The organism is Gilliamella sp. Pas-s95 (assembly GCF_009795795.1).
Taxonomy (GTDB): Bacteria; Pseudomonadota; Gammaproteobacteria; order Enterobacterales; family Orbaceae; genus Gilliamella; species Gilliamella bombicola.
Genome location: NZ_WTFC01000012.1, coordinates 1 through 57671 on the forward strand (window position 1 = coordinate 1; position 57671 = coordinate 57671).

A 57671-nucleotide genomic window follows, 5' to 3' on the forward strand; every position below is an offset into this window, starting at 1 on the left:
TGTGCTCTGCTATGAGTGAATTGGAGTTAATAGATGTAAACGGTTTTCTGTTTTGTAGGACTATTATGCACAATAAATTACCTAATCTTACTCAATCAACTTTTGTTCAACCTAAAATATTTAATGATTTAGTGACATTATACCAATGCTATTGGCAAACGCACTGCCACTTACCAAAGTCCTTTAAGTTTACCACCGGCGAAGCGATTTTAACCGAACTTACAGGGGCAATTCGTTTTGCGGTATTGTCTAATATCGTCGACCGAGATAACCCCCAAGAATGCCAATCCGCCGTCAAACAGTTACAACTTATTCGCGCCTCGTTAGATGTGATTAAAGGGCTATTGTGTGTAGGTTGGAAAATGAAAATGATATCACACGGTGCTTTTGCTTTATTCAACCAATCCATCGATAACATCCAAAAGCAGACCACTGGTTGGCAACATTGGTTTATGGCGCAGATGAATGATGAGGATTTAAGCTAAGGCTAAATCTAAAACAAAATTAAAAAAGCGCATTAATTTAAACGTTTTTATTTCACAAAAAAAACACCTTATTTACTCACAAAAATCGGTCAGAAAAGGTATTGATTTTATTAAAGTTTTTCTGGCTGTTTTTTTTAACAAAAACCGCCTAATAAAAACACAACACCCCATCCCAAAAACGATGGTTATGTTATTTGTCTTATTCCGGCGTCAGAATGTGCCGACAACAGAGCGAGGTTAGCACGCCAAACAGGGATGTTTGGCGAGTTTGTGCTGCGTCTGGAACGACAAATTTGTCTGGAACAAATTTGAACATCTGAGCAAAGCGAAGATGGCCTCGCAGAGGCGAGTATCAGGATGATACGAGTAATCATAGCCGGTGCGTTAAGACTGAGCGGCGGCGTCGGGTAGCCGCAGGCCACATTCTGCAGCCAAAGCGTGGGTTGTCAGGGAATTCGCTTTAATTCCCTGACTCGGACGTGGTCACGATAGCTATTTTGTTCACTATAGGTCAAAACGTCCGAAACTTGCGTACCCAATTTATTCTATCCACCAAAACAAAAAAGTCCTGATTTTTCGCTAAAAATCGGTCAGGAAAGATATTGATTTTATTAAATTTTTTTCTGGATGTTTTTTTAACAAAAACTGCCTTACAAAAACACAATATCACTTCCCTTGATTTGTCAAAAACAATTGAAGAGATGGATTTTGTGTTTCATTATGAAAACCATAACCCAGTTCGGTCAAATGTTCATCAAATTCACTATTACTATTTTCACTAATTTCAAACGCGGCAAGCACTCGACCATAATCGGTGCCATGGCTACGATAATGGAACATTGAAATATTCCAATTAGTGCCTAATGTTTGTAAAAATTTAAGCAAAGCTCCTTGTGATTCTGGGAATTCAAAGCTGTACACTTGCTCTTGTAGTGGTTTGCAAGGTTTGCCGCCAATCATGTAGCGTACATGCAGTTTTGCCATTTCGTCTTCGGTTAGATCGACAACTGGGTAACCTGCAGCAGTAAGCTCTTGCATGATGTCATCTTTTTCGTTGCTTTGTGCTATTTTGATACCGACAAAGATGTAAGCAGACTTTTCGTCATGATAGCGGTAATTAAATTCAGTCACTGAGCGCCCACCAAGAAGTTGGCAGAATTTTAAGAAGCTACCTTTCTTTTCTGGGATTGTGACGGCTAAGAGTGCTTCGCGTTTTTCGCCAAGTTCGCAACGTTCTGATACATAGCGTAAGTTGTGGAAATTTAAGTTCGCTCCCGATAATATGTGAGCAAGGTTTTCGCCACTGATGTTGTGCTGTTCTACGTATTTTTTTAGCCCTGCTAGTGCAACAGCGCCAGATGGTTCGGCGATTGCACGGACGTCGTCAAACAGGTCTTTTACTGCGGCGCAAATTTCGTCGCTATCGACGGTAATAATATCATCAATATATTGTTGGCAAAGTCTGAATGTTTCATCGCCAATTCTTTTGACAGCCACGCCTTCGGCAAAGAGTCCGACACGCTCTAAATCAACAGGATGACCTGCATCTAATGCGGCTTTTAAGCAAGCGGAGTCTTTAGGTTCGACTGCAATAACTTTAATTGATGGCATGATTTGTTTAATTAATACTGCAACACCCGCAGCAAGGCCACCCCCGCCCACGGGTACAAAAATACGATCAAGTTTGGCGTTTTGTTGTAATAATTCCATGGCAATACTACCTTGCCCAGCAATTACCAGTGGGTGATCAAACGGTGGAATAAAGATACGTTTTTGCTCTTTAGCCAGTTCCATCGCTTTAGCTTTGGCTTCGTCAAAGTTTGCGCCGTAAAGGAGCACTTTCCCACCAAAGCTTTTGACTGCTTCAACTTTGATATCGGCAGTTGTTAGTGGCATAACGATTAAAGAACTGATGCCTAATTTTGTGGCCGAAAAAGCCACTCCTTGCGCATGGTTGCCAGCCGATGCGGCAATAACGCCACATTTGCGTTCTTCTTCACTTAAGCTGGCTATCATGGCTTGTGCACCACGGATTTTGAAACTGTGGACGAGTTGACGGTCTTCGCGCTTGACAAAAATTTGGTTGTTTAATCGTGTTGAGATTTTTTCCATTTTTTCAAGCGGGGTGACTTCGGCCACGTCGTATACGGCACTGCAGAGTGTTGCTTTTAAGTAATCAGCACCAGTGAGCTTGTTATTTTGTTGTTTCACGTTAACCACCTAGTTTGCTTTTATCACGAACGGCACCTTTATCTGCACTTGTTGCTAAACTTGCGTAAGCTTTTAGTGCATAAGAGACATAGCGATCGCGATTATGAGGGGTAAAGGCTTTGTCGCCACGGGCAAGTTCGGCTACGCGGCGGCGTTCAAGTTCGTCTTCTGGGACTTTTAACGATAATTTGCGATTTGGAATATCAATATCAATAATATCACCATCGCGCACAAGGCCGATTACGCCACCATTTGCAGCTTCAGGCGAGATATGGCCAATAGATAAACCCGAAGATCCACCCGAAAACCTGCCATCGGTGATCAGAGCGCAGGCTTTGCCAAGCCCCATTGATTTTAGGTAGCTTGTTGGGTAGAGCATTTCTTGCATACCGGGGCCGCCTTTTGGACCTTCGTAAATAATGACAACTACATCGCCAGCTACCACTTTGCCTCCTAAGATGGCATCAACAGCATCTTCTTGGCTTTCAAATACTTTGGCAGGTCCTTGGAAAATTAAATTTTCAGCAGCAACGCCTGCGGTTTTAACTATTGCGCCATCTTGTGCAACATTGCCATAGAGCGTTGCAAGCCCGCCGTCTTGACTATAGGCGTGAGCTTTATCGCGAATACAACCATTTACACGGTCATCGTCAAGTGAATCCCAATAGCAATCTTGCGAGAACGCTTTGGTAGTGCGAATGCCTGCAGGCCCACTGCGATACATTTTTTTGACCGCTTCGTCGTTGGTTTGGTTGATGTCGTATTGGGCAAAAGTTTCTTGTAATGATAAGCCTAGTACGTTATGAACGTTACGGTTGAGTAGGCCGGCTTTGTCTAATTCAGACATGATTGAGACAACCCCACCTGCGCGGTGTACATCTTCCATATGGTATTGGGCTGTACTTGGTGCCACTTTGCATAGGTGTGGAACTTTGCGTGATAATCTGTCGATATCTGACATGGTGAAGTCGATTTCGCCTTCTTGGGCTGTTGCTAGCAGATGTAAAACAGTGTTGGTCGATCCCCCCATGGCGATATCTAATGACATGGCGTTTTCATAAGCGGCTTTGGTTGCGATAGCGCGCGGTAGATAAGATTCATCATCATGCTCGTAATAGCGTTTGGTAATTTCAACAATACGTTTTGCTGCTTGTAAAAAGAGTTGTTCACGTTGTTTGTGGGTAGCAACTAATGATCCATTGCCCGGCAGTGAAAGCCCTAATGCTTCGGTTAAGCAGTTCATGGAATTGGCGGTAAACATGCCAGAGCAAGATCCACAAGTAGGGCAAGCGGATTCTTCAATCGCTTTGCTATCTTCGTCACTAACATTTGGGTTGGCACTTTGGATCATGGCATCGACCAGATCTAATTTAATAATTTGATCGGAAAGTTTGGTTTTGCCCGCTTCCATTGGGCCACCAGATACAAATATGGTTGGAATATTTAAACGAAGTGAAGCCATTAACATGCCGGGGGTGATTTTGTCGCAGTTTGAGATGCAGATCATAGCATCAGCACAATGCGCATTAACCATATATTCAACAGAATCTGCAATGAGTTCACGTGATGGTAATGAGTACAGCATTCCACCATGCCCCATGGCGATGCCGTCATCAACGGCGATAGTGTTAAATTCTTTGGCAATACCACCTGATGCTTCAATTTGTTTGGCGACAAGTTGACCAATGTCTTTTAGATGGACATGCCCAGGTACGAATTGGGTAAATGAATTGACCACCGCAATGATGGGTTTACCAAAGTCTTCATTTTTGACGCCAGTTGCACGCCATAATGCACGAGCTCCAGCCATATTTCGACCTTCTACTGACGTTGCTGAACGATATTTAGGCATTTCTTGCTCCCAAGTTTTTATTATGTAAACGATTTAGTTTTGTCTCGAAAAAGTTAATTCGATGTTTAAAACAAATCCCCACTAAGCTAGTTAGTGGGGGGATTTTTTTATTTAACTGGATCTAACCAACCATATTTATCTTCGGTTTTACCATTAAATAAGCCAAAGAATGTTTGTTGAATTTGTTTGGTGATTGGACCACAGCGACCAATGCCAATTTGGATACGGTCAACACTACGTACTGGTGTGATTTCGGCCGCAGTGCCTGTCATAAAGACTTCGTCAGCTAAATAAAGTGATTCACGAGACAGTGTTTGTTCGCGTACTTCAATGCCAATGTCACGCGCTAGCGTTAATACTGCATCACGTGTGATGCCCGGTAGCGCAGAAGATGAAAGAACTGGCGTGTATAAGATACCGTCTTTGATGATAAATAGGTTTTCGCCAGCACCTTCAGATAGGTGACCATGTACATCTAACGCAATACCTTCTTGGAAACCATTGGCCCGTGCTTCAGAACCAATTAATAGTGATGATAAATAGTTACCACCTGCTTTAGCCGCTGCAGGAATGGTGTTGGATGCAACACGGTGCCATGATGAAACCATTGCATCAATACCTTGGTCTAAGGCCTCTTCGCCTAGATAAGCACCCCATGGGAATGCGGCAATCATGACATCGGTTTGATAACCAGCAGGTGGATTTACCCCCATGCCAACATCACCAACAAAAACTAATGGACGGATATAAGCACTTTTTAAATTATTTTTTTTGATAGTTTGTCGAGTCGCTTCCATGATCTCTTCAAGCGAATAAGGTACAGGAAAACGATAAATCTTGGCTGAGTTTAATAATCGTTGAGCATGTTCTTTGTGGCGAAAAATAGCCGGCCCGTTGTGTGTGTCATAACAACGGACACCTTCAAATACCGATGTGCCATAATGTAAGGCGTGTGACATGACGTGTACTTTGGCATCTGCCCATGGAACCATTTCGCCATTAAACCAAATATAATCCGATTTTGCTGTAGAACCCATTTTTGTTTTCCTCTTAATTTTTATTTGATAAGCATCTATTTTGCTTTAATTATTTTTTTAACTTTTTATTAAATAATAAGTTGTTTTTAATTTTTTATTATTCAATCACAATGACATCTTCTAATTTTGCGACTTGATTTTGTAATGTTGAAAGCGTTCTTTCGGTGGTTAATTTTAGTGTCATTATCAATGTGTTGTTTTCGATTGTTTGCATTTGCATTGATTTGATATTCCCACCACGATGACGGATTACGCGTAATATTCGTTCTAGCGTTCCTAAATTATCATGCGCTTTTATAGTCAATTGATATTGCGTTTGTTCATTCATTATTTACTCCTTACCACTTTTATCTAGCATGTTTTCATTGGCAGCGCCGGGTGGTACTAGTGGCCATACGTTTTCTAATTCGTCTATGCAGACATGTAACAGGTAAGGGCCCGTTGAGTTAAATAGGTTATCAAGCGCTGTGTCAATTTGTGACTTTTTGCTAATGCTTTGCCCCGGTATGTCAAACGCTTTGGCTAACATTAAAAAATCAGGGTTATCAGATAGGTTTGTTTCGCTGTATCTTTCGTTAAAAAATAGCTCTTGCCATTGGCGAACCATGCCTAGTCGTTGGTTATCAATTAATACTATTTTTATTGGGAGTTGTTTGCGTTTGATGGTGGTTAATTCTTGAACGTTCATCATAAAAGAACCATCGCCCGATATGCAAATAACGCAGTCATTTGGTCTTGCCATTTGCGCACCAACAGCGGCAGGTAAACCAAATCCCATAGTACCAAGCCCACTTGATGTGATGAAGTTTTGTGGATGAGTAAAGCGCATATGCTGGGCTGTCCACATTTGGTGCTGTCCAACATCGGTTGTGATAATGGTGTCGGTCGATTTACGTTCCGATAGGTTTTTTAATAATGCTGGCGCATAGATAGCCTCGCCCGGGTGATCGTAACGGGTTGGATGCAATGCTTTTAATTCATTAATTCTTTGGTGCCATGCGTTTATTGATACGGTTTGGTTTAGAAGCGGTAAGACTTGCTTTATGTCTCCTTGCAATCCTAAATGGGTTTGGCGTAATTTGTTGATTTCGGCTTGGTCGATATCAATGTGTAATACTTTTGCATGTCGTGCAAATTCGTTAAGGTTGCCTGTTACTCTGTCATCAAAGCGTACCCCTAGGGCGATTAATAAATCGCATTCTTGTACCGCTAAATTGGCCGCTTTGGCACCATGCATACCAATTAATCCTAAATAGTAGGGGTTATTAAGGTCAGCCACACCAAGCCCTTTTAGTGTTGATACACTTGGGATGTGTGTTAATGCCATGAAGTTTCTCAGTTCAGCTATTGCACCAGAAAGCCCAACACCACCACCAATGTAAAGTATTGGTTTTTGGGATTGGGCGATCATTTGTTTGGCTTGGTTTATATCATCAGGCAGGATTGGATATAATTGGGTGTTATCTTGAGTTATTTTTGATAAGGATGGCGATAAATAATGTTGGTAGTCTAAATTCGCAAGCTGTATATCTTTGGGCACATCAATCAATATTGGTCCCGGCCTGCCAGCATTGGCTAAGTTAAATGCTTGCTCTAAGATGTTGGGCAAGTCTTTGGCATCGTCAATTAAGTAGCTGTGTTTGGTGCAAGCCAATGATAATCCTAATACGTCCACTTCTTGAAAAGCGTCAGTTCCAATAAGTTTTGTCGGGACTTGGCCTGTTATAGCAACAATTGGTACTGAATCAATTAAGGCATCGGCAAGACCTGTAATGATATTAGTTGCACCAGGACCTGATGTGGCAATACAAACGCCGGTTTTTCCGGTTGCACGGGCATAACCAATAGCCGCCATAGCTGCGCCTTGTTCATGTCGACATAGCACATGCTCGATGCCGCTATCATAAAGCGCATCGTACAGAGGCATAATTTGTCCACCGGGATATCCAAAAACGGTGGTAACGCCTTTTTCCTTTAAGGTTTTTACTATCCACTGTGTTCCTAACATTGATACCTCACTTGTTCCTTTTTGCCCATTCATTGTTCATAAAAAAACCCCCGCTTTTTGGAGCGGGGGTTTTTGAGTTATGTATGAACATATTTTTAATTCAAAAACGCCCCCGCGTTGGAATAATGACCACGCTGACAATAATGTTGATGAGGACGATTTTGAGTGAAAATTTCATAATGTTATTATATGGTTAAATTTTTTGTTATTTTTAAAAATTATTGTTAACAAAATACTCGTTTTAAAAAAAAGTGCAACAGTTTTTTGTCGTTTTTATTATGTGGTATAAATAATCTGTCGAAAAATTTCAAGAAAACTTTTGTTTTAATATAAAAAGTTCAAATTTTAAGGGTTGTTTTGGTGTTTTTACTGATTTAGTATATAAATAGTGAACATAAGTAATATTCAGAAATATTAAATATCTAAAACGTTAAAAAGAGATATCAATATGAAAATATTGCAACTAAGTGTTTTTGTTTTTTTTAATCTACTTTTAATAAGTTGCGATAATGTTAAGAATTCTTCGCAAAATGTGTCTTCTACGGACTCGAAAAATATCGATCTTAACGATGCTCAAAATTCAGTGATTGAACCAATAAAAAAAGCGTTACCAATTGATATTGATGAGCTTACTACATTAGTGGGTATATCAAGAGATCATGATACGATTAATTATACCTATAGTGTTAAAAATACACCAGAACAAGCGCTATTATTGCCAAGTACTATTGATACTATTCGTAAAAAACTACTCAAAGCGTATTGCAATAATAGTGATGAAATGAAAGAGCTAAAAAAAGATTTTTCTGATGGTGTTAACTATCACTACGATATTAATAATCAAGAAATTATAATAATTGAATTAAAATCAACAGATTGCAAGAATAATTAGCCATTTTTGAAATTTACGATCACTAGCTTAGTTAATTTTAATTTGCTACACTAAATCAGATAAAAAATTATGCAATATACATGGCTTTGATACGACTAATTTCACCGATCTCACCAAGCCCAATCAAAGTCTCCTTTAATGAATTTTATTCTTGATTTTTAATTTATTTAAAAATTAGGAGGATGTTACCAAGTAGCTGAATTCAGTTCTAAAAACAAAAGTCCCAACCTTAAGTCATATAATTTATTAAATTTATTAATTATTTTTAATATTGATATAAGTGCACATAGGAAATTGTGAGTATTAATCGATTTTATTTAAATCATATGGAATTAGCATGAAAATATAGATTAACTTAGGAGCAAATTATGCGTAAACAAATCTATAATCCACTTACAAAATATCATCATGACAAGTTTCCAAAACAAAAACAAGTTGCACCTGCTTTACAGTGCGAAATGAATCCAATTCCTGATTGTGGTGAAAAGAGTTATCAAGGTCACGGTCGCTTAGAAGGGCGTAAAATGCTCGTTACTGGCGGTGATTCTGGGATTGGGCGTGCAGCAGCGATTGCTTATGCTAAAGAGGGTGCCGATGTGGCAATCAATTATCTTCCTTTTGAGCAAAAAGATGCTGAAGAGGTTGCTAAAGTTATTGAAGCCGCAGGGCGTAAAGCCGTTTTAATTCCCGGTGATTTAAGTGATGAGGCTTTTTGTAAAAAATTAGTTGATGAAGCACACCATAAATTAGGTGGATTAGATAATTTGACATTGGTTGCAGGTAAGCAAACTGCAGTTGAAGATATTATGGAGCTTACCACCGAGCAAATTAAAAAAACTTTTGAAGTGAATGTGTTTTCACTTTTTTGGGTTACTAAAGCGGCTTTAGGGTATTTAAAACCGGGTTCAACCATCATTACAACATCCTCTGTTCAGGCTTATCAACCTAGTGGTAATTTATTAGATTATGCTGCAACTAAAACAGCTATTATCGCGTTTACTCGTGGCTTAGCTAAACAATTAGCGCCAAAGGGCATTCGTGTAAACAGTGTGGCACCAGGTCCAGTTTGGACACCACTACAAATCTGTGGAGGTCAGCCAAGTGATGTTATCCCGGAATTTGGTAAACAAACTCCACTACAAAGAGCTGGACAACCGGTTGAGCTTGCTGGTGTTTATGTGCACTTAGCGTCAGAAGAATCAAGCTATACAACTGGCGAAACCTATGGTGTTACAGGTGGTATGCATATTAACTAATTAATATCTGTTAGCGCAAAATGGCTTGTCTAAGTTATTTTGCTAACAGTGCTAGATTTGATTAATTTATTTTAAATAAACGGACTATGATAACTTGATTCATTGTAGTCACATATAAAATAGAAAACCAAAAGGATAATAAAATGAAACTTTTTAAAGTGATCTCTTTAGCTGTATTGGGACTTTTTTTAGTTAATTGTGATAATTCAAAATCAACAGCTAATGATATGAAACAAAAAGCGCAACAAACAGGTTCAGAAATTAGCGATAAGGCCAATCAAAAGGGATCAGATGTTAGCGAAAAAGCCAAACAAATGGTTTCGGATCTTAGCGATCAAGCTAAGCAAACAAGCGCTGCCGTTAGTGATAAAGCCAAAGATTTGTATGAGCAAACAAAATCGGAAAGCGAAGAAATTATGAATAAGCTAAAAGATGGCAATTATAGTGTAGCTCAAGATTTGGTGGTTAAAGCAATTAAAACAAAACTACCTGTAGTTGTCGATCAAAACACGACGCTAGTTGATGTGTCAAAAGGTAATAATGTTATTGATTATAAATATACAGTAAAAGATACAACTAAAGATGCGTTACAAACCGAAAGCAATCAAAAAAGTGTACGCACTAATTTGCTTGGGCTTTATTGTAGTAATAATGCCAATATGAATACACAAAGGTTAGTATTCCCTGAAGGCGCTAGTCATAGTTACTATATTAACAACGAAAAAGTCTTGACGTTAGATGTAAAACCAAGTGATTGTGGTGCTAACCAATAATGGTTGATTAATGACAAGAATGTTTAATTTATTTGGTAGTAAAAGGGCTCTATTTGAGCCCTTTTTTATTGGCATGAGTTACATTATGGTTGGGCTTTCTTCTAGTATGTCTGACCAGTTGGTTATTAAATTTGCTAGGATTTTGATGCCTTGTTCTATTTTTTCCTCTGGTACTGTGACAAAAGCAAGTCGCATACAATTAGTTCGAATAGCATTGGCAAAAAAAGTTTCACCGGGTACAAAAGCGACTTTATGTTGAATGGCTTCGCTGAGTAGTTCAGTTGCATTAATATTTTTGGGTAATTCAATCCAAATAAACATGCCACCTTCAGGTTTGTTCCAAGTAACTGTGGTAGGCATGTATTTTTGTAATGCCTTTAGCATTGCTTGGCAACGGTGACCATATAATTTACGGATAGTAGGGATATGGTTATCAAGAAAACCATCTTTTATCACATGGTAAGCAATACGTTGAGTTAGGCTTGGTGTATGTAGATCTGCTGCTTGTTTTAGTTGTACTAATTTGTTGATTAATTTTTCATTGGCTACGATATATCCAAGGCGTAGTCCAGGCGCTAAAATTTTTGAGAAAGATCCCAAATAGATGGTGTTTTCTGGGGCTAGTTTATATAAGCTTGGTAAGCGGTGACCTTGATAATCTAACTCCCCATAAGGATCATCTTCAACCAATGTGAGGTTGTTACGAATTGCCTTTTCTGCTAATTGTTGTCGTCGCTCTAATGATAAACGACGTCCAGTAGGGTTTTGAAAGTTAGGAATAATATACATAAAATTGGCATCGGACGCAGTTTTGTCGTTAAGTTTTTCTGGAATAATGCCTTTTTCATCGCTTTCTAGAGAAATATACTCGGGTTCATATTGAGTAAAAGATTGTAATCCACCTAAATAGGTTGGGGTTTCAACTAGGACTTTACTTCCTTTGTCTATCAATGCTTTACCAATAAGATCTAAAGCTTGTTGAGAACCTGTTACAATTAAAACTTGATTAGGTTTAACGTTGGTGTGATCGCGACGAGATAAATATTCAGCTAACCAGATGCGTAAGGGGGCATACCCTTCGGTTGGACCATATTGCAAAGAGCCACTCATTTCGTCCGCAGTAATAATGTGGTTAAAGGCATCTTTTATTTCTTGGATCGGAAAGGTATTTGGCGAAGGCAGGCCTCCAGCAAATGAAATTACATCAGGTTGTTCGGTAATTTTTAAAATCTCACGAATAGCGGAGCTTTTCAATGCTATAGCTCGGTTAGATAGTTTCCACAACATAAATACACACCTTAATTTTTGTTGATAGTTAGTTTTATTAGTTCATCACTATATCTTGACCAATAATGCTTTTGTTTAAAATGATTTGGATATTGACAATATAATATGGCATATTTAATTTGTCATTAAAACAAATTAAGCAATTTAAGAGTGTTTGTGGTAATTAATGTGACTCGCATAAAAAAACAGGGCAATTGCCCTGTTTGTGTGTCATTTTATTCTAGTTCTTTGCCTTTTGTTTCTGGTATTAAAAAGACAAATGCAGCAGCCGATAATAAATAAGCGGCAGACAGTAAAGCTAATGCGTAGCTAATTGAGTAAACGGTGGCTAAATAAGCAATTAGTACTTGCGATATACCAGCAATGCCTCGACCGACATTGAAAATAATATTTTCAGCACTTGAACGGGCATCTGTTGGGTAATGTTCAGCAAGTAGCGCGCCATATCCACCCATCATGCCATTCACAAAGAAGCCAATTACTGAGCCAAAGATAATTAATATAAACATATCGGTTTGATGAAAATAGAACCAAATTGAAACGGCCGAGATGAATAAAAAGAAGATATAAGAAGGGCGACGACCAAACTTATCACATAACCAACCAAAAATTAGAATTCCTAATGACATACCTATAGTGGTTGAAATAGTCCAAAACATGGTATTTTTAAATGGTAATTTGAGCTCAGTTGCAATCATATTTGGCATCCAAACCATAAGTCCATAAAAACCGAAGTTTTGTACTGCACAAGCGATGGTTAATCCTATTGTGGTTGCTATGGTTCTTGGGTTTTTAAATAATTTGCCAACGGCTATTTTGTTTTTGTTTTGGTCTTTTAGATTTTGCCATATTTCTGGTTCTTTTAGACCTTTACGTGTCCAAGCGACAAATAGCGCAGGTAGCACGCCCATGGCAAAAGCCCAGCGCCAACCATGAATTTCACCAATAAAATTGACGGTTAGTGCGGCTAAAATGATACCGACTTGAAAGCCTAATGCAACAATAGATGTTGCTCTTGAGCGTTTATTTTTAGGCCAGCTTTCAGAAACTAAAGTCATGCCAATTCCAAATTCACCACCTAGGCCAAGACCACTTAAAAAGCGAAATATTAAAAAGCACTCGTAATTAGGTGAGATTGCACATAATCCAGTAAAAAGGGAGAATATCAAAATAGTCCATGAAAAGACTCTTACTCGACCATATTTATCTGCGAGTACACCAAATAAAATGCCACCTAATACGGCACCAAGTAAAGTTACTGATGTTAAAGTGCCTAAATCTGTTTTTGTTAGGTTGAAGCTGACTGAAATTAGACTAAAACAAACACCTAAAATCATCATATCCATGCCATCTAGTGCGTAACCAACAGTTGATGCAAATAGGGTTCTTTTTTGATATGGAGTTGTTTGTTTGCTTTCACTTTCTGCTTGCAGGGCTGCATTTGCTTCAGTTTTCATGTACACCTCTAGTTAGTAAAAAATAGACAGTTACTTAAAATTTCCATTTTATGATGTTTAATTTATGATTAAACGGCGGGTAAATTAAAGCGGGGCAAGTATATCCTTAAAAGTTAAAAAAAGCCAAGCTTAAAGCATTAAATAGTCGTTTTATCTGCCGATTTTATATCGGCAGAGACGTTATGTTACTCTTCAGCAAAGTACCAATAGCCTTTGTTTACAAAATCGTGCATGACTTGCAGTGTGTTTTTATCTTGTAACTGTTCGTAATAGAGTGTTTCTGTTTCACAAAGAATATTAATGATAGGCATTGGTAAGTCAATTTTTTCGCCATGGACGTAGCCAAAATCGCCCACCTTAAGGATTCGAATACTTGGTACTCGGTGTAGTTCTACTCCATTTTTTAGCAGTGATTCAAATTCGCTATAATCGTATGGTGGTTCAACTGGCACAATATTTAAATCGTGCATTGGTAGTGTAATGTGTTTACCGAACCAATCGTTAAATAACTCAGGTGTTTTGATTAAATCGATGATTTGATCTTGCAGTTTTGCTAGTTCATAAGGTTGAACTTGGTATGGATCATTAGGTCGTTTTAAATTTTGATCTTGATAATAAATACCATTTGGCAGATTATCAATGACATAATCAGCAAAGCTACTTAATAGCTCTTGGGATGTTCGCGTCATAAAGCCCACCGAATAACTGAGTGATTCACCAATGGATGTGCCATTATGAGGGCAACCTAGTGGAATGTATAAGATGTCGCCAGCGGTGATTTCTTCGTCAATGATCGGTTGATATTGTTCAACATGTAATAATGCTTTATGTGCATTAAATTGTTTATAATTTTGGTTGCGATCGCCAACTTGCCAACGCCTGCTACCCATTCCTTGAATAATAAATACATCATAATTATCGATATGGGGACCAACGCCAGCACCTTGTGTTGCGTAAGAAATCATTAGATCATCAAATTGCCATTGTGGCATGCATTTAAAAGGCTCAAGTAGGCTGGCAGCTTGCTCGTGCCAGTGATCAACAGCTTGTACTAGCAAACTCCAATGATCTTCACCTAAGTTATCATATTGAGTAAATGGCCCAAATTTAGCATCCCAAACACCATCTTTATTCGAGACAATCCGACTATCAATTTCTTCTTCCATCGCTAAACCAGCTAGTTCGTCTGGTGTAATGGGATCAACAAAATGCGCAAATGCTTTGCGTAGGATTACCGGTTTTTTTTGCCAATAGTTTGTTAAAAAATCATCCCAATCAATGGCTAATTTATAATTCATTTAATTTTCCTTGAAGATTGAATAATTGACAAAAGTTAGATGTGGTTTTGTATGCTATCTCTTCTAAAGAAACACCTTTTAAAGCAGACAAATATTGTGCCACTTCGCGAACATAAGCGGGTTGGTTTTCTTTACCTCGGTACGGAACGGGGGCAAGATAAGGTGAGTCTGTTTCGATCAAGATACGATCAAGTGGTACATATTTAGCAACTTCTCGTAGATCTTCGGCATTTTTAAAGGTGATAATTCCTGAAAAGGAGATATAAAAACCGATATCTAATAGTTGTTTTGCTGTTTCGATATCTTCTGTGAAGCAGTGCAACACGCCCGAATGAACATGCTCATCTTTTAAGATTTTTAAGGTATCTTCTTTGGCATTACGTGTATGGACAATGATGGGTTTACTTAGTTTTCGACCTAATCGAATATGTTCTTTAAAATTTTCTTGTTGTTGCTCCAAATTGTCTTGTTGGTAATAATAGTCAAGACCTGTTTCACCTAGTGCTACGACGTTATCTTCTTGGGCTAAGTTTTGAAAGCGCTCAGCATCGTATATTTCGTCATCAAGGTTAAGTGGGTGAATTCCACACGAAAAAGAGCATTGGTTTTGATAAGGTGTAAGCTTATGTTTCATAGATTCATAGCCCGACAGTGTTGTCGCCACGCTTAGGCAATGTTTTACTTCGTTGTTGGTAGCTTCTTGTAACACATCTTTGATAGATTTAGTACTAAGGTCTAAACTATCTAAATGGCAGTGAGAGTCAATTAAAAACATAAAAATCTCTTTTTTTATTTATCTGAATGTTGTTCAAAATCACGAACAGGTTTTATTGTCGACCACGAACGGCAAGCAGGGCATAACCAGTAGATTGAGTTAACTGTGAATCCACATTTTTGGCATCGATAATTGGGCACAGTTTTTATCTGTTCGCCAACCATATTTCTTAAAAGTAGAAGGCTTTCTTTGGCTTTACCTTGTTCTGCATCAGCAACATGATAGTTCATTAATCGATAAAATCCTTTTAAGTTAGGATGTTTAAGTAATTCACGATACATGAAGTATTGTGCAGAATCTAAGCCTTTTTGTTTTTCAATAAGATCAGCAAGCATCAACTCGGCAACATTACCGGTATCTTGATCGACACATAATTGTAAAAATTGCTGAAATGTATGTTGGTTATTTAGTTTTAAATAACACTCTTTTAATAAAGGTAATGCTTCGCCAACAAAAGCTTTGTCTTGTTGCAATATTTGTTGAAAAGATTGGATAGCTTGCTCTGTTTTATCTTGTACCATAAGAACTCGACCCAACATGAGCGAAGTGCGAGCACATTTAGCATCAGCCATTGCTGATTTTTGTAATAGGCTATTTGCCTTATCAAGATCATCATTAGCAATAGCTTGTGATGCTAGTTCACAATAAAATTGTGCGATATCGGTTTTGTATTTTTCATTGCCAAGTTTGACTAGTCTAGTTGCCATATTGATGGCATTTATCCATTCACTTGTTGATTGGTATATGATGATAAGTTGCTGTAATGCTTGTTGTTGAAAGTCTTCTTCATCAATTAGTTGCAAAAACATCTCTTCGGCACGATCGTAAAGACCTGCAACCATATAATCACGCCCTAATTGTTGAATAGCTAATAATCGTTGTTCAAATGTTAAAGACGAGCTTTCTAAAAGTGCTTGGTGAATGTGTATCGCTCTATCAAGTTCCCCCCGAGAGCGAAATAGGTTTCCTAATGTTAAATGTGCTTCAAGTGTGCCATCATCTTCTTTTAACAGGTCTAAGAAAAGATCGACAGCTTTGTCTTTTTGGTTAGACAATAGAAAATTTAAACCATCTACATATTCACGAGATAGTCGGTTGGATTCGTTTAGATGTTTTTGTTTTGCATTTCTGTCGCCCATATACCAGCCGTATGCGGCGGCAATGGGAAGTAGCAGAAATAACAGTTCAAACATAGTAATCTAATTCTTAATTGGTTTTAGTTAAGTTTGTTTGTTGATGATTAGTTACGCCTTCATCATATTTTTTTTGTAATTTATTTAGTTTACGTTTTGTTGATGAATGTTGGAATTTAGATTTTAAAAAGAATACGCCTGTTAATACCCAACCAACAATAAAACCGGAACCAAATAAAATGGCTAACAATACCGATAAGCGGATTTCAGTTTTAGCTATCAAATAATTAAAAGTTACTATTTGATCATTAGCTGAACCTATTGCTATCGAGATAGCAAAGATGATAATTATCAATAAAATTGATATAACAAATTTCATAATGTTGACCTTTCTTTTTAGTTAAGCAGTTATCAATGATATTCAAAAATTATTTGTCTACTATATGCCATTTTTGGGCATAAAAATAGCTGATTAATGAAATTATCCAAGCAATTAATATGCTTGTTATTAGATCTATCGGGCTGTGCATTCCTAGGAATAGCCGGCTAATTTCAATTAATATCGACCAAATAATGGTAATTGATACTATCACATAATGCTGTTTAAATTTAAGTAATGTTAAAGCCAAAAATGCCCAAGTCACGGCAAATAAAGTATGTCCAGAAGGAAAAGCAAATCCAGTTTCATTTTGCCAGTGGTTAGATAACCAACTTGGAATTGTGGATGAATTTTTAAATAACTGCTCAATAAGTTCCTTTCTTTCTGATTCTGATTTCGAATAAAATTGTTGGTTACTAATATTAAATTCTTTTGCCATCCAAAGTACATAAGGTCTTGATTCGGCTGTCTGCGATTTTAAAAAACTTTTAATTGTCTGCCCACTTAATATTGCGCTAACAAGAAGTAACCATAATAATATAATTTTTTTTTTCGTTTTACTGGGTGATAATAGACAAAATACTAAGAATAAAATTGTCGATGTAATTATTGCCCAAGGAAAACTTGCTGTTTCAGTTACTACGAATAAATATTTAGATGTATCATTTAATGATGCTGGTTGCCAATGCCAATTTATAGCTATAATAACTAAAGGCACAACTAAGAAAATAGCCAATATGGCTATTGTTTTTTTTATTACTAACCCCATTTATAAACTCAATTAAGTACAAATTGCTTAATATTTTAGCATATAAGATAGATTTATTTTTATAAAATCTTAGCTATGTTTTATTTAAAACGGAGACAATAATGCAATTAAAACGTGTTGCACAAGCGAAACTACCAACCCCATGGGGGTGTTTCACTATTGTAGGATTTGAAGAAATTGCAACAAAAAAGGATCATGTAGCATTGATTTTTGGCGATATTTCTGGCGATATACCAGTTCTTACAAGAATTCATTCTGAATGTTTAACCGGTGATGCGCTTTTTAGTTTACGCTGTGATTGTGGCTTTCAGTTAGAAGCGGCCTTAAAACAAATAGCAAAAGAAGGTAAGGGGATTTTAATTTATCATCGTCAAGAAGGGCGTAATATTGGTTTATTGAATAAAATTAGAGCTTATGCATTGCAAGATCAAGGTTTAGATACGGTTGAAGCTAATGAGCAATTAGGTTTTGCGGCGGATGAGCGCGATTTTACTTTATGTGCAGACATACTGACTTTATTAGGGGTATCACAAATTCGTTTGTTAACAAATAACCCTGAAAAAATAAGAGTACTTGAGCAGTCTGGCATTAAAATTACGCAACGAGAGCCATTGGAAGTTGGCGAAAATCCAGATAATGAACACTACTTAGAAACCAAAGCCAATAAAATGGGACATTTACTTCATTTGCATCACCGTCATTGCAATTATTGATAATTTAAGTAAATAACAACCTAAAATCTCAAAATATATTTTATATTTTGAGATTTTTAAGCGTCTTAATGTCTAAAAAATGTTTTTAACTTATTTTGCCATTAATTGGATCATGTGAAAATCAGTCCTTATCACAGCGTAGCACGCCACCATTAGCAATCTGATCTTTTGATATTTCATGCATGATGATTTGAACTGCTTCGGGTTTGCAGTTAAGCGTTTCGACAATAGCATTTGTTACACGTTTTGCCATTTCTCTTTTTTGTTCTATAGTGCGACCTTCTAAAAAATCGATGACAACGTTTGGCATAGATATCTCCTAGTGATTAAGTTTAGAAAGCTGTTCATCCGTCAACGCGATTTCATCATTATGGCATATGCCAATACCACATTTTATAATTTTTTCGGCGATGGTTTTGGCTTCATCTAATGAATGCATTTTATAAGTGCCACATTGATATTCATTTAATTCTGGAATCTGATTTTGCGATTTAACATTTAATACATCATGCATTGATTTTAACCATGCATCAACTATTAATGTTTCGTCCGGCTTGCCAATTAAACTCATATAAAAGCCTGTACGGCATCCCATCGGTGAAATATCTATTATTTCAACTTTATCACTGTTAAGATGGTCGCGCATAAAGCCTGCAAATAAATGTTCTAATGTATGAATCCCTTTTTCAGGTAGATTATCTTTGTTTGGAATAGTAAATCGTAGATCAAATACAGTAATATTATCACCTTTTGGGGTTGCCATTGTTTTTGCAATTCGTACAAAAGGGGCTTTCATTTTGGTGTGATCAACTTTAAAACTATCTAGTAAAGGCATAACTTCCTCCTTGTTTTTTATACTTTTTTAATCAATCGATTAACGAGTACCAGTGGGGTTTATTTTTACTGAGCAAGTAAATTTAGCATTTCTTGTTCGTCAATAACTTTGATGCCCAGTTCTTGGGCTTTATTTAGTTTCGATCCGGCAGCTTCTCCTGCAATGACTAGATCGGTATTTTTCGATACACTGCCCGTTACTTTGGCGCCAAATTGTTTTAATTTCTTTTTGGCTTCGTCTCGAGTTAAAACTGATAATGTTCCAGTTAATACTATAGTTTTACCAAAAAACGGTGAGTCAGTATTAAGTGGTTGCATCTGTGGATTGACATCTTGCCAGTGAATACCAATTTCATTACTGGTTAATTGTTCGATGACATTGCGATTATGCGGTTCTTGGAAAAAGTCTATAATGCTTTCTGCAATAACAACGCCGATATCGTTTACCATTTGTAGCTGTTCAAGTGATGTGTTTTCAATTGCCGATAAATTGCCAAGTTGGTTAACTAGGTTTTCGGCAGTTACTTCGCCTACATTTGGTATACCGAGTGCAAATATAAATCGGCTTAATGTGGTATTTTTAGATTGTTCTAATGCATTTAATAAATTATTGGCAGATTTTTCACCGATTTTATCTAAACTACATAGCATTGGTAGATTTAGTTTATACAAATCAGCAGGCGTTTTGACATAGTCTTTATCAACGAGTTGTTCGATGACCTTGTCACCCATTCCTTCTACATTCATTGCTTTTCTTGAAACAAAATGTTTTAAAGCTTCTTTACGTTGAGCTGGGCAAATTAGACCTCCAGCACAACGTGATATAGCTTGGCCTTCGTCTCGAACTATTAGTGATCCACAAATAGGGCAGTGAGTTGGAAATATGATCTCTTTTGTGTCTTTAGGTCTCTTATCTAATATAACGGCTACAATTTTAGGAATTACATCACCGGCTCGGCGTATTGTTACATAGTCGCCTTCGCGAACACCTAATCGAGCGATTTCATCAATATTATGTAGTGTTGCGTTACTCACGATAACACCAGCGACTGAAACTGGTTCAAGTCTTGCAACCGGTGTAATTGCACCTGTTCGTCCGACTTGAAAGTCTACTTTGTTTAATTGTGTAATTTGTTCTTGAGCAGGGAACTTAAATGCGGTAGCCCATCTTGGTGCACGAGCAACAAAACCAAGTTCGTTTTGTTGTTCAATGCTATTAACTTTGATGACCACCCCATCAATATCAAAACCTAGCGACATGCGTTGTTCGCCAATTTTGTTAAAGTAGGCTAAAGCAGCTTGTGCACCTAGCTGTTTTTGCACTTTGTCGCTAACAGGTAAGCCCCAAGCTTTGAATTGCATTAAACGGTCGTAATGAGTATTAGGCAATGTAGCACCTTCGACAATACCAACACCATAGCAAAAGAATGTTAATGGTCGTTTAGCTGTAATTTTGGGATCTAACTGTCTTAATGATCCAGCCGCTGCATTACGTGGGTTGGCAAAGATTTTTTCGTTACGCTTTTGGGAATCGGCATTAAGTTTTTCGAAGCCTTTATGCGTTATAAATACTTCACCGCGTACTTCTAGTCGAGTTGGAATATTGTCTCCCCTTAGAGTGAGCGGAATTGTTTTGATGGTTCTTACATTTGCTGTTATGTCTTCTCCTGTTGTTCCATCACCTCGAGTTGCAGCTTGTATAAAGTGTCCATTTTCGTAAAGTAGGCTAACAGCAAGTCCATCAAGTTTGAGCTCGCAACAATATTCAACTTGTTCGGTATCACTTAAATGAAGCCGATCTTTAATTCGTTTGTTAAATGCAATAAAACTAGTTTCATCAAAAACATTATCAAGTGATAACATAGGTATTTTATGTTTGATCGATGCAAATTGTGCTAATGGGGTTCCTCCAACTCGCTGGGTGGGGGAGTCGGGTGCAATAAGATCTGGGTATTGTTGCTCTAATGTTTGAAGTTGTTTTATTAATTTATCATATTCAGCATCGGGAATTTCTGGTGTATCAAGTACATAATAGCAGTATTCATGATGCCTAATTAGGTTCCGTAGTGAAGTCAATTGTTTTGTTATATCTTTAATCGATTCAGATAGATTTGTTGAGTGTTCGGCTTTATTAGATAGTGACATAATAATCGGCTCTTAAATTAAAACGTAGGGTTTGGGGAAATCATTACAATTGCATTAATTTAACTGTGAATAATGCATAGCCAAATTAAGTCATTTAAATAAATATGTTTAATATTTATTTGTAGTCACCAACCTAGATTGGTGACGTTTTGTTAAAGATTTGCTGAAAATACAGTGACTAAATTTCGTTACAGGCCTTTTTTATTCGATCTTTATAGCTGTCAATTTTTTGTGGAGTTAGCATGTGATGTTCATCATCTAATACCACACCGTTTACATCATCAGCTATGCGTTGCGCTGTCTGTAACATTAATTTAAAGTTTTGTTGGTTGTTGCCTTCTGTCGGTGCAACCATGAAAATAGATACTCCAGGGGTGGTAAACTCATGCATTGTTTCTGGATCCAAATAGCCTGGTGTGACCATATTGGCTAAACTAAATAATATTGGACCATTACCAGCAGGATCCACATGACGGTGGAAAATTCGCATATCGCCAAACTGAAAACCTGATTGTATAATACTAGCGAGTAATACATCACCTTGTAGTAATTTTCCGTTAAGACCAGTGACATTTAATACGATAATTTCGGTTTTGGATTGTTCTTCGTTAATGTTTAATGTTTTTTGTTTATTTTCATTAGTCTTAACTTGTTTTTCTTTTGTAATTTGTGCTGGCTCAAGTTCCTTTTCATCTTCAAAAAGATCACGATTAATGTTAATAACAGGTTCTTGCGCTTTGTCTGCATGAGCTTCTTGTTGATCGTCATTATCAACAAATAAATCTTTTTGTTCAGGCTTATTATCTTGTTTTTCTATCGCCTCATCTATAACTACATTACTTTCAACGATCTCATTATTTTTTGTGGTTTTAGGTTTGAGTAAAATGACATCATCATCTTCTATTTCAGTCATAGATAAGTTTTGATGTTTTTGAGTTTTTTGTCCAAATTCTCCTTTTTTATTTGAACTAAAAAGCGAAGAACGTTCTTTTCTATTGATCCAAAATCCGTGGATAAGCAATGCAATAATGACCAAGGATGCAACAACAATTAGAACAATACGTAAATTATCCATAATAACCATCTCTGTATTAAATTAAATATAGACTCAAATTATTTAATCATATTTTAAAAAAAATGATTACGGAGCACTGCAATGTAAATTTTTACTTTAATCTTAGCAATTTTCATTAAAGCAACCGTATCTGATATTCGTAGTATACCATTTTCTTTAAGATACTTTATAGCACAAAAAATTAGTTAGTCTATATTACTTTATTTATAGCAATAATCATAATTATCAATATATTTTTTTAATATGATGACTCACTTAGTTATTTTTTTAGAACTCTGTGCTATTAAGGGGTAAAGCTACTTACAATCTATACATATTTTTTGTAAAATTACCGATCACTTTTGAATAAGAATTATTATTAAAAAATAAAATAATTATTAAGTTTACTGAGGTCATTTTTATATGAGATTTAACAAGCTATTATTAGCCTTGCCAGTGGCGTGCGTCGGTCTGCTTTTATTAACAAGTTGTGATAATGGTAAATCACAAAACGGTAATGATCAATTACCGAAAGTAACTGTGTTTAAAGTTGAACCGTTAAACTATACTCTAAAAATTAGTTTGCCGGGTAGGGTTGTTGCATCTCAAATTGCTGAAATTAGACCTCAAGTCGGCGGTATTGTTTTAAAGCGTGAGTTTGACGAAAGTTCAAATGTTAAGACAGGACAGTCACTTTATCAAATCGATCCAGCTATTTATCAAGCTAATTATGATAGTGCTGTTGCTAGTGTTGCTAGTGCCAAAGCAAATGCGAATATTGCACAGCTTACACTAAAACGTTATGCTGGATTACTAAATACCAAATCAATCAGTCAACAAGATTACGATAAAGCAGCTGCTGATGCTAAACAGGCAGAAGCCGCTGTATTAGTTGCACAAGCTGCTGAGCATACAGCTAAAGTTAATTTAGAATATACGAAAGTGTATTCACCAATTGATGGATATATAGGTAAATCAAGCGTGACTGAAGGTGCATTAGTCGCAGCTGGTCAATCAACACCGCTTGCATTAGTTCAACAACTAGATCCGATTTATGTCGATATGACAGAAGCGGCTACTCGTTATAATAAATATCTTCAAGATGAAAATGTCATTTATGAGCCAGCAAAAGGAAATAATGTAGAATTATTTTTTAACGATGGTTCAAAATATGCTCTATCAGGTAATATTAAATTTTCAGATATGACTGTAAACGAAACTACAGGTACAGTGACATTACGCTCTCAATTTGCCAACAATGAAAACAAAATTTTACCAGGTATGTTTGTTAAACCGCAAGTGACATTAGGTTATATTAAAAATGCTATACTTGTTCCACAACAAGGTATTACCAGTAATAAACAAGGTCAGTACACTGCAAAAATTTTGAAATCCGACAATACAATTGAATATCGACAAGATATTCAAGTTTATACTGGTATAGGTGGTTATTGGGTTGTGACAAAAGGTATTGATGTTGGTGAGCAAGTCATCGTGACAGGCTTACTTAATTTGACGGGTGTTGAAATGGGGAAAACCATGAAAGGTGAAATGGTTGGCGATCCGACAACGCTTACGCAAGGACAGTTAGATAGTATCATCCAAAAAAGCATGAAATAAAACAGGGGTAGATCGAATTATGGCTAAGTTTTTTATTGATAGACCTGTTTTTGCATGGGTGATTGCTATCATGATGATGCTAGGCGGTGCTTTATGTATAAAGCTGTTAGCTGTTGAACAGTATCCTGATATTGCACCACCAGCCGTGACAGTGAGTGCAACCTATCCTGGTGCCGATGCACAGACTATCGAAAACACTGTTACTCAGCTGATTGAGCAGAATTTAACTGGATTAGATAATCTCATTTATATGAAATCAACCAGTAGTGCACAAGGTGTTGTTCAAACAACGTTAACCTTTGCGCCTGGAACTAATCCCGATTTTGCTCAGGTGCAAGTGTTAAATAAAGTTGAAAGTATTAAATCCCGTCTGCCTGAAAGTGTGCAAAAAAATGGAGTATCAGTAGCTAAAAACAATACTAACTTTTTAAAAGTTGTTGGTTTTTACTCAACGAACCCAGAAAAAACACAGTCAGATATTGCTGACTTTGTTTATTCTACTGTGCAAGATCAAATTAGAAGAGTGCAAGGTGTTGGTGATACACAGTTATTTGGTTCTGAATATGCAATGCGTATCTGGCTTGATCCAAATAAATTGACTTATTACAATTTATCCATTGAGGAAATTATAACTGCTATCCAAGCGCAAAATGCGCAAGTAACGGCAGGACAATTAGGCGCCTTACCATCAACCGAAGGGCAAGAACTTAATGCAACAATTACCGCGCAATCGCGTTTAAAAACGCCTGAACAATTCCAAAATATTCTTGTTCGAGTTAATACTAATGGTTCTAATATTTTATTAAAAGATATCGCTACAGTTGAAATTGGTGCATCTGATTACAACTTTATTTCTCGTTATAACGGTAATGCATCAGCTGGTCTTGGAATATATTTGGCAACAGGTGCTAACCAATTAGATACATCTGATAAGGTTGATAAAAAATTAGAAGAGTTATCTAAAATCTTCCCTGAAGATATCAAATATGCTTTTCCATATGATACAACTCCATTTGTTAAACTATCGATTAGTAATGTAATTCACACGTTAATTGAAGCAATTGTTTTGGTTGTTATTGTAATGTATGTGTTTTTACAAAACCTACGTTCTACACTTATTCCGACTATTACTGTACCTGTAGTATTGTTAGGTACATTTGCGATTCTTTATATTTGTGGATTTACTATTAATACCTTATCTATGTTTGCAATGGTACTCGCTATTGGATTGTTGGTGGATGATGCCATTGTTGTTATCGAAAACGTTGAGCGGATTATGCATGATGAAGGGTTATCACCTTATGATGCAACCGTTAAGTCGATGGAGCAAATCACTTCAGCATTAATAGGTATTGCGGTTGTATTATCTGCTGTATTTGTGCCGATGGCATTTTATGGCGGGGCAGCAGGTGGAATATATCGTCAGTTCTCGATTACCATTGTAACAGCGATGGGATTATCAGTATTGATGGCTATTATATTGACACCGGCACTTTGTGTGCAGATTTTGAAAGCACCATCTAAAAGTAAAATTAGAAAAACTTCATTGGGAGAAAAATTAGAATCAATACCACCGTTTACTTGGTGCTCAAAAGGAACTCAGTTTTTCTTTAAATGGTTTAATAATTTTTATGACAAAAGTTTACGCTCTTATGAAAAAGGAGTTATTAAGGTTATTCGTAATCCAATAATTGCTTTTGGTTGCTATGCTTTGATATTTGTTGGATTATTATTTGGATTTAACCGTTTACCTACAGGTTTTTTACCAGACGAAGATCAGGGGGTTCTTTTTGTTATAGTTGAATTACCTCCAGGTTCGACATTAGAACAAACGATGTCAGTATTAAATAAGGCATCTGATTTTTATACCCAAAAAAAGGCAGATTCTGTTGATGAAATTTTTACTGTTGCAGGTTTTAGCCCGGTGGGACGTGGGCAAAATATGGGGATGGGTTTTGTTCGATTAAAAAATTGGGAACAACGTAAACGAACTGATCAAAAAATTGATGCTTTGGTTAAAAGTGGCGGAGAACTTACTTCTAGTACAACTGAAGGACGGGTAATTGTTGCCAATTTACCTGCCGTACCTGCATTAGGTATGGCCAATGGCTTTTCATATGTACTGAAAGATACTGCTGGTTATGGGCATGATGCGTTGGTCGGTGCATTTTTCCAAATGTTGGGGCAAGCTTCTGCTCATCCAGGACTACAACAAGTGAGACCTGGGAGTATGCTTGATATTCCACAGTACAAAATTAATGTTGATTTTGAAGCTGCACAAGCATTGGGCGTTTCGGTCAATTCAGTCAATACGGTATTGTCGACAGCGTTAGGTTCTGCTTATATTGATGACTTTGTTTATAATAATCGAGTTAAAAAAGTGTACCTACAATCTGATGCTCCATATCGTATGTTACCTGACGATTTTGGTTATTGGCATGTTAAAAATCGAAATGGTGAAATGGTGCCATATGATGCATTTGCTACAACGACAAAAACTTATGGTTCCCCATCACTTGTTCGTTATGACGGTGTATCAGCAATGGAAATAAGTGGTTCTCCAGCTCCAGGAATGAGTTCTGGACAAGCAATGGCTGTAATGGAAGATCTATCAAAACATTTGCCTAAGGGTTTTACCTTTGATTGGACTTCTATTTCTTATCAAGAACGCCAAACAGGCTCACAAACTACAACGCTTTACTTTATTTCTATTATCGTTGTGTTTTTATCATTAGCGGCATTATACGAAAGTTGGACAGTTCCTATTTCGATTTTATTTATTATCCCACTTGGTATCTTAGGCACAGTTTATGCGACTATGTTAAAAGGACTTGATAATGATATTTATTTTATCGTTGGCTTATTAACGACAATGGGGTTATCAGCTAAGAATGCTATTTTGATTGTAGAATTTGCTAAAGATGCTATTGAAAAAGAAGGAAAATCATTAATTGATGCAACGCTTGAAGCTTGTCGTTTGCGCTTACGTCCAATATTAATGACATCATTTGCCTTTATTCTTGGTGTATACCCACTAGCTTCTAGTAGTGGTGCTGGGTCTGCTGGTCAAAATGCAGTAGGTACAGGTGTAATTGGTGGTATGTTAGCCGCAACATTTTTAACCATATTTTATGTTCCACTGTTCTTTTTGTTTGTAACAAAGCTATTTACTAAACATAGAAATAAAGTCGTATTACTAACTAACCGTTCGAAAATGAAGTCTGAATAGTTAGTTTTATATGCATGAGTTAGATTGTATGGCTTGTGCTGAAAATGAAGATATAAAAAAACAAAAATGCGCCAATTTAATGGCGCATTTTTATTTATATATGTTTGTTAAAAAATAATATTTAGTCTTTACTTACGAGACTTTATTAGCTGTTGGCTAGTGTGAGCGTGGGTAATTGCTATGGCTAATGCGTCAGCAGCATCAGCTTGAGGACTAGCGGGTAATTTTAATAACAATTTTACCATATGTTGCACCTGTGTTTTATCGGCTGCACCAGTTCCCACGACAGATTGCTTAACTAAACGAGCGGCATATTCAAACACAGGTAGATTATTATTTACTGCTGCGACGATGGCGGCGCCTCTTGCCTGACCTAACTTTAATGCAGAGTCGGCATTACGTGCCATAAAAACTTGCTCGATTGCAAACATATCAGGTTGAAATTGTAAAATAATTTCACTGACACCTGCATATACGCGTTTTAATCGGGTCGGTAAATCATCAATAGCAGTACGAATGCATCCACTGCCAAGGTAAGTGAGTTGACGTCCCGTTTGTTGGATTACGCCGTAACCCGTCAAACGAGAGCCAGGATCGATGCCAAGAATAATGGCCATTAGAGTGTTGCTGCCACCTCGTCTGAAACTTCACCATTATGATAAACTTCTTGAACATCATCACAATCTTCAAGCATATCAATTAAACGTAATAGTTTTGGTGCAGATTCAATATCAAGATCCACTTTTGTTGATGGAATCATAGATACTTCAGCCGCTTCGGCAACTAAACCTGCTGCATCAAGTGCATCTTTAACTTCACCAAAAGTTTCAGGCGTAGTAAATACATCAATAGCACCATCATCATAAGTCACAACATCATCGGCACCTGCTTCAAGTGCTGCATCCATGACATTATCTTCATCTGTGCCAACAGGGTATGAAATCACCCCTTTTTTAGTGAATAAATATGAAACTGAACCATCAGTACCTAAGTTACCACCTGATTTGGTAAAGGCGTGTCTCACTTCTGATACCGTACGGTTTCGGTTATCACTTAAACATTCAACCATGACAGCTGTACCTGCGGGACCATAGCCTTCATAAATAATTGTTTCCATATTGCTATCATCTTCACCGCCAACACCACGTGCAACGGCTCGATTCATGGTATCACGAGTCATATTATTCGATAATGCTTTATCCATTGCAGCACGTAGTCGTGGATTTGACGCTGGATCGCCACCACCAAGTTTTGCTGCAGTTACCAACTCACGAATAATTTTGGTAAAGATTTTTCCGCGTTTTGCATCTTGTGCTGCTTTGCGGTGTTTGGTATTGGCCCATTTACTATGACCTGCCATAAAATTCTCCAGATAATAATTTAAAAATCACTATATTTTAGCAAATATTTACCTAAAATTCATCATCAATATACTGATAAGTTTTTATGTTCTGTAAAATTATTATTTAACAACAATGATTCTATTTTTAATTATATGTAGGAGTTATTCGCGTTATTTATAGTAATTAGATAAGCTACTGTATTGAATATAAATAAAAAAACAAAACTAATCTTCAGAAGAATGGAACAGCAGAAAGCGATAGCTTCTTTAATGGAGATGCAACGTAATCAGCAAATAGTTAGCTATTCAGCAGATAAAATGCCTTATGAGTTTTTGTTGGGTTATTTTAACTATGAGGTGAAATAACTCGGTTTTTCCCTACGTATTACAAATTTTCAAAAGTGTATGCTTAGCTGAATCATTTCACATTGATCAAGATCACAAGTTTAATTTTTATATATTGCAACCATGATCTATCCGGTAGATGATAATTATCGAAACGTTTCGATATTGGTTATTATTCAGCTATCCAAGGATTACGTTATGTATAAAGGTCAATTATTTAATTCTGAAATTATTCAGGTCTTATCCAAGATGGGGCATACAGATCAAATTGCGATAGGTGATGCCGGCCTACCCATTGCAAGCGATACTCCACGCATCGATTTAGCAGTGACTTACGGTGTACCATCATTTATTCAAGTTTTCCAAACAGTGTCACAAGATATGCAGATTGAAAAAGTGATATTAGCTGAAGAAATTATTAAACGAAATTGTGAAATGCATAAGCTAATATTGGAGCAAATTAAGAAACTTGAACAGGTTCAAAATAGCAGTATAGAAACTATTTATGTCAGTCATGAAAAACTAAAACTTCAAACTCGTCACTGTAAAGCTGTTATTAGAACCGGTGAATGTTCTCCATTTGCTAATGTAATTTTACAGTCTGGTGTTATTTTTTAAACCTCAGTTATAAAGCTAAATAATGAGTGATTTATGAACAATAATCTTTTACAGCTTATAAATATTCACAAATCCTTTCCCGGTGTAAAAGCGCTTGCCGGAGTTAATTTAACTGTACGCGCAGGCCAAGTTATGGCTTTGATTGGTGAAAATGGTGCAGGTAAATCAACTTTGATGAAGGTTTTAACAGGGATTTACCAAAAAGACGAAGGTGATATTATTTATTTAGGTAATAAAGTGAACTTTCATGGACCTAAATCTTCACAAGAAGCTGGGATAGGTATTGTTCATCAGGAATTGAATTTAATTCCACAACTTAGTATTGCTGAAAATATATTTTTAGGGCGTGAATTTACCAATAAATTCGGTTGTATAGATTGGAGAAAAACATACGCTCAATCCGATAAGTTACTCGCCGAACTTCACCTAAATTATGACAGTCGCCGTTTAGTTAGTGATTTATCTATTGGTGAGCAGCAAATGGTTGAAATAGCTAAAGTTCTAAGTTTTAATTCTAAAGTAATTATTATGGATGAACCTACTGATGCGCTTACAGATACTGAAACAGTTTCTCTTTTTGAAGTAATAAAAAAACTTAAAAAACAAAATTGTGGAGTGGTTTATATATCACATCGATTAAAAGAAATTTTCGAAATTTGTGATGAAGTGACTGTATTACGTGATGGACAATTTGTTGGCGAAAAAAAGATTGATCAATTAAATGAAGATACGTTAATTGAAATGATGGTTGGTCGAAAGCTCCAAGAACAATATCCAAGAGTTAATGTACCTCTAGGTAACATTGCATTAGAAGTTAAAAATTTAAATGGCGTAGGGGTGAATGATGTTAGTTTTAGTCTTCATGAAGGTGAAATACTGGGTATTTCAGGTTTAATGGGGGCTGGGCGAACGGAATTAATGAAAATGATTTATGGTGCTAATCCTGCTAAGTCAGGTGAAATCATTTTAAATAATAAATCAGTTAAAATCAGTTCACCGCGTGAAGGTTTAACAAATGGTATTGTTTATATTTCTGAAGATCGTAAAAAAGATGGGCTAATTTTAGGCATGTCAGTGAAAGATAATATGTCACTTAATGCTCTAAATTATTTTGCTAGCAAATTTAAGAAATTACGTTTAACTGAAGAACAAGAAGTAGTTAAAGACTTTGTAGGATTATTTAATATTAAAACACCGTCAATTAATCAAACAATTGGATTCTTATCTGGTGGTAATCAACAAAAAGTTGCTATTGCCAAAGGTTTAATGACTCGCCCAAGTATATTAATTCTAGATGAACCGACACGAGGGGTAGACGTTGGAGCTAAAAAAGAGATTTATCAACTTATTAATCAATTTAAAGAGCAAGGTTTAAGTGTCATTTTAGTTTCATCAGATATGCCAGAAATACTGGGTATGAGTGATCGTATTTTAGTTATCCACGAGGGAAGAGTGACAGGACACTTTTTAAGTTGTGAGGCAACACAAGAAAAAATTATGGCAGCAGCCGTTGGAAAAACACAGGAGAGCGCTGATGTTGCAAAATAAAACATTTAAGAACATATTAATTGAACAAAAGTCCTTAATCACTTTACTGGTTTTAATTGCTATTGTTTCTTGTTTAAGTGATAACTTTTTTACGTTAAATAATTTTTTCAATATATTACAGCAAACTTCAATTAATGCGGTTATTGCTGTTGGGATGACTCTAGTCATTTTAACTTCTGGAATTGATCTAAGTGTAGGATCAATATTTGCTTTAACAGGTGCAATTACTGCTTCTATGATTGGTGCAGATATTTCCCCTTTTATTGCTATTTTTGTCTCTTTAACTTTAGGTTGGTTATTGGGTGCTTTTTCGGGGCTTATTATAGCTAAAGGGAAACTTCAAGCTTTTATTGCCACCTTAGTTATGATGCTTATTCTACGGGGGGTAACACAGGTTTACACTAAAGGTAGTCCTATTTCTACTGGTAGTAATGATAATTCTGAATTATTTGAATGGGTTGCATTTGGTCGAGTGCTAGGCATTCCTGTGCCAATATTAATTATGACTCTTGTTTTTATCTTTGCATGGTACTTATTAAAATATACTCGCTTGGGTCGCTATATCTATGCACTTGGTGGAAATGAGGCTGCAACTCGTCTGTCAGGAATTAATGTTGATCGGGTAAAAATTATTGTTTATGCCATTAGTGGCTTACTTTGTGCTCTTGCGAGTACTATTGAAGTGGCACGATTATCTTCAGCACAACCTACAGCGGGTACAGGTTATGAAATGGATGCAATAGCTGCTGTTGTTCTTGGTGGTACTAGTATGTCTGGGGGACGAGGAAAGATTATAGGAACATTGGTAGGTGCTTTAATTTTAGGCTTTTTAAATAATGGATTAAATATGTTGGGTGTGGATGCTTATTACCAAATGATTGTAAAAGGTGTTGTTATCTTATTAGCAGTTTTAGTCGATAAAAAGACCAATAAATAGTTGCCTTATAAGAGGTGTCTTATTCTAGGAGAAAGTTATGAAATTCAGAAAAATTTTTACAGCCATTGTTGCCATTACATTAAATTTTTCTTTTGCCTCTCAAGCGTTAGCAAAAGAAAACATAGCTTTAGTTGTTTCAACCCTTAATAATCCTTTTTTTGTTAATTTAAAAGAAGGTGCAGTAAATAAAGCTAAGGAGCTTGGTTATGAATTAGTGATATTAGATTCACAAAATAATCCCGCTAAGGAACTTGCAAATGTTGAAGATACTATTGTCAAAGGGACTAAAGTAATTCTTATTAATCCTACTGATTCAGAGGCTGTTGGTAATGCAGTACTTGCTGCAAATAAAGCGGGCATTCCTGTTATAACACTTGATCGTGCTTCCGTTAAGGGAGAGGTTATTAGCCATATTGCATCGGATAATGTTGCAGGAGGTAAAATGGCTGGTGATTTTATTTTTCAAAAATTAGGTGCTAGTGCAAAAGTGATTCAATTACAAGGTATAGTTGGTACTTCCGCTTCTCGTGAACGTGGTGAGGGCTTTACCAACTCAATGAAAGATAACCAATTTACTATTTTAACAGCACAACCAGCTGATTTTGATCGTGCCAAAGGTATGAATGTTATGCAAAATTTATTAACTGCTTATCCTTTAGTGCAAGCGGTATTTGCAGAGAATGATGAAATGGCATTAGGGGCTGTACGTGCAATTCAAACTGCTGGACGAAATGATATTTTAGTGGTTGGCTTTGATGGTACTGAGGATGGTATTAAATCTGTTGAACGTGGAAAAATGGCAGCAACGGTAGCTCAACAACCAGAAAAAATAGGCTCAATAGGTATTGAAATTGCAGATAAAGTTATAAAAGGTGAAAAAGTTGATACAAAAATCCCTGTAGAATTAAAACTTATCACTAAATAAACCCCTTTAGGACGCATTCTAGCGTCCTATTGCTATGTGATTATGGAGTAGTTATATGAATTTAAATAAATTAATTGTTATTGGTAGCGTAAATATTGATCATATCTTAAATGTAAATGAATTTCCTAAACCAGGCGAAACATTAAAAGGTTCAAACTATAAAATTTCATATGGAGGTAAAGGTGCTAATCAAGCTGTTGCTGCTGGGCGTTTAGGTGCTAACGTTCAATTTATTGCCGCAGTGGGAGATGATGATTTGGGTAAGAAATTTAAGCAACAATTAGAAAGCGATCATATAGATACCCATACTGTTGCTGTAGTTGAAAGCAAAAATACCGGTGTTGCATTGATTCTAGTCAATAAACAAGGAGAGAATCAAATTGCTATCCATGAAGGAGCAAATTCAGCCGTTACACCTGAATATGTAGGTCAATTTGAAGATGATATAATAAAAGCAAATGCGGTATTAATGCAACTTGAAACACCATTACAAACTATAGAGCATGTAGCAAAATTAGCTAAACAAAATAATACCAAAGTAATTTTAAATCCAGCACCTGCACAAAGTTTATCAGATGATTTACTTAAACACATTGATATCATTACACCAAATGAGACAGAAGCTGAGTATTTAACAGGTATAAAAATTGTTACAGAACAAGATGCACAAAAAGCATCAGCATTTTTACATAGTAAAGGTATTAACACCGTTATTATTACTCTTGGCTGTAAAGGTGCTTGGGTAAGTTATTGTGGTAAGGGTGAAATCGTGTCAGGATTTCGTGTTAGAGCTGTTGATACTATTGGTGCCGGTGATACCTTTAATGGTATGTTAGTAACTGCCTTATTAGAGGGAAAAGTACTCAATCAAGCTGTTAGATATGCTCATGCCGCTGCGGCACTATCGGTGACTAAAGCGGGAGCACAGACATCAGTGCCAACGCGTAATGAGGTGGAAGATTTCATTAAATTACAAGGTTTATAAAAGAGCAATAAAAACTTGGTTACAATAAAAGATGTCGCAAAATCTGCGAATGTATCAACTTCAACTGTTTCTCATGTTATCAATAATGATCGTTATGTTAGCCCTGCTATACGTGAAAAAGTTGAGTTAGTCATCAAACAGCTGAATTATACCCCTTCAGCTATTGCTCGCAGTTTAAAAAGCAATAAAACTTATACCATTGGTATGTTGGTGACAGCAAGCAATAATCCTTTTTTCTCAGAAGTAGTGCAAGGTGTTGAGCGTAGTTGTTATGAGCTTGGTTATAATTTGATTTTATGTAGTACCGAAGGTGATCATCAGCGCATGCTTGATAATATTGAACATTTACTGCAAAAGCGTGTTGATGGTTTACTGGCTATGTGCACTGAAACTTATTCAATTCCAAAGCAGATATTTGCTCGATATCCCAAGCTTCCTATAGTGATGATGGATTGGAAACCATTCGATGGTATGTGTGATATTATTCAAGATAACTCTTTTTTTGGTGCCATGATTGCTACACAATATCTGATTAAGCAAAACTACAAACAGATAGCTTGCATCACTGGTCCTTTAAATAATACTCAAGCTCAATCTCGCCTACAAGGATATCGCCAGGCTATGCAAGATGCTAATTTAGAAATTTTAAGAAAGTATGAAGCGCAAGGTGACTTTCAATTTGCATCAGGAATTGTTGCTATGCAAAATTTATTAGAACTATCTATTCCCCCCCAAGCTGTGTTTTGTTCTAATGATGCTATGGCTATTGGTGCTTATCAAGCACTTTATCAAAATGGCCTTGAAGCAGGAAAAGATATTGCAATTATTGGTTATGATGATATTGAAATTGCACAATATATGACGCCACCTTTAACTACCATCCATCAACCAAAAGAAGAATTAGGGCAATTGGCTGTTGAAACATTATTAAATCGATTTCATAACCCTACAGATTCACTCCATACATTAACTTTAACACCTACATTAATTAAACGTTTGTCTGCTTAGTAAACATTATAAAAGTAGATCATTGAATGAATTTTGTAATTGTTTTCTAAAATAGAAAAAAAGCACCTTATATTAAGGTGCCTTTTTATATTATAAATATGTTAAATAATAGATGATTAACTCATTCCGTATTGTTTTAATTTTTTGCGAAGTGTACCGCGGTTGATACCAAGCATATTTGCTGCTCGAGTTTGATTGCCACGTGTATATTGCATAACCATATCAAGGAATGGATGTTCAACTTCAGCTAACACTAATTCATAAAGATCTGTAGGATCTTCACCATTTAATTGAGATAAATAGTTTTTTAAAGCTTGCTTTACGGAATCTCGTAATGGCTTTTGTGTTATTTGGTCCTGAGAATTTACAGTTGTAAATTTAAGTGCTGCAGCTGTAACGCGTTGTTCTGACATAGTATTCTTAACTCTTTGGGTTGTTTCTAATTTGACTAAAAAATGCTTTTAGAGTGTTTACTTGCTCACTTGTATTGCTAAGTACACTAAATAAGCGCCTGAATTGATCGCTGTCAGCATAATTCTTGGTATACCAATTTACATGCTTTCTGGCAATCCTTAATCCTTTGTATTCTCCATAAAATTGATAAAGTTCATCAAGATGTGACAATACAACTTGTTCTACTTCATCAATACTTTTATTTTTCTGTAACTGTCCATGTGCTAAATAGAATGCAATTTCTTCAAATATCCAAGGTCGCCCCTGTGCCGCTCGGCCGATCATTATAGCATCAGCTTGCGTATATTGAAAAACATCTTTTGCCTGTTCAGGTGTACAAATATCCCCATTGGCAATTACAGGAATTGTAACTTTTTCTTTAACTGCCTTAATAGAATCATATTCTGCCACACCATTGAATAAGCAAGCACGTGTTCTTCCATGAATAGTAATTGCCTTTATGCCACAGTCCTGTGCAATTTGTGCGATTTCTATGCAATTTCTATGATCTTTATTCCATCCAGTCCGCGTTTTTAATGTTACCGGAACATCAACTGCACCGACAACTTTCTGCAAAATTTTTTTAATAAGTTCTGGATACTGCATTAAAGCAGATCCTGCCAATTTTTTATTGACCTTTTTAGCTGGGCACCCCATATTGATATCAATCAATTGGGCGCCATGTTTAACGTTAAATTCTGCAGCTCTAGCCATTTCGTCGGGATCAGAACCAACAATTTGTACTGCACGAACACCAATATCCTCGCTTGCAATCATCCGCAGAGCTGATTTATCGGTATGCCAAACATCCGAATTTGCTAAAAACATTTCTGAAACTGTCATACCAGCACCAAACTGATAGCACAAATTACGAAATGGTTTATCGCTGATTCCAGCCATTGGTGCAGCAATTAAATTATTTTTTAATTTAATCTCACCAATGCTAAGCAAATTAAGGCCGGCTATATTACGCATTTTTTCTCTAACTTAAAAGGGGGTAACGTTATTTTTTTAATTTTTTTTACCAGTGATGCGGCACCACTCTTCCTGTTCAACAACAGGATCTAATGTAAAATGAGGTTGATAAGCCATGCAAACACTCGGTGATTGAGTCGCTAAAATACCCGATAAGCCTAGCTTACCTTGTGGTTTTATTAATTTACTTATATGTGGTTCAAGCTCTTTTAACGGACCGGCTAAAATATTGGCAACGAGGATATCTGCTTGTAAATTATCAGGGATATCTTTTGATAAATAAAGTTCTAACCTTTCGCTGACATCATTACGCTGCGCATTGTCACGGCTAGCTTGAATAGCTTGAGGATCGATATCGATACCAATTACTCGCTTTGCACCTAATTTAAGTGCTGCAATTGCTAAAATACCAGACCCACAACCGTAATCAATTACTAATTTATCTTTCAGATCTAAGCTATCCAACCAAGTTAAGCATAATGCCGTTGTGGGATGAGTGCCCGTACCAAAAGCTAAACCAGGATCTAACATAACATTGACTGCGTTTGTATCGGGTACATCACGCCAACTTGGACAAATCCAAAGTCGCTTACCAAATTGCATAGGATGAAAGTTATCCATCCATTCACGTTCCCAGTCTTTATCTTCTAGTTGTTCAATCTTATAAGAATATTGAGCAAGATTTAGTATAGATTTTAATTCATTGATATCTGTTTGAGCATCATATAGGCCAATGACATCGGTATTACCCCAAAGTTTAGTTTCACCGGGTAATGGTTCAAATACAGGAGTATCATAAGTATCTTGAAATGTGACAGATACTGCGCCTGATTCTTCTAATTGCTCGCTAATTTGTTCGGCAATATCACTAGTTGTATTAATTTTGAGTTGAATCCAAGGCATAATTTTTCCTTTTATTGCCAAACATATTGGCTATAATAAAAACAATAAATCCAATAGTTAAAGATGGTATTATTGGGTGGAGAGATAATAGTTTAATATCATAACTTGCTAATAATGTATAACTCACAGCGCCAGTTAACATTGAGCAAAGCGCCCCTGTAGCGTTAGCGTTTTTCCAATATAACCCAAGCACTAACGGCCATAGAAAAACAGCTTCAAGCCCTCCAAAAGCAAGTAAATTTAACCAAATAATCATGTCAGGAGGAGTCCATGCAGCTAAAATAAGCAATCCACCAAAAATATAAGTGATAGTGATTGATATATGAGTGAGAAATTTATCGCTAAAATTAACATGAGGTTTGATGCTTAAAAATAGATCTTTAATAAGAACTGATGATACTTGTAATAACTGAGCATTAATAGTGGACATGATCGCAGCAAGAGGTGCCGCCAAAAAGATACCTGCTGCAAAAGGAGGTAATACATTTATGATCAATGTCGGCACTATTTGATCTGGAATTGTTAAATCACTAATAATAGCTCGGCCTAAAGCGCCAGATAAATGCATGGTTAGCATAATCACAGAAACAACAATAGTACCAATAATAATTCCTTGATGCACGGCTTTGCTATCTTTATAGGCCATACAACGCACTGCTGTATGAGGTAAACCAACCACACCAAAACAAACCAATATCCAAAATGATGCCATAAACGGCAAGTCCATGAAATTATTGGGCCCTTGTGGTGTTAAAAGTGCAGGATCAATTTCCATTAATCGATCAACTATTGTCGTAATTCCTCCGCCTGCATAGATAATCGCACCAAGTAATAATATTGCGCCAATAATCATTACTAAACCTTGAAATGCATCATTCAAAATGCTGGCTCTAAAACCGCCAAATGCGGTATAAACAACAGTACCAATACCAAATATTAATAGCCCAGTATGATAAGGAATACCTACTGATGATTGTAGTAATCGAGCCCCGCCGACAAATTGTACTGTCATAGCACCAATAAATGCAACGACAAGAGCAATACTTGCAAACCAAACAATGGTCCTACTTTTATAGTGTGCATAAAGCATATCACTTAGTGTTATTGCATTATATTTTCGCGCTAAAATGGCGAATTTTTTACCTAAAATACCAAGTGAAAGTAATACGGTTGGAACCTGAATCATTGATAAAAGTACCCAACCAAGACCATATTTATATGCTGCTCCAGGACCGCCAATAAATGAACTTGCACTAATATATGTTGCAGCAAGTGTCATCGCAAGTAGAAAGCCACCCATTGTGCGATTACCAATAAAATAGTCAGTAAATTGATTAACTTTTTTTCGTTTTACATAAGCATAAATTGATAACGCGAAAACAAAAATAAGATAGATGACAAGTGGTAAAATAATATCAAAATGCATTGTTTAATCACTTAGTTTGTTCTAATAACATATTTTTAAATTGAAATTTTACAATTACCCAACACAGTAATATAAAACCCAAAGGTACCATGATACATGACAGTTCAAACCATAATGGCAATCCTAAAAATCCTATTTTATCACTAACGCAGTAAGCACAAACGATCCATCCTAGAAGATAAATAAAAGTTAACAATAACGAAAGTTTGGCTTCTTTATTTGCTTGCAGATATCGAGCATCCATATTGGTTTATTGATGAATTGAGGGTGGCTTAGATTAAAAGAAAGTACTTAACTTAGCAAGAGTATTGCGATTTATGCAATATTGTATTTTAAATATATCAATTTTAGCAATATTAAAATTACTATATAGTGGTTGATGTCGATTATAAATAACTCAACGCTTGGAGAGAATAATGTCAAACTATTTTAATACCCTAAATTTACGTGAAAAATTAGAACAACTAGGTCAATGCCGTTTTATGGCTCGTGATGAATTTGCATCTGAAGCTGATTTTTTAAAAGGTAAAAAGATTGTCATAGTAGGTTGTGGTGCACAAGGACTTAATCAAGGTCTTAATATGCGAGACTCGGGTTTAGATATATCTTATGCTTTACGTAAAGAAGCCATTGCTGAAAAACGAGCATCTTGGAAAAAAGCAACTGAAAATGGTTTTAAAGTAGGAAGTTATGAAGAATTGATTCCAACTGCTGATCTTGTTATTAATTTAACTCCAGATAAGCAACATTCTGCTGTTGTGCAAGCAATCCAACCACTAATGAAACAAGGCGCAGCACTTGGCTATTCACATGGTTTTAATATTGTTGAAGTAGGCGAAAAGATCCGTTCTGATATTACCGTTGTTATGGTAGCACCTAAATGCCCAGGAACTGAAGTGCGTGAAGAGTATAAACGTGGCTTTGGTGTACCGACCCTGATCGCCGTTCATCCAGAAAACGATCCGAAAGGTGAAGGTTTAGCTATTGCTAAAGCATGGGCAGCAGCAACAGGTGGACATCGTGCAGGTGTTTTACAATCTTCATTTGTTGCTGAAGTTAAATCAGATTTAATGGGTGAACAAACAATTCTTTGTGGTATGTTGCAAACTGGATCTTTACTTTGTTTTGATAAACTGGTTGCTGATGGTGTTGATCCTGCTTATGCGTGCAAATTACTCCAATTTGGTTGGGAAACAATCACTGAAGCGTTAAAACAAGGCGGAATTACCTTAATGATGGACCGATTATCAAATCCAGCTAAATTAAGAGCTAATGCTTTAGCAAAAGAATTGAAAGTGATCATGACTGATCTTTATCGCAAACATATGGATGATATTATATCTGGTGAATTTTCATCGACCATGATGAAAGATTGGGCAAATGATGATGTTAACCTACTTAAATGGCGTAAAGAAACCGGCGAAACCGCATTTGAAAAAGCAGCTGAATATCAAGGAAAAATTGATGAACAAGCTTACTTTGACCAAGGTGTCGTGATGGTTGCGATGGTTAAAGCTGGTGTTGAACTTGCATTCGAAACTATGCTTGAGTCAGGCATTTTACCAGAATCAGCTTATTATGAATCGTTACATGAATTACCACTCATTGCTAATACTATTGCGCGTAAACGTCTATATGAAATGAATGTGGTAATTTCTGACACAGCTGAGTATGGTAACTATCTATTCGCTAATGCCGCTGTACCGCTATTAAAAGAAAAATTTATGCCAATGTTACAACCGGGTGATCTTGGTAAAGCAATTCCTGAAGGTAGTGTTGATAATGCTCAATTACGCGATGTAAACGAAGAAATTCGTAATCATCCAATAGAAGCAATCGGTCGCAAACTACGTAGTTATATGACTGATATGAAACGTATTAATGTTGCAAGCTAAACCATAATTTATGACTAAATAAAAGGGTGCTGAAAAGCACCTTTTTTTATGCGTAGAATTTTCCATAAAAATTGATCCAAAAGGATCTAAATGGATCTTAAGTAGATCTAACTTAGATTTTTTGGATCCTTTTATTTGTTATTTAAAATTTTTAAAAATTATATAATTAAATAATTTTTATTTTAAATTTTTATTTATTTTTTATCTAAGTTATGTTATCTTTTTGACTAAATTTAGTTCAATTAACGAGGATGATACATCAATGAAAATGGCTTTTCGGCCGACTGATTGTTGGCGTTGGTATTTTGACAGCGAATACGATAGCCTAATGCTTGAAGTTTCATCTGAAATGTTATTCCGTTCTTGTTATCCAAGTAAAATGTTAATTCCTGATGTTTTTGATGAATTTCCATTTTCTGTTAGCGATGCAACATCTTATTATCAATTTCATGATAGTTGCCAGTCGCTTAATTTGTCTGACTCACAAAAAATTGAATTATCCATTAATGCTATTGTTGCGGCTAATTTTTTAAAACCTCAAATGCCTAAAAGCTGGTATTTTTCTCAACAGCCAATGTTATATACTCCTAAAATAGCTGATATTGTTGAGGTAAATTTACAAGAGGGGGGGCAAAAGGTTTGTTTGATGGTTGTTGAAGCTGGGAAAAATGCATCACTTTGTGTTATTGCACAGCCTTCGTTTATTGCAATGAACAAAACTTTTTATTTTGCCGAAGCGATTAAAGTTATGAATGACCGATTGCAGCCTATGTCGCAACCTTTATCTGAAAAGATGGGAACGGTAGAACATTTTGAATTAGAAGCTATTTCTTAATAGCAAAAATCGAAATAAGTAGAATAGTTGACATATCAGCTTCCTCCTTTTTTGGATGATTCGATAGTAATATCTCCTTTAGGAATGCAGCTACAGGCTAAAATTCGATTATTACGTTTTATAGCTGACTGAGTTAATGCACTTATTTCTCCCTTTTTCAAAACAACTGAGCAACGCCCACAAACACCCGAACGACAGGAATAAGGTAATGCTATTTTATGTTGTTCTAACTGCTCTAAAATGGTTTGCTTATTATTACCTTTAATAGTTTTATCTTCAAAAGTAATTGTGCAAAGTTGTGTTTCAGTTTTTATTTCTGGTGGAAAGGTTTTTATATAGTTTTTGGCTACTTGCCTTTCCAATATCTCTATTTTATCGTGAATCGAAATAGTGCCATGATTTCGGGCAATCATATTCATACCAAAATCAATTTGGCCTTGCTCATCAGCTCTAAAATATCGTAATGTATTAAGCGGTTCATTATTGGTAAATGGTTTTGATGAATTGACATCAATTGTTGTTAGCACACAGCGAGTACAAGGTTTAACAATATCAAAAATTACCTCGCCAATTTTGATTGTCTTCCAACCATCTTCAGCAAAAGGGATTGCTCCTTGAATAATAATATTACCTCGAAATTGCCTAATATCTAGTTGTTCAGGGCATTGATGTTGTAAATAATTAAATGAAGCCTTGTTTAATAACAAATAAGGATAACCATCAGCAAAACTAACAGGTACTTCTGGGTAGCGTTTTGTTCGACGAGTTAATTGTTGACCAACCCATCGCAATTGCACGTCTTTGTGTAAAATTTGGCTGAAAAATTGATTTACTCGTATGGGAGCAATTTGCGAAGTGAAATGATTTCCCCAAATTTCGGTCGGCTCATTACTTAATGAAAACTCATCAAGATTGAATTTTATCATTTTTGTCGAAGATAGCGAAACGTATACTTCATTTTTTACTATGGATGTTTTGAATTTCAAAAGTTCAGGGTATTGCCTTGCAGTAATGAATGAACCATTGGGTTCACTAAGCATCAAAATACGATCGTGTGCAAAGCCCCCATCTCCAGTATTTGCCTTTGTTAGCGGTATGCCTTGCATCGATTTTATTGGATAGATATAGATCTGATCAATGGAAATCATAATAAATTAAATTAATTATCAATATGTTAGTATGATTATATACTTAATGCTTAATAATTTATATAGTTAAACCTCTAACTTTGTGTAGCTAATCTCTACAATATAATAAAACGTTTTTCCATTTGGGGTGATAACGGTTATTTCATCATCAACTTTATGCCCTATTAATGCTCTTGCTACAGGGCTGTTGATGGATATCCAATTTTTTTTAGGATTAAACTCATCAGCCCCCACAATGCGATAAACGTGTAGATTTCCATTTTCATCTTCTAACTTTATCCATGCGCCAAAAAATACTTTACCCTCTTGTCTTGGATCTGGATCGATAATAGTCAATGATTCTAATCGCTTGGCAAGAAAACGAACTCGTCTATCGATCTCTCTAAGTCTTCGTTTACCATAGATATATTCGGCATTTTCACTCCGATCTCCAAGCGCTGCAGCATCTGATACCGCTTGGGTAACTTTAGGCCTTTCTTCTTTCCATAAATATTTTAGCTCACGATCGAGTGCTAAATAGCCCTCTCTTGTTATATAATTAGCTTTTTGCATGTTGAAGATAAATTCCGTTAATTGACAAAATATTCAGAGATACCATGGTAAATAATCAAATTAGTCATATTATAGCTGGTGAACTTATAGTAAAACCAGAACAAGTTTTAGCTGCGATTCAATTATTAGACGAAGGCAGTACTGTTCCATTTATTGCGCGATATCGAAAAGAAGTTACTGGTGGGCTTGATGATACCCAATTACGTAATTTAGATAGCCGATTGAATTATCTGCGTGAGCTTGAAGATCGTAAACAAACAATTTTAAAGTCGATAGAAGATCAAGGTAAATTAACGCCAGAATTAAGTGAACGTATTGTATCAACGTTGAGTAAAACCGAACTTGAAGATCTTTATTTGCCATATAAACCTAAGCGCCGTACTCGAGGTCAAATTGCGATTGAAGCTGGGCTTGAACCGCTTGCTGATGACTTATGGCAAAATCCTTTATTAAATCCAGAAATCGAAGCAGAAAAATATCTCAATATAGATAAAGGTATCACTGATACAAAATCAGCATTAGATGGTGCTCGTTATATTTTAATGGAAAAATTTGCTGAAGATGCGACATTACTGGCAAAAGTACGTCATTATCTTTGGAATAACGCTCATTTAGTTTCACAAGTGGTGAGTGGCAAAGAAGACGAGGGGGCAAAATTCCGAGATTATTTTTCGCAAAGCGAACTTATTTCTAAAGTTCCATCTCATCGTGCATTAGCTATGTTCCGAGGGAGAAATGAAGGCTATTTACAGCTCTCGTTAAATGCCGATCCACAATTTGAAGAGCCACCAAAAGAAAGCTATTGTGAACAAATTATTACTGAATATTTAGGTGTCCATTTTGATGATCAGCCTGCGGATAAATGGCGTAAAGCCGTTATTAATTGGACATGGCGCATTAAAATTTTAATGCACATGGAAACCGAATTAATGACAACATTACGAGAACGCGCCGAAGAAGAAGCGATTAATGTATTTGCTGCCAACTTGCATGATATGTTAATGGCAGCTCCGGCGGGTATGAAAGTGACTATGGGTATGGATCCAGGGTTACGTACTGGGGTCAAAATAGCGGTTGTTGATGCAACTGGCAAATTAGTTGCGACTGAAACAATTTATCCACATACTGGGCAAGCCGATAAAGCTGCTATGATGGTGGCAACACTTTGTATCAAGTACCAAGTTGAATTAGTTGCTATTGGCAATGGTACGGCTTCGCGCGAAACTGAGCGTTTTTATCTTGATGTTCAAAAAAAATACCCAGAGGTCAAAGCGCAAAAAGTGATTGTTAGCGAAGCTGGAGCGTCAGTGTATTCAGCATCCGAACTTGCGGCGCAAGAGTTTCCTGATCTTGATGTATCAATTCGAGGTGCGGTATCTATTGCTAGGCGTTTACAAGACCCATTGGCAGAACTTGTTAAAATTGATCCTAAATCAATAGGTGTTGGTCAATATCAGCATGATGTAAGCCAAACTCAGTTAGCTAAAAAACTTGATGCAGTTGTTGAAGATGGTGTAAATGCCGTTGGTGTTAATTTGAATACCGCCTCAATGATGCTACTTGCACGCATTGCTGGACTAAATAAAGTGATTGCCCAAAATATCATTGATTGGCGTAATGAAAATGGACAATTTACCGACCGTAAGCAGTTATTAAAAGTATCACGCTTAGGTCCTAAAGCATTTGAGCAGTGTGCTGGTTTTTTACGGATTATGGATGGTAAAAATCCACTTGATGCATCAGCGGTTCATCCAGAGGCTTATCCTGTCGTAGAGCGAATTTTAGAAAAAAATCATAAATCATTAAAAGAGATTTTAGGTGATACAAATTACTTAAAATCGCTTAACGCAGTTGATTATGTTGATGACCATTTTGGCGTTCCAACTGTAACTGATATTATTAAAGAGCTTGATAAACCAGGACGTGATCCAAGGCCTGAATTTAAAACCGCTCAATTTGCTGATGATATCGAAACTATGGAAGATCTAAAAGTTGGCATGATTATGGAAGGCGCGGTAACCAATGTAACCAATTTTGGTGCTTTTGTGGATATTGGGGTGCACCAAGATGGTTTAGTGCATATTTCGGCACTCTCTGATAAGTTTGTTGACGATCCAAGAACAGTGGTAAAAGCTGGTGATATCGTTAAAGTGAAAGTGATTGAAGTTGATATTCCACGCAAACGTATCGCTTTATCAATGCGGTTAAATGATCCTGCTATTTCGAAAGCTGACAATCGTCAATCTATTAATAAAGGGAGCGTCAATAATACTCAAAAAACGCATACATCGTCTAGCGTCAATAATGCGATGGGTAATGCATTTGCTGCCGCGTTTAAAAAAAATAAATAAACAACATGTTAAAAATTAAGGGACGATTGTCCCTATTTTTTTATTAAAGTCCTTCCGATATATAGCTATTTTAATATTGAATATTATCAATATGATTTTTAGTTTTTTAGCAAAAATCATCTATAACAATCTGTCCAAATATTGATCTAGAACAGATAAGAAAAATGAGCAAACTTATCACCTTACCTAAATCATGTTACAATCAAAAATGGATTATTTCTTAAAAGATTTATCAGAAATAAAAGTAATAGGAAAAGGACTATCAAAAACAATGAAAAAATATTTTAATGTTGTTCCTCTGACATTATTGGTTATACTGTCAGGATGTGATAAAAGTAAAGTAAAATTAACGGAAGAAATTAAAGCAACACTGGAAGATCAAGACAAACCAATTTGTTTCTATCTAGGCAAAGTAACATTCCCTTACCTTAAAAAAGATCTCAGTTATCCAGCAAACGAACGATCGGAAGTGTGGATAAATAACGAGTTAAATCGGCGATTAGAAGTTTTTACAAGCTTAGGTTTATTAGACCGTTCATTAGATGCTAACAACCAAACCACAACCTATCAATTAGCTAAATTAAACAGCGACACAAAATTTAAAAAAGGTAGTTTTTGTTTTGGACAAGTGACTTTAGATAAACTATTTTTTTTAGGTATGAGCAATAATGTAAATTCATTTGCAACAGTCACTTATAATATTGAACAAATTCCTTCTTGGGTTAATAATGATATCTTTAAACAATATTTTTATGCTGGAGAGTTAGACGAAAATAAAAAAGATGCACATTTTGCCTATAGTTACCCTAAACTCATCGATGGGAAATTTCCAAATCAAATATCGTCTGATATTAAGTTAGCTAAATTGGTCAATGGTGAGTTTATCTTTGATAACGATGATTCAATAAGACAGTCATTTTTTTATAGTGAAGATGAAAACAAATGGGATCAGGAACATTTTACTTATGCATATTACGATAAAGAAAAAGTAGCAAAAATAAGAAAATATTTTTTTTCATATAATCGCATCATTAATGATTGGGGTATAGAATCAGATCCCGTATTATTTGCAAAAGCAAATCCTTCAGAAAATTTAGCTCGCTCAACTAACCAAGTTGTAATGTATTACTTTTTTGATCATGCCCTTACCCAAAATCGTATTAAGTCTGCAACAGGCAATATAAAAAACAAGTTATTGGGTCAATATCAACATTTGCTAGATAATGGCGGCAGCTCTGTTTTTGAAATGAATTTTGATGATAGTGGGTTAGTTACTTCTTTTGTTGAGACAACTAAAAGTTATAATTATGTACTGAAGCGTAGTATTGTTGCTTCTGACGATTTAGAAACAGAAAGAACGAGCTGGAAATTTTATGATTATTTTACCATGTCTTTGCCTAGCCTAAATCAAAACTATACGAATCCGTTTGCAACCGATAATTATAATAAAACCGATTTATTTGATATTTTCCAAACAGACTATAGAACAAAATTTGTTCAAAAAATGGGTGAGTTAGATAAACTTCGCTCAGTTTCTGTCGGCTACGATGATGAAGATAAGATACTATTTTTTGATAATAATATGACATTTCAATATAATAATAAAAATCAGTTGATTTCTAGAGTGATCGGTAATGAAACATATACTATGGAGTATAATAAACAAGGTCAGCTAATCAAATTAAAAAAATATGTTGATAACAACAAGAAAGCAACTCTTGAGTGTCAATTTTCTAAACATAACGAAAAAGGTGATTGGATAGTTAAAGAGTGTGATGACCACATGATAACTACACGAACTATTGAATATTATTAACAAATTTCATAATATTTTAATAAGTTACTAAATAAAAATCATTCAATATTAAACACTACAAAAAAACTGTAGTGCCAACAATAGGGTATAAACCTTGAACACGGCACTACAGCTATGTTAGCTTAGTTACGGTTACCGAATAATATGGTGATTATTCTCGAACAATGTATTGCTAATAAACATTTACGCTCAGGCATCCTTAAATATAATTTAGTTGTGTATAAATTGTGTTGGTTCATAATCAGATGCATTAATTGGCGAATGTTCCTCAAAATATTGTTTTACGACATCAGCATCTCGATAACCAGTATCCACATAAGTTGGTGAAGTATTGGTTATTGGATAACCATCACCGCCTGCAGCTAAAAAATCTAGTGTAGCAATACGATATGATTTTTGTAAATCAATGGGTTCATTTTTAATTTTTACATCTTTAATATTATCGCCAGATCGTGTTAGAGTGATATTTTTTAGGTGTGGATATCCACCCGAACCTTGTTTTTTATTGAGTGCTATTTTTAGGTAATCGATTAATTCGCTACCAGTCAATTCAAAATAAACAACATTATTACCAAAAGGCTCAACTTTTAGGATGTCGCGATAAGTAATATTGCCCTCAATTAACGAATCGCGAATCATGCCACCAGACATAATACCAATGTCAGCCTTGGTTTTTTCAACAAAAGCACTGAGTAACAACTGCCCCATATTACTTTGTTGATATCTTACAACACTGCGATCACCTTCAAGGCGACCGATTAATTCACCACTTTTAACCAGTAATTGTTGTTTACCTTGTTCTTGATAAGGTTTTAAATTTTCGAGTAATGTTTTATCTTGTAAGATCTCTTTAGTGTAATATTCAAGGCGTTTTGTCCCGTCACCATTATCTACTTCTTTTTTTAGATTGATTGGAATTAACTGGTAATTTTGTAAAGTTATTTTACCATTTAAAAAGACAAAATCAGCACGCCCAACATATTTACCCCATTCATGGGCTTGTACAATCCATGTGCCATTTTGTTTATCGGGTGCGCATGGGGTACCAGGTACATATTCGGTAATGCGTTTATTTGGGCTTGCCATACAAACGGGATTTTGCGAATGACCGCCGACAATCATATCTAATTCGCCACTTTGCAAGCCTCGGGCTAATTCAACATCACCCGGTGCCATCGAGCCATGTTCACCATTTTCGTAATGTCCCATATGTGTAACGGCAATAATCATATCTGGACTTTCTGTCTTTTTTATTTGGGCAATAACTTTTTGGGCTTCGGGTAATGTTTTTCGAAATTCAACGCCATCAGTATTTTTGGGAGAGGCTAAAAAAATTGTATCATCTGTGGTTAATCCAAATACTGCTACTTTAATGCCATTTAAATCAAACATTTTATAAGCATCAAAAACACGATTATCAGTACCTTTAAAGTAAGTATTGGCAGATAAAAATGGAAAATGAGCCCATTTTTGTTGCTCACGAATAACGGCTAAAGGGTGATCAAATTCATGATTACCCACCGCCATTGCATCATATCTAACTTCATTCATACCTAAAAAATCTGGTTTAGCTTGAAGTACATCAGATTCAGGAACACCGGTATTGATATCACCACCAGATAGAAGCAGCAACTTTCCACCTTTCGTGGCTACTTCCTTTCTTATTTCATCAACAACTGTTTTTTGTGCAGCAAGACCATATTCACCGATATCATTTTGCCAAAAACGACCATGGTGGTCGTTAGTATGTAAGATCGTAAATTGATAAGGCTTGTTTTTTTCCCAACTTGGTGTTGTTGATTGTATTGTTGAAGCAGCCGCTATAGCGTTAACTGAAAATAGCCCCAAAACAACAAGCAGTGATATTTTTTTATTCAAATTTGAGTTATACATGGTGCCTCCTAAATCCTTATTGCCAATGATTACTCAGTAATCACTTTATAAATCAATTGTGGTTCATTGGCACAATCACTAATAATAATATTGTCATACAATTTTTGCTTAATCGCATCAAGCTTATCTGTACTAGCATGAATGGTTAACAATGCTTCGCCTTCGGCAACTTGATCGCCCACTTTTTTATGTAACACGATTCCAACCGCTGGATCAATAATGTCATCTTTGGTTGCGCGCCCAGCGCCTAGTTGCATTGCCGCAATACCAATTTGATCTGCAATAATTTTTGATACATAACCTGATTTAAGAGCCGGTAGGGCAATTTGGTAAGGTGCACTAGCTAGTTTTTCAGGATGATCAACAATAGAACTATCACCACCTTGTGCTTCAATTAAAGTTTTGAACTTCTCGATAGCTTTGCCATTTTTAATGACTTCTTGAAGTTTTACTCTAGCTTCTTCCAAGGTTTTGGCTTTATTGGCAAGCACAACCATTTGGCTACCTAATGTTAAAACTAATTTAGTTAAATCAGCGGGGCCATGGCCTTGTAAAGTATCAATGGCTTCTTTTATTTCAAGCGCATTACCAATTGCAAAACCAAGTGGTTGTGACATATCTGAAATGATAGCCATGGTTCTACGACCAATTTGGTTACCGATATTAACCATTTCATGGGCTAATTTTTCGGAGTCGGCCATATCTTTCATTAGTGCGCCATCGCCAGTTTTGACATCTAGCACAATGGCATCAGCGCCAGCGGCTAATTTTTTGCTCATAATTGAGCTTGCAATAAGCGGAATAGAATTAACTGTCCCTGTTACATCCCGTAACGAGTATAGCTTTTTATCTGCTGGTGTTAAATTGCCAGATTGGCCAATCACGGCAAGGCCTTTATGATTAACTTGATTAATAAAATCTTGTTTACTTAATTCAATTTTAAATCCTGGAATAGACTCAAATTTATCGGTGGTACCACCGGTGTGCCCAAGTCCACGTCCCGACATTTTAGCCACAGGTACATCTAAGGCTGCAACTAAAGGGGCAAGCACTAATGTTGTTGTATCGCCCACGCCACCTGTTGAATGCTTATCCACTTTAATGCCTTTAATTGAAGAAAGATCTACTGTGTCGCCCGAATGCATCATTGCGCTGGTTAAATCTGCACACTCTTTTGATGTCATACCTTGATAGTAAATTGCCATTAATAAAGCACTAACTTGATAATCGGGGATTTTGCCGTTAGTGTAGTTTGTAATAAAAAATTGTATTTCCTCGGTTGATAACGCTTTTCCGTCGCGTTTTTTTTCAATAATATCAACAAATCTCATAACGATACTCTCTTATATTGATAATAGGGTGAATCTTTAATTGTTAAATCACCCTAAATGTAATAACTTAGTTAGGAAAATGATTAAGAATAAATTAGTCCAAATCACTTGGTGAAAAAGACCAAGGTAATAATTCTCCAACAGTGGTTTCCTGAATTTTACCGTTCATATTGGTCAAAATAACCGGCATATTTTTAGCACAAAACTCGCTAATAACTTGGCGACAAGCACCACAAGGTGAAATTGGTCCATCCGTATCACCAATTACCACCAATTTTTTGAACTTACGTTTACCTTCTGATACCGCTTTAAAAATCGCTGTGCGTTCTGCACAGTTAGTTAAGCCGTAAGAGGCATTTTCAACATTGCAACCTAAAATTGCTTCATCATCTTCAGTAATGAGCACTGCGCCAACTTGAAATTTAGAATAAGGTACATAAGCTTTAGAACGTGCTGCTTTAGCAAGCTCAATTAGTTTTTCTATTTTCATATTTATAAATCCTTTGGGGCATAATAATACTAATTAATTTTGGAGCTGAGTGTTAACCAATGATTGTAAATCAAGTCGATAAACCCCAAAACCTGAATCATCTTTTTCGATAAAGTGAATAGGGTATATTGAATGCTTTTCAATATAATCTTTAGCTTCATCAGTTGGTGATGATTCAAAACGAATATCCAAATTGGTATCGCTAGTAATTGGGGCAATTCGCCAATTATTGTCAACGGTAACCTCTACAGCGCCGTATTTTTGGGTGGTGTTGGTGATATAAGCTGAAAGAATCACTCTTAAATCATCAGGTGAATTAAATTTGACGTTTTTTTCACCTGTTCCCGGAAATATACCGCTATAAGCACGATAATTATTGGTGGCAATTAAAAATGTTTGGTTAGGATCAATCGGTTTTTGTTGATAAGTCAGACTATTAATTCTTTCTGATGAAGGGTTAATTAACTGACAATTTGCATCATAACGCGGTGGTTTAGTGACATCTATTTGATAATTCACACCATCAATGGTATCGAAATTATAAGTTCTAAATTTGTCCCAATTAATCAAATATTGTGGTTGAGATGAATGGGGATCGATTTGGTTATAGACACCCGCTGAGCATTCCAACCACTCTTTAACGTCTTTACCTGTCAATTTTATGGCAGACAAAATATTCGGATAAAGGTAGATATCTGCTGCATTTCTAAATGACAAATTACCTTTTTTAACATCAACAAAAGCGCTAGGATCATTTTTCCTGCCACCTGCTTTAAATGGTGCAATGGCCGATAAAACAGGTAATCCATCAAGGTCAGGGTCACCTTGAATAAATTGCTTAACGTAATCGATCTGCGCATCGCTAATAATTTGTAACGCTGAGCTATCTTCAACCAAGGCCAAATAACTAGTAATATCAGTTGAAACCTTACCAATTGGTTTGCCAACAAATTCACGCGTACCTTGGTGATCTTCGGTTAGAATATCAATAATTTTGGGGTCTGCTTCAACTAGTGCTTTTTTATTTTTGACATCATAAATCGGTCTAGCTTCAGATTTGCCTGACGTCACTTGCCAATTAGATTTATCGCCATCAAGCACTAAATCCACCACGCCCAAATGGCTACCCCAATGTCCGGGCATAACAGCTGGCACATGATTAATGTTACCTGTTTTAATATCGGTATTTGGTAATGATTTAAACTCCTCGCTTGGGAACACGCCATGGGCATGGCCAAACATAATTGCATCAATACCTTTAACTTGACTTAAATAATAAACCGAATTTTCGGCTAAAGCTTTATAAGGTTCAGAAGAAACACCCGAATGGGGAATGGCAATAATGATATTAGCGCCTTGCTTTTTCATTTCTGGAACCAAGTGCTTGGCTGTTTCGGTAATGTCTTTAACCACAACTTTACCATCAAGATTAAGTTTGTCCCATTGCATAATTTGTGGTGGCACAAAGCCAATATAGCCAATTTTTATTGTTTGTTTATTGCCGCTTCTATCAACGACGGGGGTATCGACAATAAGATATTGTTTAAAGAACGGCTTATTGGTTTTAGCATCATAGACATTTGCATTAACATAAGGGAATTTAGCACCTGAAAGGCTTTTTTGTAAAAATTCCAACCCAAAATTAAATTCATGATTACCAATATTACCAACAACATAATCAAGCGCATTGAGCGCCTTATAAACGGGGTGAATATCGCCATCGTTAAGGCCTTTATGCACTGCATAATCAGCCATTGGGCTACCTTGAATTAAATCGCCATTATCGACAAGCACACTATTTTTTACTTCACGTCTTGCTTGGTGAATCAAATTAGCAGTTTTGGCTAATCCAAAAGCATCGATGGATTGATCTTTAAAATAATCATAATTCATCATATTGCCGTGCAAGTCGGTTGTTTCAATAATCCTTAAATCAACTGTTGCAGCACATGCCGCGCCAGAAATAAATAGGGCTAAAAAGGTGAGGGGTAACTTAGTTTTTTTCATGCAAATCTCCTATTATTCTGACAACTAAATTAGTTAATTGGTATGGCCACCAACAATCTTTGGTATTCTAAAAAACGTTCAATAATTGCTGGGTGATATTTTGAGTCACTGATGCATGTTTCTAATAATTGCTTATCATCAGCTGTAAAATATGCTAGAACTTTGCCAATCAATTGATTTTTAACTGCGTTTTCAACAAATGCCGCCTGAACACCACAGAGCGTGATATCAAGCAATTCTAATCGTGAAAATGAGAAAATCGATTGGGCAATGTGATACTCTTTTTCGATATCAGTGCCAAAAATCCCTGCATCATCGGTATTTAGCGTAATGCGAACGCCTTGGTCATAAAGTTGCCTAATGGGGTGCTTATAAATATCGCCATGCAGCTCATTAACTAAAATTCGATTGCTTGTTAAGGCAATTTCAAGGGTGACTTTTTTATCGATCAGTTCACGAATAAGCACTTTGTCTTCAATGGCACGAATACCGTGCCCAATTCTATTTGCACCATGTTTAAGCGCTTGAATAATACTTTCGGCTGAATCTATTTCGCCTGCGTGATACGACTTTTTTAAATTAAGCTGAGCGGCTAATTCATGGGCGGCTTTAAAATCATCAAAATGGCCTGCTTTTTCATTACCTGCGATATTGAAACCGGTAATCAACGGATGAGGGTTATTTTGAATAAATTGCAGAGTATCATAAACCACATTCGCACCAAGATGTCTAACACCAATTACATGGTATCGCACAGTAATATCATATTGCTGACTAACGTCAATAATAGCCTTATCCATCTGCTTTAGTGTTTGGTGAAATCTATCTTGATTCCAAACAACTTGCCCGTCGTGGGATGGTGTTGCGCAGATATGAAAAGGGGAAATAAACAGCTCGCAATAAATTAACCCTTGCTTAGCGTTTCTAAAAAGAAAATCATAAGTAATATCGTAATAATCTTCAGGATTTTTTAGAAAACTAGAAACGATATCATACGTTTTAATAAACTCTTCAAACTTAGATTCGTCGTACGAATATCTACCATTTTTATACTCATTAGCATCATATTGGCCCGGTAGATAACATAAAGTTGTAGGGAACGGAATATTGTTTTTTTGGGCTAACTGGCGAGCCATCATTGGGGTAATACTCCCTTCAATGTGCTCATGTAATATGACTTTGGGTATTATTTGATTTTTCATTAGAAATTTAATCTATTTAAATAAGCTAAATGGGCTCTGGTAATAATGACATAAAAACACTTATCAAAAAGCTCAAAATAGCATACTAACATTGTGAATTATAAATTCAGTTAGTGTACCTTGATAAGATACCTTTCAGCCATTTATTTTGCATTACTGATTTATTTTTTGTGTGGTAAATCATATTTTTAAAGCTGACTGATTGATAATCAAAAAGGCAACAACCTATATTGTTGCCATTATATTGGTAGTGCTAAATTTAACCTACCACACAATAAATGATTAATTAATAGCTTGAGCTGTTTCTTTGTTTGAATGTTCGTTTTTAAAAATCAACATAAACACAATAGCTAAAACTAAAGCATAACCTGAAAAAACAAGCCAAACAGCATGCCAATTTACGGTTTTTCCTGAAGTATAATAATCGACCACAAAACCACTAGCCATTGTTCCCAAGTAAGCACCGATTCCATTAGTCATCATCATAAATAGCCCTTGTGCACTATTACGGATATCTGGCGAAACCGTTTTTTCAACATACATCGAGCCTGAAATGTTATAGAAGTCAAAGGCACAACCATAAACAATCATTGATAGAAGTAATAATACAAAACCGAAAGGAGAAGGATCGCCGTAAGCAAATAGTCCAAAGCGAGCAACCCAAGCAAATATACTAATTAACATAACATATTTAATACCAAGGCGCTTCATAAAAAACGGTACAAATAAAATAAATATCACTTCTGAAATTTGTGAAATAGAAAGTAATACAGCAGGATATTGAATTGCTAAACTATCTTTGAATTCTGGAATATCATCAAAACTATGCAAAAATGAATTACCGAAGGTATTGGTAATTTGTAAAATACCGCCTAAAAAAGCTGCAAATAGAAAAAAGATAACCATTTTAGGTTGTTTGAATAATACAAACGCATCTAACCCCAATGAGCTAATAAGTGATCTTTTTTTATCTGTGTTTTGTGATGTCGAAATAAATGGAAGTGTTAATGAATACAAACTTAGTAAAAGAGAACCCGCAGCGGCGATATAAAGTTGTATATTGCTAGCTTCTAATTTCAAAAAGCTAACTATCCACATTGCAACGATGAAACCGATAGTACCATATATCCTAATTCCCGGAAACTGAGTAATAACATCAAGTCCTTGAGAATTCAAACATGAATAAGAAATTGAATTTGAAATAGCGATGGTAGGCATAAAGGCTAAACAGTGAATTAACATGACAATTGTCATCATTAACGGTGATGTAACAGATGCAGCAATAATTAGTGTTATAGCACCAATTAGGTGACAAAGAACATAAAGGCGATTGGCTGGTATCCATCTATCGGCAACAATACCGAGTAAACTTGGCATAATTAGTGAAGCAATGGCCATCGATCCATATACAGAAGCTACCTCAATACCAATAAAATTTAATTGATGCTCAAGATAATAATTTAAGGTGATTAACCAGCTTCCCCATATAAAAAATTGCAGAAAAAATATTATTTTAAGTTGTAACTTGGTGTTCATTTTGTTTCCTTATTAAACAAGATTTTTATAACCTACTACACATAAATATGAATAATGCATTTTAAAACTGTTACCGCTATCAGTATTGATTAGCTAAAAAAAAATGGCAGTTATTCTGCCATTTTTAGTTTCAGTTTTGATTTAATAATACCGACTCTAGTGCAACGGTAATCATTTCTTTAAAGCCTAATTGTCTTTGCTCTGCCGACATTGCTTCACCTTTTCGAATATGATCCGAAACCGTGCAAATGGCCAGTGCTTTAGCGCCATATTCGGCAGCAACCCCATAAATTCCAGCCGCTTCCATTTCAACACCTAAAATATTATATTTTTCCATTACGTCAAACATATCAGGCTCAACGCTATAAAAAAGATCGGCAGAAAAAATATTACCCACTTTCACATTTACACCTAACTTTTTAGCTGCATTAACGGCATTACAGGTCAAATCAAAATCAGCGATAGCGGCAAAATCATGATTTTTAAAACGTAAGCGGTTAACTTTTGAATCGGTACATGCGCCCATTCCAACAATAACATCACCCACATTAACATTAGGGCTAATTGCACCACATGAACCAATACGAATAATGTTTTCAACACCATAAAATTTAATCAGTTCGGTTGCATAAATAGAGCAAGATGGAATACCCATACCATGCCCCATAACTGAAATTTTTTGGCCTTTATAATAACCCGTAAAACCTAACATCGATCTTACATTAGTTACTTCTTGGGCATTTTCTAAAAACGTTTCTGCAATAAATTTTGCTCGTAGTGGATCGCCAGGCATTAAAACGGTTTTTGCAAACGCATTATCAATGGCATTAATATGCGGGGTAGACATTAACTTCTCCTGATATTTATTACTAAGTCGGTATGACTCAAACTTAAACTACTTCTTTTTTATAAACGATTTACCGTAATCCATTGGCGATAAATCAAAATAATCGGCAACACTTTGTCCAATATCGGCAAATGTTTCACGATGACCTAAAGATCCTACTGGCACACTGTCGCCATAAACAATGACAGGAATATGTTCACGAGTATGATCGGTACCAGCCCAAGTTGGATCGCAGCCGTGATCGGCACTGATAATAAGCAGATCGCCGGGCTCAATGAGTTCTAACATTTCAGGAAGACGACGATCAAAATATTCTAACGCAGCAGCATAACCCGAAACATCACGACGGTGACCATAAGAAGAGTCAAAATCGACAAAATTGGTAAAGACAATGGTATTATCTTTAGCTTGTTTGATTTCTTCAAGTGATGCATCAAACAGGGCTTCAAGACCGGTTGCTTTTACTTTCTTGGTGATCCCAACGTGGGCATAAATATCGGCAATTTTACCAATTGACACGACCGTACCGTGTTTTTCGTCAACAAGCTTTTTAATCATCGTTGGTGCTGGTGGTTCAACAGCAAGATCGTGACGGTTACCTGTACGTACAAATTCGCCCGGTTTTTTACCTACAAATGGCCTTGCAATAACACGGCCAATATTGTAATTACCCTTATTTAGTTCATCGCGAGCAATTTCGCAAACTTCATAAAGTCTATCTAAACCAAAAGTCTCTTCATGACAGGCAATTTGGAATACTGAATCGGCAGAAGTATAAAAAATTGGCTTATTAGAAGCCATATGCTCTTCACCCAATTCATCAAGAATAACGGTGCCAGATGAATGACAATTGCCAAGGTAACCGGGGAGTTTAGCGCGAGAAACGATTTTATCTAACAGATCTTGAGGAAAGCTGTTGGTGGTATTGGTAAAATAGCCCCAATCAAACAGCACGGGCACGCCGGCGATTTCCCAATGTCCTGACGGCGTATCTTTACCGGAAGAAATTTCGCTCGCATAGCCGTAAGAGCCAATAATTTCGCCTTCAGTTTGCATGCCTTTTGGGTAATAGCCAGTTGATTCGTACGCTGCTTCG

General features: G+C 36.1%; 49 protein-coding genes and 1 pseudogene (1 of these 50 running past the window's edge). 17 read left to right on the top strand and 33 right to left on the bottom strand.

The genetic code is table 11. The annotated features are described in order from the left end of the window. The first annotated feature begins 65 nt into the window (after positions 1-65). Positions 66-485, top strand: coding sequence for a hypothetical protein (locus GQ598_RS04590; protein WP_160402556.1), 420 nt, complete (start codon positions 66-68; stop codon positions 483-485). A gap of 666 nt (positions 486-1151) precedes the next feature. On the opposite strand, the gene ilvA is transcribed toward GQ598_RS04590, so the two are convergent. The 5 genes from ilvA to ilvG all read right to left on the bottom strand — a co-directional run bounded on the left by ilvA (position 1152) and on the right by ilvG (position 7593). Continuing rightward, positions 1152-2696, bottom strand: a complete 1545-nt coding sequence (gene ilvA / locus GQ598_RS04595; RefSeq protein WP_370516527.1) for a threonine ammonia-lyase, biosynthetic — start codon at positions 2694-2696, stop codon at positions 1152-1154. A gap of 1 nt (position 2697) precedes the next feature. After that, on the bottom strand, positions 2698-4548 hold the full coding sequence (gene ilvD / locus GQ598_RS04600; protein WP_160402558.1) for a dihydroxy-acid dehydratase: 1851 nt from the start codon (positions 4546-4548) through the stop codon (positions 2698-2700). A gap of 107 nt (positions 4549-4655) precedes the next feature. Further along, positions 4656-5585, bottom strand: coding sequence for a branched-chain amino acid transaminase (locus GQ598_RS04605; protein ID WP_160402559.1), 930 nt, complete (start codon positions 5583-5585; stop codon positions 4656-4658). A 97-nt stretch (positions 5586-5682) separates the two neighbouring features. Beyond that, a complete protein-coding gene (gene ilvM, locus GQ598_RS04610; RefSeq protein WP_160402560.1) occupies positions 5683-5913 on the bottom strand; it encodes an acetolactate synthase 2 small subunit in 231 nt (76 codons plus the stop codon). 3 nt (positions 5914-5916) lie between these two features. After that, positions 5917-7593 (bottom strand): acetolactate synthase 2 catalytic subunit, encoded by a 1677-nt coding sequence (gene ilvG, locus GQ598_RS04615; RefSeq protein WP_160402561.1) that lies wholly within the window; start codon positions 7591-7593, stop codon positions 5917-5919. A 532-nt stretch (positions 7594-8125) separates the two neighbouring features. Here ilvG and GQ598_RS04620 point away from each other — a divergent pair. From GQ598_RS04620 to GQ598_RS04630, 3 genes are all read left to right on the top strand, one after another. Next, a complete protein-coding gene (locus GQ598_RS04620; protein ID WP_160402562.1) occupies positions 8126-8485 on the top strand; it encodes a hypothetical protein in 360 nt (119 codons plus the stop codon). 368 nt (positions 8486-8853) lie between these two features. After that, positions 8854-9741: an SDR family oxidoreductase gene (locus GQ598_RS04625; protein WP_160402563.1), complete on the top strand. Its 888-nt coding sequence runs from the start codon at positions 8854-8856 to the stop codon at positions 9739-9741. Between the two features lie 143 nt (positions 9742-9884). After that, a complete protein-coding gene (locus GQ598_RS04630; RefSeq protein WP_160402564.1) occupies positions 9885-10514 on the top strand; it encodes a YtxH domain-containing protein in 630 nt (209 codons plus the stop codon). A gap of 78 nt (positions 10515-10592) precedes the next feature. On the opposite strand, the gene GQ598_RS04635 is transcribed toward GQ598_RS04630, so the two are convergent. The 7 genes from GQ598_RS04635 to GQ598_RS04665 all read right to left on the bottom strand — a co-directional run bounded on the left by GQ598_RS04635 (position 10593) and on the right by GQ598_RS04665 (position 17612). Beyond that, complete coding sequence (locus tag GQ598_RS04635) at positions 10593-11801, bottom strand: PLP-dependent aminotransferase family protein (protein WP_160402565.1); 1209 nt, start codon at positions 11799-11801, stop codon at positions 10593-10595. Between the two features lie 215 nt (positions 11802-12016). Further along, the gene (locus GQ598_RS04640; RefSeq protein ID WP_160402566.1) at positions 12017-13258 is read right to left on the bottom strand and encodes an MFS transporter; all 1242 of its coding nucleotides are present in this window, start codon (positions 13256-13258) and stop codon (positions 12017-12019) included. Positions 13259-13443: 185 nt separating this feature from the next. Then, positions 13444-14556: a cupin domain-containing protein gene (locus GQ598_RS04645; protein WP_160402567.1), complete on the bottom strand. Its 1113-nt coding sequence runs from the start codon at positions 14554-14556 to the stop codon at positions 13444-13446. After that, positions 14546-15331: a YchF/TatD family DNA exonuclease gene (locus tag GQ598_RS04650; protein WP_160402568.1), complete on the bottom strand. Its 786-nt coding sequence runs from the start codon at positions 15329-15331 to the stop codon at positions 14546-14548. Before GQ598_RS04650 ends, GQ598_RS04645 begins: the two co-directional genes overlap by 11 nt. 14 nt (positions 15332-15345) lie before the next feature. Continuing rightward, positions 15346-16524, bottom strand: coding sequence for a lipopolysaccharide assembly protein LapB (gene lapB, locus GQ598_RS04655; protein WP_160402569.1), 1179 nt, complete (start codon positions 16522-16524; stop codon positions 15346-15348). Between the two features lie 13 nt (positions 16525-16537). Continuing rightward, positions 16538-16843 (bottom strand): LapA family protein, encoded by a 306-nt coding sequence (locus GQ598_RS04660; protein WP_180214315.1) that lies wholly within the window; start codon positions 16841-16843, stop codon positions 16538-16540. Between the two features lie 49 nt (positions 16844-16892). After that, the gene (locus GQ598_RS04665; protein ID WP_160402570.1) at positions 16893-17612 is read right to left on the bottom strand and encodes a phosphatase PAP2 family protein; all 720 of its coding nucleotides are present in this window, start codon (positions 17610-17612) and stop codon (positions 16893-16895) included. 101 nt (positions 17613-17713) lie between these two features. Here GQ598_RS04665 and ribA point away from each other — a divergent pair, with 101 nt between their 5' ends. Continuing rightward, positions 17714-18325: a GTP cyclohydrolase II gene (gene ribA, locus GQ598_RS04670; RefSeq protein ID WP_160402571.1), complete on the top strand. Its 612-nt coding sequence runs from the start codon at positions 17714-17716 to the stop codon at positions 18323-18325. 121 nt (positions 18326-18446) lie between these two features. Here the strand turns inward: ribA and GQ598_RS04675 are convergent, their stop codons facing one another. The 4 genes from GQ598_RS04675 to zipA form a co-directional block, all read right to left on the bottom strand. After that, the gene (locus tag GQ598_RS04675; protein WP_091347325.1) at positions 18447-18635 is read right to left on the bottom strand and encodes a 2-hydroxymuconate tautomerase; all 189 of its coding nucleotides are present in this window, start codon (positions 18633-18635) and stop codon (positions 18447-18449) included. A 9-nt stretch (positions 18636-18644) separates the two neighbouring features. Beyond that, complete coding sequence (gene luxS / locus GQ598_RS04680; protein WP_160402572.1) at positions 18645-19160, bottom strand: S-ribosylhomocysteine lyase; 516 nt, start codon at positions 19158-19160, stop codon at positions 18645-18647. Positions 19161-19225: 65 nt separating this feature from the next. Further along, entirely contained in the window at positions 19226-21256 is a 2031-nt protein-coding gene (ligA, locus tag GQ598_RS04685) for an NAD-dependent DNA ligase LigA (protein ID WP_160402597.1), read from the bottom strand. A gap of 226 nt (positions 21257-21482) precedes the next feature. Beyond that, positions 21483-22379: a cell division protein ZipA gene (gene zipA / locus GQ598_RS04690; RefSeq protein WP_160402573.1), complete on the bottom strand. Its 897-nt coding sequence runs from the start codon at positions 22377-22379 to the stop codon at positions 21483-21485. Between the two features lie 402 nt (positions 22380-22781). Here zipA and GQ598_RS04695 point away from each other — a divergent pair, with 402 nt between their 5' ends. Further along, on the top strand, positions 22782-23978 hold the full coding sequence (locus GQ598_RS04695) for an efflux RND transporter periplasmic adaptor subunit (RefSeq protein ID WP_160402574.1): 1197 nt from the start codon (positions 22782-22784) through the stop codon (positions 23976-23978). Positions 23979-23997: 19 nt separating this feature from the next. Next, positions 23998-27207 (top strand): efflux RND transporter permease subunit, encoded by a 3210-nt coding sequence (locus GQ598_RS04700; protein WP_091347319.1) that lies wholly within the window; start codon positions 23998-24000, stop codon positions 27205-27207. Positions 27208-27335: 128 nt separating this feature from the next. On the opposite strand, the gene ruvC is transcribed toward GQ598_RS04700, so the two are convergent. Then, the gene (ruvC, locus tag GQ598_RS04705; RefSeq protein ID WP_091347317.1) at positions 27336-27824 is read right to left on the bottom strand and encodes a crossover junction endodeoxyribonuclease RuvC; all 489 of its coding nucleotides are present in this window, start codon (positions 27822-27824) and stop codon (positions 27336-27338) included. Beyond that, entirely contained in the window at positions 27824-28567 is a 744-nt protein-coding gene (locus GQ598_RS04710) for a YebC/PmpR family DNA-binding transcriptional regulator (RefSeq protein WP_091347315.1), read from the bottom strand. Before GQ598_RS04710 ends, ruvC begins: the two co-directional genes overlap by 1 nt. A gap of 525 nt (positions 28568-29092) precedes the next feature. Between GQ598_RS04710 and rbsD the strand changes: the two genes are divergently transcribed. From rbsD to rbsR, 6 genes are read left to right on the top strand one after another with little or no spacing between them, the layout of a single operon-like run. Beyond that, positions 29093-29512 carry a D-ribose pyranase gene (rbsD, locus tag GQ598_RS04715; protein ID WP_160402575.1) on the top strand — a complete coding sequence of 140 codons (420 nt, stop codon included), beginning with the start codon at positions 29093-29095 and terminating at the stop codon, positions 29510-29512. Positions 29513-29545: 33 nt separating this feature from the next. Beyond that, the gene (gene rbsA, locus GQ598_RS04720) at positions 29546-31060 is read left to right on the top strand and encodes a ribose ABC transporter ATP-binding protein RbsA (protein WP_160402576.1); all 1515 of its coding nucleotides are present in this window, start codon (positions 29546-29548) and stop codon (positions 31058-31060) included. Next, the gene (gene rbsC / locus GQ598_RS04725) at positions 31047-31997 is read left to right on the top strand and encodes a ribose ABC transporter permease (RefSeq protein WP_160402577.1); all 951 of its coding nucleotides are present in this window, start codon (positions 31047-31049) and stop codon (positions 31995-31997) included. Before rbsA ends, rbsC begins: the two co-directional genes overlap by 14 nt. A 37-nt stretch (positions 31998-32034) precedes the next feature. Then, positions 32035-32922, top strand: a complete 888-nt coding sequence (rbsB, locus tag GQ598_RS04730; RefSeq protein ID WP_091347307.1) for a ribose ABC transporter substrate-binding protein RbsB — start codon at positions 32035-32037, stop codon at positions 32920-32922. Positions 32923-32977: 55 nt separating this feature from the next. Further along, on the top strand, positions 32978-33907 hold the full coding sequence (gene rbsK, locus GQ598_RS04735) for a ribokinase (protein WP_160402578.1): 930 nt from the start codon (positions 32978-32980) through the stop codon (positions 33905-33907). A 15-nt stretch (positions 33908-33922) separates the two neighbouring features. Then, positions 33923-34915, top strand: coding sequence for a ribose operon transcriptional repressor RbsR (gene rbsR / locus GQ598_RS04740; protein WP_091347303.1), 993 nt, complete (start codon positions 33923-33925; stop codon positions 34913-34915). A gap of 116 nt (positions 34916-35031) precedes the next feature. Here the strand turns inward: rbsR and fis are convergent, their stop codons facing one another. The 5 genes from fis to GQ598_RS04765 are packed head-to-tail and all read right to left on the bottom strand — an operon-like array spanning position 35032 to position 38916. Continuing rightward, positions 35032-35328 carry a DNA-binding transcriptional regulator Fis gene (fis, locus tag GQ598_RS04745; RefSeq protein ID WP_034883623.1) on the bottom strand — a complete coding sequence of 99 codons (297 nt, stop codon included), beginning with the start codon at positions 35326-35328 and terminating at the stop codon, positions 35032-35034. 7 nt (positions 35329-35335) lie between these two features. Continuing rightward, positions 35336-36343 carry a tRNA dihydrouridine synthase DusB gene (gene dusB, locus GQ598_RS04750; RefSeq protein ID WP_160402579.1) on the bottom strand — a complete coding sequence of 336 codons (1008 nt, stop codon included), beginning with the start codon at positions 36341-36343 and terminating at the stop codon, positions 35336-35338. Between the two features lie 36 nt (positions 36344-36379). Beyond that, positions 36380-37246, bottom strand: coding sequence for a 50S ribosomal protein L11 methyltransferase (prmA, locus tag GQ598_RS04755; RefSeq protein WP_160402580.1), 867 nt, complete (start codon positions 37244-37246; stop codon positions 36380-36382). Continuing rightward, on the bottom strand, positions 37221-38672 hold the full coding sequence (gene panF / locus GQ598_RS04760) for a sodium/pantothenate symporter (protein ID WP_091347297.1): 1452 nt from the start codon (positions 38670-38672) through the stop codon (positions 37221-37223). The genes prmA and panF overlap by 26 nt, the downstream gene beginning before the upstream one ends. A gap of 7 nt (positions 38673-38679) precedes the next feature. Next, on the bottom strand, positions 38680-38916 hold the full coding sequence (locus GQ598_RS04765; protein ID WP_091347295.1) for a YhdT family protein: 237 nt from the start codon (positions 38914-38916) through the stop codon (positions 38680-38682). 172 nt (positions 38917-39088) lie between these two features. Here GQ598_RS04765 and ilvC point away from each other — a divergent pair, with 172 nt between their 5' ends. Together ilvC and GQ598_RS04775 are read left to right on the top strand one after the other, a co-directional pair. Beyond that, the gene (ilvC, locus tag GQ598_RS04770; protein ID WP_091347294.1) at positions 39089-40567 is read left to right on the top strand and encodes a ketol-acid reductoisomerase; all 1479 of its coding nucleotides are present in this window, start codon (positions 39089-39091) and stop codon (positions 40565-40567) included. Positions 40568-40829: 262 nt separating this feature from the next. Continuing rightward, positions 40830-41402: a cell division protein ZapC gene (locus GQ598_RS04775; protein ID WP_202112680.1), complete on the top strand. Its 573-nt coding sequence runs from the start codon at positions 40830-40832 to the stop codon at positions 41400-41402. 35 nt (positions 41403-41437) lie between these two features. Here the strand turns inward: GQ598_RS04775 and GQ598_RS04780 are convergent, their stop codons facing one another. Both GQ598_RS04780 and greB read right to left on the bottom strand, forming a co-directional pair. Next, a complete protein-coding gene (locus GQ598_RS04780) occupies positions 41438-42550 on the bottom strand; it encodes a YcbX family protein (RefSeq protein WP_160402581.1) in 1113 nt (370 codons plus the stop codon). 66 nt (positions 42551-42616) lie between these two features. After that, positions 42617-43102 carry a transcription elongation factor GreB gene (gene greB / locus GQ598_RS04785; protein WP_091347290.1) on the bottom strand — a complete coding sequence of 162 codons (486 nt, stop codon included), beginning with the start codon at positions 43100-43102 and terminating at the stop codon, positions 42617-42619. Positions 43103-43146: 44 nt separating this feature from the next. On the opposite strand from greB, the pseudogene GQ598_RS04790 reads away from it, so the two are divergent. Then, positions 43147-45313, top strand: a pseudogene (locus GQ598_RS04790) (Tex family protein); the annotation flags it as partial. A 333-nt stretch (positions 45314-45646) separates the two neighbouring features. Next, entirely contained in the window at positions 45647-47269 is a 1623-nt protein-coding gene (locus GQ598_RS04795; protein WP_160402583.1) for a hypothetical protein, read from the top strand. A 210-nt stretch (positions 47270-47479) separates the two neighbouring features. On the opposite strand, the gene ushA is transcribed toward GQ598_RS04795, so the two are convergent. The 8 genes from ushA to GQ598_RS04835 form a co-directional block, all read right to left on the bottom strand. Then, complete coding sequence (gene ushA, locus GQ598_RS04800) at positions 47480-49162, bottom strand: bifunctional UDP-sugar hydrolase/5'-nucleotidase UshA (RefSeq protein WP_160402584.1); 1683 nt, start codon at positions 49160-49162, stop codon at positions 47480-47482. A gap of 29 nt (positions 49163-49191) precedes the next feature. Beyond that, a complete protein-coding gene (locus GQ598_RS04805; protein WP_160402585.1) occupies positions 49192-50493 on the bottom strand; it encodes a pyrimidine-nucleoside phosphorylase in 1302 nt (433 codons plus the stop codon). A 94-nt stretch (positions 50494-50587) separates the two neighbouring features. Continuing rightward, on the bottom strand, positions 50588-50983 hold the full coding sequence (locus GQ598_RS04810) for a cytidine deaminase (RefSeq protein ID WP_160402586.1): 396 nt from the start codon (positions 50981-50983) through the stop codon (positions 50588-50590). A 33-nt stretch (positions 50984-51016) separates the two neighbouring features. Beyond that, the gene (locus GQ598_RS04815) at positions 51017-52990 is read right to left on the bottom strand and encodes a bifunctional 2',3'-cyclic-nucleotide 2'-phosphodiesterase/3'-nucleotidase (RefSeq protein WP_160402587.1); all 1974 of its coding nucleotides are present in this window, start codon (positions 52988-52990) and stop codon (positions 51017-51019) included. 29 nt (positions 52991-53019) lie between these two features. After that, a complete protein-coding gene (add, locus tag GQ598_RS04820) occupies positions 53020-54192 on the bottom strand; it encodes an adenosine deaminase (protein WP_160402588.1) in 1173 nt (390 codons plus the stop codon). A 282-nt stretch (positions 54193-54474) separates the two neighbouring features. Then, the gene (locus GQ598_RS04825) at positions 54475-55728 is read right to left on the bottom strand and encodes a nucleoside permease (RefSeq protein WP_160402589.1); all 1254 of its coding nucleotides are present in this window, start codon (positions 55726-55728) and stop codon (positions 54475-54477) included. Between the two features lie 130 nt (positions 55729-55858). Continuing rightward, on the bottom strand, positions 55859-56575 hold the full coding sequence (gene deoD, locus GQ598_RS04830) for a purine-nucleoside phosphorylase (RefSeq protein ID WP_091347273.1): 717 nt from the start codon (positions 56573-56575) through the stop codon (positions 55859-55861). 48 nt (positions 56576-56623) lie between these two features. Beyond that, positions 56624-57671 carry the 3' portion of a phosphopentomutase gene (locus GQ598_RS04835; RefSeq protein WP_160402590.1) on the bottom strand. The gene runs 185 nt beyond the window's last position, so only the last 1048 of its 1233 coding nucleotides appear in the window; its start codon lies beyond the right edge, outside the window; it ends in the stop codon at positions 56624-56626.

Coding starts and splice junctions, on each gene's coding strand:
- ilvD (WP_160402558.1), bottom strand. CDS start 4,548: ATGCCTAAATATCGTTCAGCAACGTCAGTAGAAGGTCGAAATATGGCT.
- GQ598_RS04775 (WP_202112680.1), top strand. CDS start 40,830: ATGAAAATGGCTTTTCGGCCGACTGATTGTTGGCGTTGGTATTTTGAC.
- GQ598_RS04815 (WP_160402587.1), bottom strand. CDS start 52,990: ATGAAAAAAACTAAGTTACCCCTCACCTTTTTAGCCCTATTTATTTCT.
- greB (WP_091347290.1), bottom strand. CDS start 43,102: ATGCAAAAAGCTAATTATATAACAAGAGAGGGCTATTTAGCACTCGAT.
- GQ598_RS04645 (WP_160402567.1), bottom strand. CDS start 14,556: ATGAATTATAAATTAGCCATTGATTGGGATGATTTTTTAACAAACTAT.
- GQ598_RS04795 (WP_160402583.1), top strand. CDS start 45,647: ATGTTACAATCAAAAATGGATTATTTCTTAAAAGATTTATCAGAAATA.
- fis (WP_034883623.1), bottom strand. CDS start 35,328: ATGTCAGAACAACGCGTTACAGCTGCAGCACTTAAATTTACAACTGTA.
- GQ598_RS04700 (WP_091347319.1), top strand. CDS start 23,998: ATGGCTAAGTTTTTTATTGATAGACCTGTTTTTGCATGGGTGATTGCT.
- lapB (WP_160402569.1), bottom strand. CDS start 16,524: ATGTTTGAACTGTTATTTCTGCTACTTCCCATTGCCGCCGCATACGGC.
- rbsB (WP_091347307.1), top strand. CDS start 32,035: ATGAAATTCAGAAAAATTTTTACAGCCATTGTTGCCATTACATTAAAT.
- GQ598_RS04590 (WP_160402556.1), top strand. CDS start 66: ATGCACAATAAATTACCTAATCTTACTCAATCAACTTTTGTTCAACCT.
- GQ598_RS04710 (WP_091347315.1), bottom strand. CDS start 28,567: ATGGCAGGTCATAGTAAATGGGCCAATACCAAACACCGCAAAGCAGCA.
- rbsA (WP_160402576.1), top strand. CDS start 29,546: ATGAACAATAATCTTTTACAGCTTATAAATATTCACAAATCCTTTCCC.
- GQ598_RS04695 (WP_160402574.1), top strand. CDS start 22,782: ATGAGATTTAACAAGCTATTATTAGCCTTGCCAGTGGCGTGCGTCGGT.
- luxS (WP_160402572.1), bottom strand. CDS start 19,160: ATGCCTTTACTAGATAGTTTTAAAGTTGATCACACCAAAATGAAAGCC.
- GQ598_RS04635 (WP_160402565.1), bottom strand. CDS start 11,801: ATGTTGTGGAAACTATCTAACCGAGCTATAGCATTGAAAAGCTCCGCT.
- GQ598_RS04630 (WP_160402564.1), top strand. CDS start 9,885: ATGAAACTTTTTAAAGTGATCTCTTTAGCTGTATTGGGACTTTTTTTA.
- rbsC (WP_160402577.1), top strand. CDS start 31,047: ATGTTGCAAAATAAAACATTTAAGAACATATTAATTGAACAAAAGTCC.
- GQ598_RS04605 (WP_160402559.1), bottom strand. CDS start 5,585: ATGGGTTCTACAGCAAAATCGGATTATATTTGGTTTAATGGCGAAATG.
- rbsD (WP_160402575.1), top strand. CDS start 29,093: ATGTATAAAGGTCAATTATTTAATTCTGAAATTATTCAGGTCTTATCC.
- GQ598_RS04660 (WP_180214315.1), bottom strand. CDS start 16,843: ATGAAATTTGTTATATCAATTTTATTGATAATTATCATCTTTGCTATC.
- ilvG (WP_160402561.1), bottom strand. CDS start 7,593: ATGTTAGGAACACAGTGGATAGTAAAAACCTTAAAGGAAAAAGGCGTT.
- GQ598_RS04825 (WP_160402589.1), bottom strand. CDS start 55,728: ATGAACACCAAGTTACAACTTAAAATAATATTTTTTCTGCAATTTTTT.
- GQ598_RS04625 (WP_160402563.1), top strand. CDS start 8,854: ATGCGTAAACAAATCTATAATCCACTTACAAAATATCATCATGACAAG.
- zipA (WP_160402573.1), bottom strand. CDS start 22,379: ATGGATAATTTACGTATTGTTCTAATTGTTGTTGCATCCTTGGTCATT.
- ushA (WP_160402584.1), bottom strand. CDS start 49,162: ATGTATAACTCAAATTTGAATAAAAAAATATCACTGCTTGTTGTTTTG.
- ilvM (WP_160402560.1), bottom strand. CDS start 5,913: ATGAATGAACAAACGCAATATCAATTGACTATAAAAGCGCATGATAAT.
- GQ598_RS04675 (WP_091347325.1), bottom strand. CDS start 18,635: ATGCCAAACGTTGTCATCGATTTTTTAGAAGGTCGCACTATAGAACAA.
- GQ598_RS04640 (WP_160402566.1), bottom strand. CDS start 13,258: ATGAAAACTGAAGCAAATGCAGCCCTGCAAGCAGAAAGTGAAAGCAAA.
- GQ598_RS04810 (WP_160402586.1), bottom strand. CDS start 50,983: ATGAAAATAGAAAAACTAATTGAGCTTGCTAAAGCAGCACGTTCTAAA.
- ruvC (WP_091347317.1), bottom strand. CDS start 27,824: ATGGCCATTATTCTTGGCATCGATCCTGGCTCTCGTTTGACGGGTTAC.
- ribA (WP_160402571.1), top strand. CDS start 17,714: ATGCAATTAAAACGTGTTGCACAAGCGAAACTACCAACCCCATGGGGG.
- deoD (WP_091347273.1), bottom strand. CDS start 56,575: ATGTCTACCCCGCATATTAATGCCATTGATAATGCGTTTGCAAAAACC.
- GQ598_RS04650 (WP_160402568.1), bottom strand. CDS start 15,331: ATGTTTTTAATTGACTCTCACTGCCATTTAGATAGTTTAGACCTTAGT.
- GQ598_RS04765 (WP_091347295.1), bottom strand. CDS start 38,916: ATGGATGCTCGATATCTGCAAGCAAATAAAGAAGCCAAACTTTCGTTA.
- rbsK (WP_160402578.1), top strand. CDS start 32,978: ATGAATTTAAATAAATTAATTGTTATTGGTAGCGTAAATATTGATCAT.
- dusB (WP_160402579.1), bottom strand. CDS start 36,343: ATGCGTAATATAGCCGGCCTTAATTTGCTTAGCATTGGTGAGATTAAA.
- add (WP_160402588.1), bottom strand. CDS start 54,192: ATGAAAAATCAAATAATACCCAAAGTCATATTACATGAGCACATTGAA.
- GQ598_RS04780 (WP_160402581.1), bottom strand. CDS start 42,550: ATGATTTCCATTGATCAGATCTATATCTATCCAATAAAATCGATGCAA.
- ilvC (WP_091347294.1), top strand. CDS start 39,089: ATGTCAAACTATTTTAATACCCTAAATTTACGTGAAAAATTAGAACAA.
- panF (WP_091347297.1), bottom strand. CDS start 38,672: ATGCATTTTGATATTATTTTACCACTTGTCATCTATCTTATTTTTGTT.
- GQ598_RS04805 (WP_160402585.1), bottom strand. CDS start 50,493: ATGAGATTTGTTGATATTATTGAAAAAAAACGCGACGGAAAAGCGTTA.
- GQ598_RS04665 (WP_160402570.1), bottom strand. CDS start 17,612: ATGGGGTTAGTAATAAAAAAAACAATAGCCATATTGGCTATTTTCTTA.
- prmA (WP_160402580.1), bottom strand. CDS start 37,246: ATGCCTTGGATTCAACTCAAAATTAATACAACTAGTGATATTGCCGAA.